Origin of the sequence: Sphingosinicella sp. LHD-64 (assembly GCF_031157375.1) — a bacterium.
In the GTDB taxonomy this organism is placed as follows: Bacteria; Pseudomonadota; Alphaproteobacteria; order Sphingomonadales; family Sphingomonadaceae; genus Allosphingosinicella.
In genome coordinates, this window is sequence record NZ_JAVIFV010000003.1 from 505,280 (window position 1) to 559,510 (window position 54,231).

Here is a 54,231-nt window from a genome sequence, read left to right on the forward strand (position 1 = left end):
GCAGATAGTAATTGATGTCCATATCGCTCTCCCCGGCCTGGAAGCGTTGTGGATATCGTCCCGAACACCGCCGACCGCCCGGCAGAGCGGCAGCGATGTCGGAACTATAGCATCCAGGCGGCGAGTCGCCGAGTCTGGTAGAAACCGCAGGCTCAGTTGGCCTCGCCGGTCACCGGCGGCTTGGCTGTGGCGTCGGCGCCGAGCAGCTTGTAGACGAGACCACCGATCAGGCCGCCGGCGAGCGGCGCGACCCAGAACAGCCAGAGCTGGGTCAGGGCCCAGCCGCCCTGGAGCACGGCCGGGCCGGTGCTGCGCGCCGGATTCACCGAGGTGTTGGTGACCGGAATGCTGATCAGGTGGATGAGCGTCAGCGCCAGGCCGATCGCGATCGGCGCAAAGCCGGCCGGCGCGCGGCCGTCGGTCGATCCCATGATGACGAACAGGAAGAAGGCGGTGAGCAGCACCTCCGCGACCAGGCCGGCCTGCAGCGAATATTGTCCCGGCGAATGTTCGGCATAGCCGTTCGCGGCCAAGCCGCCGTCATAGTCCGCCGCGCCACTGGCGATCACATAGAGCGCTGCAGCGGCGGCGATCGCGCCGAGCACCTGCGCGATGACATAGAGCGGAATATCCCTGGCCGGGAAACGACCGCCCGCCCACAGGCCGACGGTCACTGCCGGATTGAGGTGGCAGCCGGAAATATGGCCGATGGAATAGGCCATGGTCAGCACGGTCAGCCCGAAGGCGAGTGAGACGCCGACGAGGCCGATGCCGACCTCGGGAAAGGCGGCGGCGAGCACCGCGCTGCCGCAGCCGCCGAAGACGAGCCAGAAGGTTCCGAGAAACTCCGCGACGCCACGTTGCATGTTGGACATGTGAAGCACCCTCCCTGTTGCGCCCGCCCGGGAGCGGGCCGGCGCGAAGATGCGCCGGGTTGGCGGCAAGGTAAAGCCGTTGCGGCCAAGCAAGGATCGCAGGGTTACTCTGGAACGACTTGGGTCCGAATGGCGCCCGCTGCCCACCGCCGGGGACCTCCGCCCTCCCGGCGGAAGAGAAGAGTGGGGCTTCGGCGACTTTGGATCGAGTCCAGGCCGAACGAATGCATGCGGTTCCACCCAGCGTATGCGGACCGGAAAGAACGAACCTGCTCGCGGCATGCGCGCGCCGCGATCTCCAAAAGCAATGAGGGCCAGCGTTGCCGCCGGCCCTCACTTCGCCCGAATCCGAATCCCGCGCCGGTGAGGGCTTGGGCTCGTCCCGGGAGAGGTTCCGGCCGAGGCCTTTCGGCCCCGGTCGGTCCCTTGGGTTCCTTCCGAAGAGCCTTGCGGCTTCCGTCCGGTTCCCTGACCGTAAATTCTTCGAAGCATCGCTGCTTCGCCGATTTTGCGGTCCGGCTCACATCTCCGCCGAAGCTTCGACGTGATCCGTTCGCTCCCCTTGGCCCTAAGGCTTCCGGTTCGCCGGACATCCGGGAAAAGTGGGTTCGGCTTTTGGCCTCGCGCTTCTTTCCCAAATCTCCATCCATCGCCTCATTGGCTTTCATCCTTGCGGATGTCGGCCGCTTCCGCGGTGGTCGCTGTCGGGTCTGTCCGTCCGTTTCCGGCCGGTCATTCCGTGACCGCGAAGTTGGAGGCTGACTCCGTTCCCCGAGTCGCACCAAGCGGAATCTTGGACATCCCGCCTGTGGATAACGGGGATATCGTGGATAAAAAGCGCTGGAGGACTTCTGGGGCTCAATGAACGGACTCGTGGGCGCCGACCGCTGCCGCAAACGCTGCCTCGATGTGGGCGGCCGTTGGATCGAAATAGGTGATCCCGTTCAGCATCCGCAGCACGGGCCGCGTCCTATCGCGAAAGGCAAGCGCCAGATCGGTGCTGGCGAGGCAGACCGTCGGCTGACGGCCGTGCGGTTTCCGAAATGACCTCAGCACGATGTTCCCAAGCTCGGACGCGCCGTCGCGATCATCCCCTTGCTGGAGGGCGGCCAGAAGCCTGGCGATCGGCCCGAGCTCGTCCTTCGGCGGACAATAGACGTTGACCCCTGCCCGGCGGAAGACGGTCCGAATCTGAGCGGACGTCATCACGAGACCTGTACCGAGCAGGAGAAGGTCGTCAACGCCGGCCGCCGCCGCGTGCCGGGCCGCGATTTCGAAGATGTTGATGACGTTGAGGCCGAGACCGTCCGCAATGGCATCGAAGCGATGATGGGGCGTATTGCTTGCGATCACGGCGAGATCGACACCCAGCACCTCGAGCCGCTTCAAGGCGTCGCGATGATAGGCGTCGAACGGCGCCCATTGTCCGTGGATCTCGCCTTCCGCCAGCAGCGCGATGGCCTTGGCGAGATCGAGCGATTCAATGCCGATCTCGGGGATCGGCGCGGGTCCTTCTCCGCCCTGCGCGACATGCATCGCTTCGGCGAGCCGGCAGAGACCGGCATAATAGTCGAGGGTCGACCGCCATGAGACGCCACCGACGATGCCGATTTTCCTCACGGCGCCCTGCGCTCACCCGATGGTCCGAGCATCCGGCTGATCTCATCATAGGGCACGGCCTCTCCGGCAAAGGCGAAGGTTCCGGTTTGCCGCATCTCCCTGGCCGCCCACATCAGCGCACCATAGGCCACCCTGGCAAGCGTGCTGCCGAGGCTGATGCGCTTGACGCCCAGGTCCGACAGCTCCGAAAAACCGAACTCGGTCTTGTGCAATCCGATCACGACGTTGACGGGCAGATCGACCGCACTCATGACCGCCGCCGCCTCGTCGAGGCGGGTGAGGCCCGGCGCGTAGAGGACGTCGGCGCCGGCGTCCTGATAGGCCCGCAATCGCCGGACGACATCGTCGAGATCGCCCCGGCCGACGAGGAGGTTGTCGGCCCGCGCGGTCAGCATGAACGGGAAAGGCTGGGATCGCGCCGCCGCGGCTGCCGCCCGAATACGCTCGACGGCGAGGGGCAATGGATAAAGCGGTTCGTCCGATCGTCCCGTCGCGTCCTCGATCGATGCCCCGACCGCGCCCGCCCGGGCCGCGCGACCGATCGCTTCCGCCAGCTGGTCCGGCGCGTCCGCGAAACCGTTGCCGAGATCGGCGGTGACGGGAAGGTCGGTCGCCGCGGCGATCGATTCGACATGCGCCATCACCGCGTCGCGGCCCACATCATGGTCCCGGCACCCTTGCGCGAAGGCGTAACCGGCACTGGACGTCGCCAGCGCGGGGAAGCCGGACGCGGCCAACAGCCGGGCACTGCCGACGTCGAACGGGTTGGGAATGATGAAGGTGCCGGATTGCCTATGCAGATCGCGAAATGTCTGCGCGCGGGCCATTTGGTGGCTCATGAGGCGACCGCCGGGATGTTGAACGTGCCGGACGTGATCTCCAGAAACGTGCGTTCCTCACGCAGCACGAAGCGCTTGGTCTGCGCGGAGGCGAAATTCGCCCGTGCTTCCGGGTCGGCGCGCAGGGCGTTCCGATAGGCCTCGTAGGCGGCGAGGCTGTCGAAGGCGATGAGGCCCCAGCCGATGTCGTTGGTGCCTTCGTGGGGGAGGAAGTAGCCGATGAGATGGCCGCCGCAGCGCGGAATGATCCGGCCCCAGGTTTCGGCATAAAGCTGGAACTCGGCTCTCTGGAACGGGTCGATCTGGTACCTGATGAAGCATGCTAGGCGCATGGCCGGTCTCCTTTCGATTGCGTCGATTCGCGGCGCGCCGGCCGAAATGAGGGCGGCGCTGCCGGCGGCCATGGCGAGCAGCTCCCGTCGATCGAACAAGATCCTTCCCGCTGTCCTCATGGCGAGTCGATAGCACTTGCCAACATGGCACGTTTCGTTGATTAGCGAAGTATGGATGAAGAGATCGAGGCCGACGGCATGGTCGCCCGGATCGCCGCTGCGATCGGCGAGCCGGCGCGTGCGCGGATGCTCTTCTGCCTCATGGACGGCTGCGCCCGGACGAGCACGGAGCTGGCGGTGGTGGCCGACGTCGGCGCCTCCACCGCAAGCGCGCACCTGGGTCGCCTGGCCGAGACCCGCCTCGTGAAGGTCTCGGCGCAGGGAAAGCATCGCTATTACAGTCTTGTCGGGGCCGACGTCGCCAAGGTGCTGGAGGGGCTGAGCGTGCTCGCGACGGGCACCGCCGGTCCGCGCGTATCGCGCGTGCCGAATCGGCTCCGGATCGCGCGTACATGCTATGATCATATGGCGGGTTCGGCCGGTGTCGCGCTGCACGACCGGTTCGTGGAGCAAGCGTGGCTCGATGTCGGCACGGGCGACGGTACCTACGACCTCACCGCCGCAGGGGAAGAGGCATTCGCCGCGATCGGGATCGACACCGGCGCCACCCGCGCCCAGCGGCGGCGTTTCGCCTGCGCCTGCCTCGACTGGAGCGAGAGGCGCCCGCACCTTGCCGGCGCGCTCGGCGCCGCGTTCCTCAAGGTCGCCCTGGCCCGCAAGTGGATGATCCAGGACCTCGACAGCCGCGCGCTGTCAGTAACGGCGCGCGGCCGCCAGGAGTTTCTTTCCCGCTTCGCAGTTCAGGTTTGAGCCCCGGCGAAGCGCGTCATTGCGCGACATCCTCGCCGATCGGCGCGCCCGCGAGCAACGCGTCCAGGCGGGCGTAGCTGGCGGCGATGCCGGCCTCCATGTTGGAGCCGAGGGCGCCGTCGCGGGCCTGGGCCGACGCGTAGAGGACGGTCGTCGTGAGGGTCGTGCGGCCCGCCGCTTCCTCGAACGTCGTGGTGTTGATCGTCTCACCGCCGGTCCAGTCCTCGTCGAACAGCTCGGACGAGACCAGCCTGGCGGGCGGATCGACCTCGCGGAAGGTACCGCCCATGCCCATGATGCGGCCGTCCTGATGCGTCCATTCGTAGCGGTAGGCGCCGCCGGCGCGTAGGTCGATCTCGCAGGTCGTGAGCGCCCAGCCGTCGGGGCCGGTGAACCAGCGCCGCAGCAGCTGCGGCACGGTGTGCGCTTCGAAGACGAGGTGGCGCGGCGCGTCGAACGCACGGGTGATGACGATCTCGCGCTCGCCCTTGGCGACGACGGTGACGGGGCTGCTCATTGCGGCTTTCCTTTCCTGGCCTGGTTCTCAAGGGTCTTCATTTCCTCCAGGAGCACGTCCAAGCGCTGGTAGTTGCGCTCCCAGATCTCGCGATAGCGTTCGAGCCATCCCACTGCCTCGGCGAGCGGCGCGCCCTCGATCCGGCGTGGCCGGCGCTGCGCGTCGATTGCGGTCGAGATCAGGCCCGCGCGTTCCAGCACCTTGAGATGTTTGGAGATCGCCGGCTGGCTCATGTCGAATGGTGCAGCAAGCTCGGCCACAGAGGCTTCTCCCCTGGCCAGCCGGGCGAGAATGGCGCGGCGCGTGGGATCGGCGAGCGCGGTGAAGACCGCATCGAGACGCTCTGGCGCATTTTTATAACCATCTTGTTCCATAACTAGATGGTTATACTGATTCGCACACGCTGTCAACTCCCGGAAGGTTGGGCGTCGATGCTATCTCGAATGAGGCGGTCAGCCGCCGATGAAACCGGTCCAGTGGAGGCTGGACACCTGATGAACTGCGTGGTGAACGCTGCGTGCCCAGGCATGGCGGTAGGCGCCGTCGAACGCCGCCATGTCGACGGTGAATGCGACGATGACCAGCGCGGCGAACGCCTTGACCTGGGTCATGATCTGCCCTGTCGAACGTGAGTCCGGCTGCGACCCTACCGTGACCTGATTGAGAAGAAGCTAACGTGTCGGATTCGCGGCGATTCCGGTGGCAAGGTATAGCTTATGCTAACCATTGCGCGTGCATGACGGGCCGAAGTCGCGCGACAGGATGGGATTTGGCCGGCCGATGGCAATGCTTCCACTGCTGATCGTCATGATCCTGCTCAGCGCCCTGCTGAGCGCGGTGTTCGTGGCCGCGTGGGCGACGATGGGCCGGCCGCGCCATGCGCTGACCTGGTCCGCCTGCTTCGCGCTGGGCACGGTCCAGTGGATCCTGAACATGATCAGCGTCATGTTCGACGCCAGCCCGCCCGGCGCCTGGATCATCGCGACGCTGTGCGGCTCTGGCCTGATCGCGCTGGCGGTGATCGGTTATCGTCAGCGCAGCGGCCTGTCGCCCGAGACCGGCCCGCTCGCCGCCTTTGTCGGCGTGGAGATGGCGGCGGCGGCGGTCTTTCGCGTATTCTGGCCGCACGCAGGCTTCTATCTCATGCTCGTGCCGCTGAGCGGCCTCGTCTTGTTGCCGTTCGCCATCCACGCGATCGCGGTGCGTCCGGGGCTGCGATCGATGGGCGAGAAGGTGGCGATGGCCACGATCGGTCTCTTGATCCTGTTCGAGATCGTGATCTTCCTGCTCGCCCTCCGCGTCGGCGCGACGGTGCCGGATCCCGCCTATGATATCTATATGGCGACACTGCTCACCGGCCTGCCCACCCTCTATATCGCGACGGGCATCTCCGGCTTGTTTCTGCTGATGGCCGATCAGACGGTGGTGCTGCAGGGCCTCGCGCGCCGCGATACGCTGACCGGCCTGCTCAACCGCCGCGGCTTTCGCGATGCGGTCGAACGGCTGCTCACCTCCCCCGGCGCCGGCTGCGTCGTGCTCGGCGACATCGACCATTTCAAGGGCATCAACGACCGGTTCGGCCATGCCGCGGGCGACCTCGCGCTCAAGCAGGTCGGGCGGGCGCTTCGCCTCGGCGCGCGCGACGACGATGTCGTGGCGCGGATCGGCGGGGAGGAATTCGCGCTGTTCGTCCCCGGGTCATCGCTCGAACGGGTGCAGCCCTTCATCGAACGGCTGCGGGCGGCCGTCGCGAATGTCGCCCTGCCCGGCCATCCCGGCCTCGGCGTCACGATGAGCTTCGGCATCGCCCAGTGCGGCGGCTCGATCGAAGGCCTCGATGCGGTGATGAGCCGCGCGGACGAGGCGCTGTATCGTGCCAAGACGGCCGGGCGGGACCGGGTCATGTCGGCCATGGGCGAGCGCACCGCGCGGCGCACGGCGAGCGAACTCGAAGCCGCACGACAGCGCGCGGTGGGCGGGGTTCCGGGGCTCCGCTAGCGCGCCCTCACATAGCTTCCGGGCGCGTCCTCGATCGCCTTCAACCGGCCCTTGCCGGGCTCGCGGACGCCGGCAGCCAGCACCTTCTCGTCGGACAGGCCCTCGAGCCAGCGGAGCCAGTCCGGCCACCAGCTGCCCTTGGTTTCGGTCGCGCCGGCGATGAAGGCCTCGAGCGTGTCGGCTTTCGCTTCGTTGATCCAATATTGGTATTTCCCGGCCCCGGGCGGGTTGACGACGCCCGCAATATGGCCGGAGCCCGCGAGCACGAAGCGCAGCGGTCCCTGGAAATGGTGGGTGATCTTCCACACGCTCTGCGGCGGCGCGATATGATCCTCGCGCCCGGCCTGGATATAGACGGGGGTCTTCACCCGCCTGAGATCGATGGGCGTGCCGTCGATCGTGACCGCGCCCGGCTGGACCAGCCGGTTCTCGCGATAGAGCTGGGTGAGATAGGCCTGGTGCCAGCGCGCCGGGAGGTTGGTCGTGTCGCCGTTCCAGAACAGCAGGTCGAACTGCGGATATTCCTCGCCGAGCAAATAGTTGTTGGTGACATAGCTCCAGATGAGGTCGCGGCCGCGCAGCAGGTTGAAGGTCGCGGCCATGTAGCGCCCGTCCAGATAGCCCTTGCCGGCGGACAGCTGGCGGATGAGCTCCATCTGCTCGTCGCTGACGAACAGCCTGAGGTCGCCGGCTTCCGAGAAATCGACCTGGGCGGTTAAGAAGGTGGCGCTCGCGACCGTCTCCGCCTGCCCGCGTGCATCGAGCAGGGCAAGCGTGGCGGCGAGCGTGGTGCCGGCGACGCAATAGCCGATCGCATGGACATTCTCGACGCCGAGCCCCTCGCGCACCGCGTCGATCGCGTCGATCTGGGCGAGGACGTAGTCGTCCAGGGTGACGTCGGTCAGGCTCTCGTCCGCCGACTTCCAGGAGACGACGAAGACGGTCAGCCCCTGCTCGACGGCCCACCGGATGAAGCTCTTCCTGGGGTTGAGATCGAGGATGTAGAAGCGGTTGATCCAGGGCGGGAAGATGATCAGCGGCGTTTCGAACACGTCGCCGGTGGCCGGTGCATATTGGATGAGCTGATAGAGCTTCGTCTGCCTGACCACCTTGCCCGGCGTCGTCGCGACGTTGCGGCCGACCTCGAACGCCTCGGGATCGGTATGGGTGAGCTGCCCCTTCGACAGGTCCTTGAGCATATGCTCCAGGCCCCTGAGCAGGCTTTCCCCCTTCGTCTCCATCGCCCGCGCAAGCACCTGCGGGTTGGTCAGCGCGAAGTTGGACGGGGCCATCGCATCGATGAAGGCCTTGGTGTTGAACCGGATCTTCTCGCGGGTCGCCTCGTCCACTCCCTCGATCGCATCGACCGACCCGAGCAGCCGTTCGGAGATCAGCAGATAGGTCTGGCGGATCGTGTCGAACAGCGGATTGCCGCGCCATTCCGGCGCCGCGAAGCGCCGGTCGCGGTCCGCCTGGTCGGCACGCACGCCCCTCTCCGCCTCGTTGCCCCCCGCCTGACCAAGCGCGCGCTGCCAGATCGCGAGCCCCTCGGTCCACATCTCGGCCTGCTGCTGCATGACCTTGGCCGGGTCGCCGAACAGGCTCATGCCGGACCATTGCGCGAAGGCCGTGCGCGCCATCCTTTCCGGATCGGACGGCAGGCCCGCCGCAGCGTCGCCCATGTGCCGGGCGAGATGCTCCAGCATCATCTGCTGGGCGCGCCCCATGACGAAGGTCCAGTGCTGGATGTCCTCGAGGGAAGGGGCGGAAAAGGGCGGCGGCGCGGCGCTGTCGCCATCGGTCTGCTCGGCCATGTGCGGCTCCTTAGTCTCCTCAAGCCTTAAGAGGGCTGCTTGATCCCTGCAATGGCCCGGCTGCTCGGTCTCGGCCTGGGAGTGATCGCACTGCCGCGTCGTATCGACAGGTCGGAGCGAGACGCCTAGGAACCATTCGTCGGCGCGTCACTTGAGGGAGGGCGAGATGAGCGAGAGCGACCTCGAAACCCCCGAAGACGCCGCGCCGGCAGTCGAGACCCGGCTCGATGCCGACGACCGGCTGAAGCCCGAATTCGTCCAGGAGGTGGTCGACCGGGTCGATGCCGGTGACGAGGATGGCGCACGCGCGCTGGTCGAGCCGCTGCATCCGGCCGACGTCGCCGACCTGTTCGAGCTGGTCGACCGCGACCAGCGCCAGCGCCTCGCCGCCGCGCTCGCCGGCCTGCTCGACGGCGACGTGCTCGCCGAGATGAACGACTGGGTGCGCGACGAGCTGTTGGAAGCGCTCGAGCCGCACCAGGTCGCCGAGATCGCCGGCGAGCTCGATACCGACGACGCGGTCGCGATCATCGAGGACATGGAGGAGGAGGATCAGCGGGCCGTCCTGCGCGCGCTCGATCCCGACGACCGCGCCGCGATCGAGGAGGCGCTCTCCTATCCCGAGGAATCGGCCGGCCGCCTGATGCGGCGCGACGCCGTCGCCGTGCCCGAGCACTGGACCGTCGGCCAGGTGATCGACTATCTCCGCGCCGGCGACGACCAGAGCACGGAATTCTGGGAAGTCTATGTCGTCGATCCGGCGCACCGGCCGGTCGGCACCTGCCTGCTCTCCTGGATCCTGACAACGCCGCGGCGGATCGCGATCGCCGACGTGATGAAGCGCGAGCAGACCCTGATCCCGGTCGACATGGACCAGGAGGAGGTGGCGCTCCGCTTCCAGAAATATGCGTTGATCTCGGCGGCGGTGGTCGATGCGGGCGGGCGGTTGGTCGGCATGATCACCGCCGACGACATCGTCCACATCATCCAGGAGGAAGCGAGTGAGGACGCGCTGCTGCTCTCCGGCGTCGGCGAGGGCGACATCAACGAACCGGTCGTCGACAGCTACAAGGCGCGGGTACGCTGGCTGCTCGCCAATCTGGTGACGGCGCTCGTCGCCTCGTTCGTCATCAGCCGGTTCGAAGGGGCGATCGCCCAGATGGTCGCGCTCGCGACGCTGATGCCGATCGTCGCCGGCGTCGGCGGCAATGCCGGGACGCAGACGCTGGCGGTCACGGTCCGCGCGCTCGCCACCAACCAGCTCACCCAGTCGAACCGCTGGCGTTCGGTGCTGCGCGAAATCCGCGTCGCACTGCTCAACGGCCTGACCGTGGCAGTGGTGATCGGAATCGGCGTGTCGCTGGTGTTCCAGCATCCGATGCTGGGCCTGGTGATCGCTTCGGCGATGCTGACGAACATCGTCGTCGCGGGAATGGCCGGCGTGCTGGTACCGCTGACGCTCGAACGGTTCGGCGCCGACCCCGCCGTCGCCTCGTCGGTGTTCGTGACGATGACCACCGATTCGATGGGCTTCCTCGCCTTCCTCGGCCTCGCGGTCGCCACCGGTCTCGTCGGCTAAGGGCTTGATCGGAAAGGCCCGAAGCGGCACTGCGCCGCGATGCCCGAGCTCCACATCAGCAAGGTCGCGGTCGGCTGCGACAGCCTCGACGCGCTGCGTGCGCGGGTCGAGGCGCGGCGCGAGGGCGCGCGGGTGGCGATCGTCACCCGGTTCCGGCCGAAGCGGGCGGACGCGCTGGTCGGCGGCTCGCTGTTCTGGATCGTCAAGCATCGGCTGGTGGCGCGACAGGAAATATTCGGGTTCGAGGAGCGCGAGAGCGACCGGCGCACTTTGATCTGGCTCTCCGCCGAGCTCGTCCCGGTCGAGCTCAGGCTGAAGCGCGCCCATCAGGGCTGGCGCTACCTCGACCCGCGTGAGGCGCCGCCCGACGCGGGCTCGGCCGACGGGCTGACAGCGCTGCCGTCGGACGTCGCGCGCGAGCTAGCGCGGCTGGCGCTGATCTGAGCCGCAGCGCACCTGGCCAGCGCTAGGGCCGCGGACGGTGCAAGCGGGACGACCCAGGATCGTGACCTCACCGATGCCGTTGGCGGTGACGCGCGCGGTGCGCGACGCGCCCAGCGAGACCGACCCGGACGTGCCGGTCGTCACCGTCGCATTCTCCGACGCGAGCGCTGCGCCATCGAGATCGCCCGACCCGATCACGTCCACATAGGCGGCCTCGGTACGCCCGGCGATCTCGAGCCGGCCGGCGCCGCGCAGGGCGAGGTAGAGATTGTCGGTCCGGACATTTGTGGCGGTGAGCCGGCCGCTGCCTTCCAGGCCGAGGTCGACGCGCAGGCCCTGCGCGCCCTCGAGGTCGAGCCGGCCGGCGCCGATGATGCGGGCCGAACGCAAGGTGCGCGTCGTGAGGGTGATCTCCACCACGCCCTGCTGCGCGCCGGGCGTGCCGGTCCAGGCGGTGCGATTGGGGCGGATGCGCAGCGTCTGGCCGACGGTGTCGATCGCGACACGCTCGATAGACTCCTGCGGGCCGCGCGCCGTCGCCGAGCTGGGCCGGCCGGTGACGAGGCGCACGACATAGGGGCCCTCGACCGTCACCCGCTCGAAATCGGTGACCGAATAGCGCCGCTCAGCGCCCGCAGCCGGGACGGCGATCGCGGCGAGGCAGGCGACGACAGGCATGGTCCGGATCATGATCCGGACCATGAACTGAAAAGCTTAAGGGTCAATGGAAAGGCGCCGGCGCCTATCCGCAGCGGACGTCGCCCGAGCCCATGCGCGAGACCGCGCAGCGCGCACCGCCGCGGACGGTCACGTCGCCCGAGCCCATGATCGATCCGCTGACCGATTCGCTGGCGCCGATCGCGATGCCGCCCGAGCCCATCACGGAAATCTCGACCCGGCGCGCGTTCAATCCCTCGAGCGCCGCGTCGCCCGACCCGGCGATCGAGACCTCGACCGCCTCGGCGGTGCCCGCCGCGCGGATGCCGCCGGAGCCGGAGATGGAGAATTCCGCTTCGCGCGCCTGCAGCGCGCCGATCTCCAGGTCGCCCGAACCGCTGATCGAGGCGTCGAATTCCTGCGCCTGGACCCGGTCGACCCTGAGATCGCCCGAGCCGCCGATCGAGACCGAATCGAGCGAGGGCGCGGTCACATGGACGGTGACGTGGCCGCCCGGGCCGTTCCACGACCAGTTGCGCTGGGTGCCGACCCTGAGCACGCCGTTCTCGACCCGGATGTCGAGCCCGTCGAGCGCAGCGGTGTCGCCCTCGGCGCGGACCGAGGGCTGGCCGCCGACGGTGACGACGACATCGTGCGAGCCGCGCAGCGAGACGCCGTGGAAGGCGCCGACGTCGAAGTTGCGCTGGCCGCGCTGGCCGCTGGCCTGGTGCTGATTGGCCTGGGCGCCGACCGAGCAGGCCGCCGCCAGCAAGAGGGCGGGTCCGATCGCGAATATCTTGCGCATGACATCCTCCGGAGCTGAGCTGTATTGCCTGTATAATACGCAAGCGGCGATCTCATGCAACGAAAAAGGCGGCCCGCCTGTCCTGGCGAAAGCCAGGATCGCGGACCGCCTTTTTCGAATCATCGGAGCCGAGGCCCCGCTCGGGTTCAGGCCTCGATGCGCACCTTGTGGTGAACGACCGCAGCCTTGTTCAGGATGTCGAGCAGCTTGGCGAGCGCCGTCTTCTCGTCGACCTCCTCCATCGCCGCCAACTCGCGGGCGAGGCGGGTCGAGGCGGCCTCGAAGATCTGCCGCTCGGAATAGCTCTGCTCGGGCGCATCGTCCGGGCGGAACAGGTCGCGGACCACCTCGGCGATCGACACGAGGTCGCCCGAGTTGATCTTCGCCTCATATTCCTGGGCGCGGCGCGACCACATGGTGCGCTTCACCTTCGGCCTGCCCTTCAGCGTCGCGAGCGCCTCCTGCATCGTCTTGTCGGACGACAGCTTGCGCATGCCCACGCTCTCCGCCTTGTTGGTCGGGACGCGCAGGGTCATCTTTTCCTTCTCGAAACGCAGCACATAGAGTTCGAGCTGGATGCCGGCGATGTCGGTGCTCTGCAGGTCGATCACTCGGCCCACGCCGTGCTTGGGGTAAACGACATAATCGCCAACGTCGAAGCTCAACGCCTTCGTTGCCATCAATTGGAACCTTCCCGTGGAAACAGCCGCAAGATTACCGGTTTTGCCCGCATCCTCCCCGACAGACGCAGTTTCATTTCCGGCGGTGCGGCAATAAGCTGTTGATCACCGTCGGCGGATGCGAAAGACATCCGCTTCGATCCACGCCATATAGCAGCAAAGTCAGGACAAATCCACCCCTTGGGGTGTTTGCCTATTGTTCGCCGCGACTCAGCCGCCGCGGCGCGCATCCACGCTGATCGGCCCCGGCCCGGCAAAGACGAAGTAAAGGAAGACGAAGCAATAGAGGATCGCCCCGTCCCCGCCATTGTTCACCGGGAAGAAGTTCTGCGGGGCATGGGCCATCCAGTAGGCGACCGCCATCGTGCCCGAGGCGAGGAAGGCGGCGGGGCGGGTGAAGAGGCCGATCGCGATGAGCAGGCCGCAGACGAACTCGATGATCCCGGCATAGGCACCCGCGCTGGACAAGGTGAGGCCGTAGCCCGCCATCTCGCCGGCGGGAAAGCTCAGGAACTTCTGCGTGCCATGAGCAAGAAAGATAAGACCTGAAACGATACGCAGGATGCTGAGGAAGGTCGGCGCGTGGCGGGACAGGCTGGCGGCGTTCATGCGGGCTTCTCCTGCAAGGAAGGCGGCACGCTAGCCGCTCCCGCGCAAAAGTCACCCGCCTGTTTCGAGAACGCCCTGTTTCGGATCAGTCGCCTTCGCCGGGCTCGGCCGAAAAGTACTTGTCGAACTTGCCGTCCTCGCCCTTGTGCTCGTCGGCATCGGCGGGCGAGTCCTTCTTGCGGGTGAGGTTCGGCCACTCGGCGGAATAGGTGGCGTTGAGCTCCAGCCACTTTTCGAGGCCGCCCTCCGTGTCGGGCAGGATCGCCTCTGCCGGGCATTCGGGCTCGCAGACGCCGCAATCGATGCACTCGCTCGGATTGATGACGAGCATGTTCTCGCCCTCGTAGAAGCAGTCCACCGGACAGACTTCGACGCAATCCATATATTTGCAGCGGATGCAGGCATCGGTGACGACGTAGGTCATGGTGTCTCTCTTCTCCCCAGCGGCGTCCCTAAGCGCCGCCGCCTTCGCTCGTCAATTCGGAATAGAGAGGAAGAGCGGCGCTTGATGCTTGCACTGTGCTAGCATTTCCATATATATCCTTCATCATGAGGTGAAGAAAAATAATGGCCACGCTGACCATCCGCCGCCTGGATGATGATGTCTACGCCCGCTTGCAGGATCGCGCGCGGTCCAACCGGCGATCCCTGGAGGCCGAAGCGCGCGAGATATTGACCGAACGCGCGCAGGGCCTCGATGCGCTGGTCGAAGACCTCGTCCAATTTCACGCGGAGATGGTGGCGAAGCACGGCCATCTGACCGATAGCGCCGATTTGCTGCGCGAGATGCGCGACGAAGAATGATCGTCGTCGACGCCAGCTTGGCGGTCAAATGGTTGCTTTGGGAAATCGATACGCCTGGCGCGTTGGCGTTCCTCAAGGCTTATGGACGCGAATTGGCAGCGCCTGAGCTGATCTTCATCGAGGTCGCCGGAGTCATCGTTCGCAGAGGCAACCAGTACAAGCATCTGCAACCGGACGCCCTACGCGCGCTCGACAAATGGACCATCGCCTGGTCCGATCATGTCGTGAAGCATTATCGGGTAACGCAGCGTCGGCTGTTCAACGCTTCGAGCATGGCCCTTACTATGGGTCATCCTCTGAAGGACTGCATCTATCTTGCGCTCGCGAAGGAACTCGGCGTTGAGCTTGCGACATGTGACGCGAAGTTCCGCGACAAGGCGTCGAGCCTGTATCCTCGGATACGCCTTCTCGTCGACTATTCGCTGTCAACCTCGGAATAGCAGGCGCGCGCCTCGGCGGCCGGCCCGCGGCGTTCGGGGAGCGCCTCCACTTTCAGCACGCGAACCGCGCCGCGCTGGGCGAAGCTCAGCACGTCGCCGACGCGGACCGGGGCGTGGGCGCGGTCGAGTATGCGGCCGTCCATCCGGATGCGGCCCTCCTCGGCCATCGCCTGCGCCTGGGCACGGGTCTTCACGATCCGCGCGAACCAGAGGAATTTGTCGAGCCGCAGCGTCTCAGCCACGCTTCAGCTCTGCGAGGGCGGCAAAGGCGTGACCTGAGCCGGGCTTCCTGCCCACTGGGCGCGGTCGTCCGCGGCCGCGCCAGACCCAGCCGGAACCTTCGTCCGATTCGCGCACCACCTCGCGGAAGCCGAGCTCGCGCATCAGCCGGGTGACGGCCTCGGGCTTGAGGCCCAGCGAGGTGACGAGCGCCTGATTGACCGGCGGCCGGTCGCGCCCGGACCGCGCCTCGTGGGCCTGACGCGCCATCCGCTCGGCCATGTCGACGCGAATCCATTGCGGGCCCGCAGCGCGGAAGCCGAGCCTCGCCTCGCCATTCGCCTTGCCATTCATCGGCAGCACGACGCTCGACCCCGGCGGCAGCTGCGGCATCGGCTGATTGGCCTGGGCGGCCCGCAAGGCGGCGCGCCAGCGCATCGCCTCCGGCTTCAGCACCGCCGGCATGAACACGTCGAGCGCGCCGATCCGCACGCCGAGAGCGGTGACCGCACGGCGCTGGTCCTTGTCGAGCGCGACCAGCGCGCCGGCAACGGCATCGCGCGCGACGATCCCGCCCTCGTCGACCAGCAAGGCCAGCAGGGCGCGCGCATGGGCGGGGGTGAACAAGTCCTGCGCCGCATGGCCGGCAGCGCGGAGCGGCCCCAGCACGTTTCCGACCTGGTCGCGGATCCAGTCCCTGAGCCGGCCGATCACCGCCTCGCGGCCCTGCGGCGAGACCGAATCGATGCGCCGGTCGAGCTGGACGCGCGGGCTCAATAAATTCTTGCCCGGCCCGAGCCGCGCGACCTCATGGCCGCGCCAGAGGACCGACACCGGCTTGTCCGCCTCGGTGCCGAGCGCAAAATGATCGTCGGTGTCGGCGACCAGGGCCGCCGCACGCTTCTCATATTCGCCCGCAAGGCGCCGTTCGGCGGTGGCAAGCAGCATCTTGCGGTCGGCGTGGCGTGCCGCCGGATCGACCTCGAACGCGAAGCCGCTCAGCTTCCCGATCGCGTAGGAGCCGACGCTGACCTCGCCTGCCTCGTCGATCAGCACCGGGAACTCGCCCGCGCCCTTGCGGCCGAGATCGCGCATCAGCACCGCGGTGCGGCGGTCGACGAAGCGCTGGGTCAGCCGCTCGTGCAGCGCTTCGGAGAGCTTCTCCTCGACGGCCATCGCCCGCTCGGCCATCTCCGCCGGTGCGGCCAGCCAGTCGCTGCGATGGGCGACATAGGCCCAGGTGCGGATCCCGGCGAGACGATCGGCAAGCGTGTCGATGTCGCCCTGGACATTGTCGAGCTTCGCCACCTCGGACGCGAACCAGTCCTGCGGAATATGGCCGCTGCCCTCGCTCAGATGACCGAAGATGCGCGCGACGAGGCGGGCATGATGCTCCGGGCCGGTCTTGCGGAAATCGGGCAGGCCGCACGCGGCCCAGAGGCGGCGGACGAGGTCCGGCCGCGTCGCGCCCGCCGCGACGGGATCGGCGGACAGGAGCTTCAGGACGGCAAGGTCGATCGCCTCGGGCGCTGCGCGGAGGCTTCGCACCGAGGGTCTGCGCTCCAGGGACCGGATCAGAGGCTCGATGCCGCGAAAATCGAGATCGCTCTCGCGCCAGTAGAGAAAGTCCAGCGGGGCGAAGCGATGTTCTTCGATCGCTTCGATCTCCTCGGGCCGGAACTCGGCCTGCGCCCCGCCCTCGAAGGTCAGCGAGCCGAAGGTGCCGTCGCGCTGGTGGCGGCCGGCGCGGCCGGCGATCTGCGCCATCTCGGCGGGAGTCAGCCGGCGGCGGCGATTGCCGTCGAATTTGGAGAGGCCGGCGAAGGCGACATGGGCGACGTCCATGTTGAGGCCCATGCCGATCGCGTCGGTCGCGACGAGATAGTCGACCTCGCCCGCCTGATACATGGCGACCTGGGCGTTGCGGGTGCGCGGGGACAGCGCGCCCATCACCACTGCCGCACCGCCGCGCATCCGGCGCAGCATCTCGGCGACCGCATAGACCTGCTCGGCCGAGAAGGCGACGATCGCCGAACGCGGCGGCAGGCGCGAGAGCTTGGCGGGGCCGGCATAGCTCAGGGTCGAGAAGCGCGGCCGGCCGATGATCTCGGCATCGGGCAGCAGCGCCCGGACCATCGGCTTCAGGCTTTCCGAGCCGAGGATCATCGTCTCCTCGCGGCCTCGGGCATGGAGCAGCCGGTCGGTGAACACATGGCCGCGCTCGGGGTCGGCGCCGAGCTGCGCCTCGTCGAGGGCGACGAAGGCGAAGTCCCGAGGGTTCTTATTGCCGGCTCCGGCGAACACGCCTCCGCCGATCGGCATGCTCTCCGCCGTGCAGCAGAACCAGCGGGCGCCTTCGGGCAGGATCTTCTCCTCGCCGGTCAGCAGGGCGACCTGCTTCTCGCCCTTCATCTTGACGATGCGGTCGTAGACCTCGCGCGCGAGCAGGCGCAGCGGGAAGCCGATCATCCCGGACGAGTGTGCGCACATCCGCTCGACGGCCAAATGGGTCTTGCCGGTGTTGGTTGGCCCGAGAATGGCCTTCAGCGGCGCGCGGGCGAACACGGTCATGACGAATAGATCGGACCGGGGGCAGCAAAGCGCAACCTTTTCCGGCGGGAATCCGCGCGACTCGGCTCATCCGGCCTGCTGGCCGCTTCGTCGCAAGCTAAGCAGTTCTTCAGAAGTGGTAATTTGACTTTAACCTGTTTTCTTCACAACCCTCGCCACCTGTCGAGCGGGGGTCGCGCGACGGGGCAAAACAGGCGCGGGGACAGACCAGCCTTGTATCGATTCAACGAGATCGCCACCGGCTCGGGGAGCGTCGCGCTCCGCCCGGGTGGCGCGACGCTGCGTCCGCCGCGACCGCAATTCGGCCACAAGGTCGAGAGCGTCCGCACCCGGGTCGGCGACCTCGATCTCGTCGTCGATCTCGGTCAGCGGATCGGCAGCCGCGAGTGGTTCCGCGGGCTCGTCACCTGCACCGCGCTCTGTTACGCGGCCTGGTCGTTCGCGCCGGACATGGGGCCGATCGAAGCCTTCTCGCCGGCGCCATTCCCCGATGCGCAATTCCAGGAAGCGCGTGCGCTCAATATCGCGCCGCTGGCTTATGGCGCCGACACCGGGCGGCGGATGGCGCCGACCGATGCCGTGCAGCCGCTGGCCGACATCCCCGAACGCCCGGTCATCGACCTGCGCGCGACGCTCGGCCGCGGCGATGGCCTCGCGCGCGTGCTGGAGCGGGCCGGCGTCGCCCACGCCGAGGCCGATCGGGTCGCGTCGATGATCGGCGAGATCGTGCCCGTGACCGATCTTCGTCCTGGGACGGTCATGGATCTGACGCTGGGCCGGCGGCCGAACCGGATGGTCGCCCGTCCGCTCGACAAGCTGAGCTTCCGCGCCCGTTTCGACCTCAGGATCGAGCTCAACCGGGTGGGCGGCCTCCTGACCACGACCCGGATTCCGATCGCGGTCGATGAGACGCCGCTCCGCATCCAGGGGCAGGTCGGATCGAGCCTTTACCGGGCCGCGCGCGCAGCCGGCGTTCCCGCCCGCGCGATCGAGACCTATCTCCGCGCCATCTCGAGCCAGGTCAGCGTCTCGGATATCGGCGCCTCGGACCGGTTCGATTTCGTCATCGAGCATCGTCGCGCCGCAACCGGCGAGACCGAGACCGGTCAACTCCTCTATGCCGGGCTCGACCGCGTCAGCGGCCGCGACCTCAAAATGATGCAATGGACGGTGGACGGCCGCGCGCAATGGTACGAGGCCTCCGGCGTCGGGCGGCAGCGTGGCGGCATCCAGCAGCCGGTGCCTGGGCCGATCACCTCCAACTACGGGCTCAGGATGCATCCGATCCTGCGCTATTCGCGGATGCACCGCGGCCTCGATTTCCGCGCCAGCTACGGCACGCCGATCCTCGCGGCGATGGACGGCACGGTCAGCCGCGCTGGCTGGGCGGGCGGCTACGGCAAGCAGGTGCGGCTGAGCCATGGCAACGGCCTTGCCACCTCCTACTCGCATATGAGTCGGTTCGCGGTGTCGCCGGGCGCGCGCGTGCGGCAGGGCCAGGTGATCGGCTATGTCGGCTCGACCGGGCTCTCGACCGGCCCGCACCTGCACTACGAGATGTACCGGAGCGGCCAGACGATCAATCCGCGCTCGGTCCGCTTTACCGAGCGGGCGCAGCTCTCCGGCGCCGATCTCGCCAGTTTCCGCAGCCGGCTGCGCAGCCTCCTGGCGACCCCTCTCGGCGCGGCGCGGACCGCCGAAGTGCCGGCTTCCGCGACAGCGGCACCCTAGCGCGGGCAGAGAAACGGCTCCCCGTCAGGTGACGAGGAGCCGCCAAGTCGCTGCGGAGCTCAATCTTCGATCAGGCCGCCCCGCTCCTCCCATTCCTGCCGGGTGTAACAGATGCGGCGGCTGATGCGGGAACCCGTCGGCGTTTCGCGGACGCAGATCGGCCGCGAATCCGCGGCCGAGGAGGGGGTAGTGCCGGCGCGCTGCGCGGGCCGCGCGTTGTCGCCGGCACTGGAGGCCGGGGCATTCAGCGCATAGGCGTCGTTGGCACCCGGGTTGGCGGCCGCGGGCAAGGTGAAGGCCAGCAGCGTGGCGCCGGCGACGGCAATCAGGGCGCGGACTTCGAAGCGGGGGAAGCTGCTCATCGAACTCGATCCTCTCGGCAAGGGTGGCACAGCGCGTCGGCGTGCCCCTCCTCACCGATGCAGGACTGCCTTATCTCATTAAGACACGGCTCACACTGACCAGGCTTGCTAATTTTGTAGCAGGTTGCCCTTTGTCGTCCCTGCTAGCGCCCCTGCGCGCGCCAGCGCTTGACGACGCGGGCGACCATCGCGTCCTCCTCGCCCTTGTGCCGCCACAGCTCCGAGAAGAGCGGGTCGGACGAGGCCGGCCGGCGGTCGCGCTCGAGATCGTCGAACGAGACGCGGATCGGGATCGCCACGCCCTCGCCGCACACGATGCACTCGCGGTTCCGGAGCGCCGGGATGACGTCGAGGAAGCCGCGCGAACCTTCCGGCATCGCGGACTTCACGAAGGCCTGGTCGCGGTCGTTGTTGAGGCGCATCGCGATGATCGTGCCGCACTGGGAGAGCACGCCTTCGGCAAGATCGGACGGGCGCTGTGTGATGAGGCCCAGTGAGACGCCGTACTTGCGGCCTTCCTTGGCGATCCGCTCGAGGATCTTGCGCACCGCCTGGCCGTTGTCGATCTTGTCGGAGGGGACATAACGGTGCGCCTCCTCGCAGACGAGCAGCACCGGTCGCTGTACCTCGTTGCGCGACCAGATCGCATAGTCGAAGACGAGGCGCGACAGCACCGCCACCACCACCGAGGTGATGTCGCTGGGCACGCCGGAGACGTCGATGATCGAGATCGGCTTGCCGTTGGCGGGCAGGCGGAAGATCTTGGAGATGAAGCCCGCCATCGAGTCCGCAACCAGCATGCCCGAGAACATGAACTGGTAGCGTGGATCCGACTTCAGCTCGTCGATCTTGCTCTTGAGCCGCATGTAAGGCGCCGTGTCGGTCGCCTTGTTGAGCAGGCCCATGTCGTTGGTGATCGCCGCCGTCAGGTCCGACAGTGCGTAGGGGATCGGCGAATCCACGGTGAGCTTGTTCAGCCCTTCCGCCGTGCGGTTCTTGGCGCGCGCCTGCAGCAGGCATTTGGCGAGGATGTCCTTGTCGCGCTGTCGTTCCGCGCCCTGGCTGGTGAGCATGACCTCGCAATGCTCCTCGAAGTTCATCAGCCAGTAGGGCATGGCGAGATTGTCGACGTTGAACAGCTCGCCATTGCCCTTGAACGCGGCGCTATATTCGCCGTGCGGGTCGATCATCACGATATGCCCCTCGGGGCTTGCATCGCAGATCCGGTGCATGATGAGCGCCGCCGAGGTCGACTTGCCGGTACCCGTCGATCCGAGCAGGGCGAAGTGCTTGCCGAGGAACGCGTCGACGAGCAAAGCGGCGCGCACGTCGCGGGTCGGGAAGACCGTTCCGATCTCGATATGGGCGCGTTCGTCGGCGGCGAACATCTGTTTGAGGTCGGTGCCGGTGACCGGATAGACCTTGCTGCCGGGGATCGGATAGGCGGTGATGCCGCGCTTGAAATTGACCAGCTTGCCCGTCTGCGGATCCTCGTCCCCTTCGCCGAGGAAGTCGATCTCGGTCACGACCACGCCGGCCTCGGCATCGGTGACCTTCAGGCTCCTGACGTTGGCGAGCAGCCAGCGGCGGCCGCATTCGACCTTGATCTGGCTGCCGACCTGACCCGACATGGCGACCGACGGATCGGGGTCGCCGGACAGCTCGGCGAGGCGGCGGCTGATGACTTCCACGCGCGCACCGCCGCCGGAAATCTCGATGATCTGGCCGATCGCCTCATGCTGTGCGGTCAGCGTGCGCCCGAGGCCGGTGCGGGCACCCGGGTCGGTTTCATCGGCGGTCGGGAAGCTGTGGAGGTTCATCGCGTCGGTCATGCGCTCGCCGTCCTTCATCGGCTGGAGATCGATGGATGGAGGTAGCCCAATCGGGTAAACAAGCCGTTTGCGTTGTTGGGTGCAAGCCTATCCGTAGCGGCGGCGGAACGCCGCGCTCGCGCCCCAGCCGAGCAGCAGCGAGAGTGCGACCGCGACGATGCCGTAGGTGAACGACCAGCGTTCGGCGGCGTCGGCGATGAAGCCCTCGAAGCCCAGCTTCTCGATCCGGATCTCGCGGGCCGCGCCGGCAAGGACGCGGCCGTCACGGATCAGGAAGGTCTCGGCCGTGTAGGTGCCGACCGGGACGCGCGCCGGGATGGTGATCCGCGCACGATAGAGCACGCCTTCGCTGATCTCCACGCCGCGCGGATCTTCGGCATAGAGCTGGGAGCGGCGGCGCAGGTCGATGAAGCCCTGCTCGAACCGCCGCAGCGTTGCCGTGTCGGCGCCACCACCCGGCGAGAGCTGCAGATTGTCGAGCCCGAGCTCATAGATCGCCGCGGTGCGTTCATCGACGAGCCGGCTCAGCGGTCGGGAGGAGGCGATCGCGTAGAAGGATGGTGCCGAACGGAAGCGCACGCGATCGACATTCATCCAGATGCCGGCGACCTTCTGTTTCTCGCGCACGACGATCGGCTCGAGCGGACCCTTCAGCACCACGGCGATGTCGGTATCACCCTCCGGTGTCCGCCCGTCCGGGTAGATGATCGCGCCGAACAGCAGCAATTCGGCGCCGGTGAAGCTGTAGCGGATCTCGACCTGACGTTGCGACACGTCGGGCACGAGCCGCGGCTCCGCCTGACCCAGCAGGACGGGAGCGAACAGCGCCAGCAGGAGGGCCTTCAGCCTCACAGAATCTGCACCGTATAGATTTCCTCGGGCCGCCAGCCGAGCTGCAGCGCCATGCGCAGCGCGACGCCGAGCACGACGATGGCGAGGATCATGCGCAGGAGCTCGGGCTTCATCTTCTGTGCAAGCCAGGCGCCATATTGCGCGCCGATCACCGAACCGAACAGCAGCAGCCCGGCCAGCACGATGTCGACCGAGCGGGTGGTCGTGGCATGGACGAGGGTGGTGACGGCGGTGACGAAGAGGATCTGGAGCAGCGACGTGCCGACCACCACCGTTGCCGACATGCCGAGCAGGTAGATCATCGCCGGCACCATGATGAAGCCGCCGCCGATGCCGAGCAGCACCGTGAGCAGGCCCGAGACGAAGCCGAGCAGCAGCGGCGCGAGCGGCGAGATATAGAGGCCCGAACGATAGAAGCGCCAGCGCATCGGCAGCAGCGCGATCACCGGGTTGTGGCGGCGCGGCGGGCGCTCCTCCCCGGCCTCGCCGCGCCTCAGGATGCCGAGTGCGGTCGCGGCTTCCTTGGCCATCATAAGGCCGATGCTGCCGAGCAGCAGGACATAGAGAATGGAGATGACGGTATCGATCTGCCCCCCTTGCTGGAGCAGCCGGAAGATGAAGCCGCCGAAGATCGACCCGAGGACGCCGCCGAAGATCAGCACCGCACCCATCTGGACGTCGACGCCGCGGCGGCGGCGATGGGCGAGCACGCCGGAAATGCTGGTCCCGGTGATCTGCGACGCGGTGGAGGCGACCGCGACCGCCGGCGGGATGCCGTAGAAGATCAGGATCGGCGTCGTCAGGAACCCGCCGCCGACGCCGACCATGCCGGTCAGCAGGCCGACGAGCCCGCCCAGGCCGATGATGACAAGGGCGTTCACCGACAGGCCGGCGATCGGCAGGTAGATATCCATGGGACGGCGACCCTAGAGCCTGATCGTTTGAGGTGGAAGCGCTTCGCGCGTTCGTCGAAAGCGTGAATCAGGCTCCCGTTCAAGGTCAAGCCGAGGTCGCGCAACTGAATCGCTTTGAATCGCGATCTTCAGAAATCCGCGCCGAGCGTCAGCGCCGGACCCGAGCCGGGCGCTGCGTCGCCGGCGATCCGGAAGCGCCAGTCGGCGGAGACGCGCAGGTTCGCGCGCTCGACGGGCAGACGGGCGGAAATCTGCGGGCCTATGTCCAGCCGCGCGGCGCCGGGCTGGGCCGCGCCCCAGGCGCCGGCGCCGATCTCGACCGGGCCGACCGGGCCGACCGGGCGTCGGACCTGGATCGCGCCATCGACGAAGAGATCACGTGACCTGAAACCGACGATGCCGGTCTGCGCATAGCTATCGAGGCGAAAGCCGAGAGGCAGATCGGCACTGCGACCGCCATAAAGGGTCAGCGAAAAGGCGGAGCGGCCACTGTCCCCCAGTGCCTGACGGCGCTCAGCCAGCAGGAAGACCGGCACATGTCGAACGGGCTGCCAGTCGATGCCGATCGCGGCTTCTGCGCCGGACCTTTGCCGAAGCGGCGCATAGACGCGGCCGCTCATCCGCACGAGAGGACCGCTCTTTCCGCTCAGCCGGTAGAGCAGGCGGACGCCCGCCTGACTCGCACCCAGCGTCCCGCCCGGCACCAGCGCCGGTGCCGCGGCGTCCCCTCGGAAGAGCAACCAGGCCGAAGCAGACCAGCGCGCGCTGGTCGCAGGCACGTGGAGAGGCACAGGGGCGACGGACGTCGGGATTCGCGGCGCGCCTGATGACGGCACGTGGATCGAGTCTGATACAGCCCGTCGCGATGCTAGCGGAAAGGTCTCCGAAGGGGCGATCATGTCACAGCATCCGATCTCGCGCGATGAGATCGCGCTGGCCGTCGGCATCGGGAAGGGGGCGGCGGCAAATGTATCAGGCGAACGAGTACGGACCGGGATGCTCACCGTTTCCGCCCGCAGCTGCACGATCTGGGCGGCCTGAGCTTGACGCCCCTGGACCCCCGCCACGACGGGCGGGTTCTGCCAGATCACCAATGCCGTCACGCGGATCACGACCCAGCCGCCGATGACGACGAAGAGGAATCTGAGCGGCGGGGCCGGGCCATTCATTCGGCGGGAAGCTGAACCGGGAAATTGTGCGCGGTCTTGCCCCATATGGTCGTGCCGGTCCGGCGCCCGACCAGATAGCGAATCACCGCGAGCCGCGCCGCCCGCATCGCGACGATGTTGCCAACCAGGACGCGCGGGATCGACCGCAGCCCCTCGCCGAACCCGTAGGCGCGGGCAACGAAACCGAAGCGCATGGCGAGGCGCCAGGCGAAGAGAAAGGAGTTGAGCAGCAGCAGGGCCGCCAAGAGATCGGACGGCGGACGCATCTGCCGGCCTGCGATCAGCTCCAGCACGAAGAACAGGCTCCAGAGCAGGAGCGATGCATAGGCCGCGAACAGGACGATCGCGGCGAGGACGGACTGGCGATCGCGCAGGCGCATCCAGCGTTCGGCAAGCCCGCCCTGCCAGCCGAGCCGTTCCCAGCCGGCCAGCGCGATTCCGGCCATCCAGCGCGATTTCTGGGCGACCGCCGCCTCGAACGTCGCCGGAAAGAACTCGCGGGTGGCCACCACCGCCCGACGCTCCCCGGTGCGCAATCTCACGAACGCGCCGCGGCCACCCATTGCCCGCAGGCGCAGACCCAGCTCGTAATCTTCGGTGAGGCTGCCCGGGTCGAACGGCTGGCCGTGGGCCGCCGCGATCCGATCGAGCGCGTCGCGCGAGATGGCGCATCCGACACCGGCCGAAGGGAGGGCGGCGCCGAGCGCCTGCCGGACCACCAGCTCCTTGCCGTGCGCCTCGGCGAACTCGTCGGCATAGTGGCCGGCAACCCATCGGGACGCGGGATCGATCAGCGGCACGACGGGCAGTTGGACGAGATCGAACCGGTCTGCCAGGGCGCCGAAGATCGCGAGCTCGGCGGAATGGACGACGTCCTCGGCGTCGTGCAGCACGATCGCCTGGAAGCGATATCCTTCGGCGGCTTCATCGAAGCGCATCCGCGCCCAAAGCTGGTTCAGGCAATCGGCCTTGCTGGTGGGTCCGGGCCTTTGACACAGGACGACGTGGATGCGCTCGTCCACGAGCGGCCCGACAACGGCGAGCGTCGCCGGATCGTTGGGATAGCATCCGACATAGATTCGATAGTTCCCGTCGCGAAATGCCGTTCGGGCGAAAGACAACATGCCACCGATGACGGCGGCCTCATCCCATGCCGGCACGAAGATCGCGAGATGCCCGCGCGCGGTAACCCGGACGACTTCAGGATCGACGGCATGAGAACGGAAAATCCGCCGCTTCACGGTCAAGCCGATCCAAATCAGGTCGACAGCAAGATCGCTTGAACCAAGAATCAGGAAACCGAGAGCTGCAAACAAGGCGATTTCGTGTGAAACGAATTCAGCCGAAATAAGCACCGAGTCCAGCATCGTTGCCGAATCCCCCCGATTCGGGGCAAGATTCATCCGTTAACGATGATTTATTATCAAGAAGATTCTCTTGATCAATATAGAGTCATCTTAAATGGATGAATAAATGCAGAGACATTCACGCCGATCGCATCCGTCGCATAGCCGCCCTCCATGATGACGGCCGTATCGAAATCCAGGCTGCCGATACGACGGCCAATCGTTGCATAGTCCTGTGTACGCAGGCGAAAGTGGGAGATGGGGTCGTCCACGTAAGTGTCCGCCCCAAAGGAGCAAATCAGGAGGTCGCGCGACAAGGATGCGATGGTCTCGAGTGCCTGTTCGAGGGCCGGCAAGTAATTCTCGAGATCGGCTCCGCGCGGCAGCGGCAGGTTGAGCGTGGCGCCTTCGCCCGCACCTTCGCCGGTTTCGTCGGCATGACCCCAGAAATAGGGATAGTCCGTCCTGGGGTCGGCATGGATCGAGGCGAAGAAGACGTCGCCGCGCGCGTAGAAGATGTCCTGCGTGCCGTTGCCGTGATGATAGTCGATGTCGAGGATCGCGACCCGCCGGCCAGCGGCGGTCGCGGCCTCGGCGGCGATGGCGGCATTGTTGAGATAGCAATAGCCGCCGAGATAGTCGGCGCCGGCGTGGTGGCCGGGCGGCCGGCAGAGCGCGAACGCCGCCCTGTCCCCGGCCAGCACCGCGTCGAGCGCCGACAGCGCCGTCTGCGCGGACCAGTAGGCGCCTTCCCAGGTGCCTTCGGCGATCGGGCTCGACGCGTCGAAACTGTAGGCGCCGAGCCTGGCGTCGATCCGGTCGAGGTCGAGCGGGCGGCGGCGGACGACCGGCCAGGCATAGGCGCCGGCATCGCCCGGCCGCCCGGCGGCGCGCCAGTCCTTGTGCGCAGACCAGAGGAAGGCAAGGTAGGCCTCGTCGTGGACGGCGCGCAGCGGCGCCTCGCCATGATCGACGGCCGGCTCCACCGCACCGAGCGCGGCCACTATGCCCTCGGCCCGCGCCGGGCTTTCCGCATAGGGCACGAACGCGCCGTTGTGCAGCTCGAGCGCCGGCGCGTGGGCGAGCTGGCGGGGATCGAAGAAGGCGCGCATCATCCTGGCTTCCCGTTCCTGCTGTTGCGAAGCGACTTGATGTGCCGGCATCGCATGGCGACGGCGCGGATCAAAGGCCGAGCGTGCGGGCGGGGCGCCTGGGCGGATGGAAGGTCCGACGACCGGGCGGCCTGCCAGCCGGCGCGAATTGGATTCATTCTGGCGCGAAAACGGATCGGACCCTTTGCGAAAGCTTAGGGCGGACTCTGGCTAGAGCGGACCGGTGAAGGACTGGAATCCGCGTATCATTCCCGGCGGCCGTCGTTTCCGGCGTGGCACGCGATGGAACCCGATCCCGGGCGCCGGACGCCGGAAAGGCTGGCGGCTGAGCGCGGGCGAGATCCGGCTGATGGTGTTCGGCGGCGTCATGGCCGGGCTGGCGTTCGCGATCGTCGACCGCCCGGAGCAGACATCCGGAGCCGCCGCGCCGATCGCGCTCACCGGAGGAGGAGACGCGGTTCGGGTTTCCCCGGCGGCAGTGCGGGTGATCGACGGGGACACGTTCGGCTATCGCGGGATGCGGGTGCGGGTCGCCGATATCGACACGCCGGAGACGGAGGGGCGCTGCGCGTACGAGACCCGGCTTGCGGCACTGGCGACGCGGCGGATGCGGGGGCTGCTGGCCGAGGGGCCGTTCGAGCTCCGCCGGCTGCCGAACGGGCGGGACGAGGACCGCTACGGGCGCAAGCTCCGGATCGTGACGCGGGGCGGGCGCAGCCTCGGCGACCAGCTCGTCGCGGAAGGGCTGGCGCGGACCTGGACGGGACGGCGCGAGCCGTGGTGCTAGAGGCATCGGATCAAAGTGATACTTTGATCGGGGTCGGGAGTTGAGGGCTGCGAACGAGGGACGCCGATTCCCTCTTTTCCCGAGGTGAAGTTCACGATCTCCCGCGTTGTTCGTGCACTTCGCGGAAGAGCTTCGCGCGGAAGAGCTTCGGATGAGGCGCTCGATTTTCAAAGAGCCGACGGCGGGTGAGACCGGCCGATTCGGGTCACGCTGACAGACGAAATCCTATTAGTCTCCAACAATCGGCGTGTCCGGATGGGCGGCCTGAACGCTCCGTCCTTGCGCATTCGCGCCCTTGCGCGACACCGATGCGTGACACCGATGCCATATGGTTCACGCAAGGACGCGAAGGAGGTCGGCGTCGGTGCATGGGGTCCGGTCACCACGTCCCCGCGGCCACCTTCGCGCGGCGCTCGAGCTCGGCCGGGGACGGCTCGTCGGTGGCGAAGTTGCCGGGCTCGACCGGGCCGGCCGGTTCGTAGGTGGCGACGATGTTGCCGCCCGAGGTGACCTGGTGCTCCACCATGCGCATCGCGCCGGGGGCCAGGTCCTCGCCGGACCAGCGCTTGCCGGCGCCGAGCAGGACGGGGAAGGTCCGGAGCACCAGCCGGTCCATCAGGCCGGCGCTCAGCAGCTGCGGGTAGAGCGTGCTGCTGCCCTGGATGAGGAGATCGGGGCCGTCGCCCCGACGCAGGGCGGCGACGGCGTCGATGTCGGCGAGGCGGTGGCTGTTCTGCCAGCCGAGCGGCTGGTCGCCGCCGGTCACGACATATTTGTTGGCGCGGTCGAACACGTCGCCGATCGCCTTCGCCTCGCCGGTGACATAGGGCCAGTAGGCGGCGAAGATGTCGTAGGTGCGCCGGCCGAGCAGCAGATCGAAGGGCGTCTCGAACAGCCGGTCGAGGCCCGCACCGGTCTCCTCGTCCCAGAACGGGGCCAGCCAGCCGCCGAGGGCGAACCCGCCGCTCCGGTCCTCCTCCGGCGCGCCGGGCGCCTGCATGACGCCGTCCAGCGAGACGAACACGGCTCCGATGATCCTGCGCATGGTTGTTCTCCTTGTGCCTCTGGTGCGATACCGGCTTCAGTTGCCGGACATCCCAGCGACGAACGAGGTTCCGGGGAATCGACATCGGCCGGCGATTTTTTGGCGATCGGGCCGCGACGCGCGTGACTCGCGCGCGCCGTCCGGTCGGCCCGGAGAGCAGGAGAGGATATGGCAGGGCATCGCATCTACAAGACGAGCTTCGCGAGCGTCTATCCGCACTATATCGCCAAGGCGGAGAAGAAGGGGCGGACGAAGGCGGAGGTGGACGAGATCCTGCGCTGGCTGACCGGCCACAGCCAGGCGAGCCTCGAGGCCGAGATCGCGGCGAAGACGAATTTCGAGGATTTCTTCGCCCGCGCCCCGCGGCTGAACCCGAACCGGACGCTGATCACCGGCATGATCTGCGGCTATCGGGTGGAGGAGATCGAGGAGCCGCTGATGCGCGAGCTGCGCTACATGGACAAGCTGATCGACGAGCTCGCCAAGGGTCGGAAGATGGAGAAGATTTTGCGGGCCGGGTGAGGGCCGCGGTCGTGCGCTTTACGCGCAGGACCGGCTTCGCTAGAGGGCGCCTCCCCGCGCGATCCGGCGCGGGTTGACGAGGGAGGGCGCCATGACACGCATCGACGACCACAACGACCTGCCCTGCTTTCGAGGTTACGTCCAAGCGGCGTAAGGGCTTCCCGAGCGAGACGCGGGTGAAGCGCGGGCTGCGCTTCGTGCGCGGCGGCGAGAAGGAGCTGGTCGAGAAGCTCGGCCGCGAAGACCCCTGCCCCTGCGGCTCGAGGAAGAGATTTCAAGCGCTGCTGCCTGACCTCCGGCCGGTTTCGATGGCGCGGAGCGGGACGATTACTGGCGGGATTGATCGGGCAGTGCGCTCCCGCAGCGCGCAGCCCGGGACCGATCGACTTTTGGAGCCTAACCCCTCTCCCCAATGGGGAGAGGGATGGGGTGAGGGGGCTCTGCCTCCGAGACTATTCTCGACCGCTCGACCCCCTCACCCTGCCCTCTCCCCGCCGGGGAGAGGGTAAATCCTGAATATCAATTGATCCTAGTCGATCGCCGGGGCGGCCGGATCGATGGCGAAGTCGATGCTCATGCCGCGGCCGGCGCGGCAGATCGAGGTGCAATAGTCGCCGAGGCTCGCCTTCAGGCGGCCATGGCGGACGACAAAGGCGGTGTCGGGGCGGAACCCTCCCCGCGCCTCTTCGGCCGCCAGCGTCGCGCCGGGAAGGCAATCGCGGATGATGGCGCCGTAGCTTGCCGGGGTCACCTCGTGGGGCGTCACGTTGCGCCAGCAGCTGTAGCCGCCATCGTCGGCCGGCCGGCAGCCGTAAAGGAGCGGCGGCGCGAAACCTTCGTCGATCAGCGCGCGGAACGAGCCGGCGCGATTGGCCGCATCGGACAGGCGCTGCATATCCGCGCAGCGCGGCGGCTGCTCCAGCGGGTCGCTCGCGGCAGCGGCGAGCAGCAAGGCGGCCATCAACAGGTGCATTCATTCCTCCCCCCGATCGGAACGTCGGCGCAATGATGGCGGGTGGTGGGTTGCCATGGGGTGAACGTGCGAGGTCGAGACGCCATTTGATATTGTTTCCCCGGAATGTCCCCGGAGTGCCTGTCACCGACCCGAAATGCCCAACTACATGGGCTGTTTCCACGAGGAACGGGCACGCCGGAATCTAGGCGGGTCGATCTTCGGATCTATGGTCATGAACTCAGATCGATCATCAAATGAAAGGTCATTTCGGAACTTGTCTGCGAGGCCCCTAAGTGATGGCAGCCGCAGAATGTCGCGAGTTATGTTCCGCAACAAGGTGGTCGCCTTTCGAGATGAACTTGGTATCAACCCCTGCAAGCGACGAGATATCGACTTCGAGCTGAGGCTGGGCGCGAGTGTCAATGTGCTGACGCTCAGACTCAGGTCGTCTTCCGTGGCGTTACCAAACTGTCGCTTTAAGGATGCGATGTCTGAGGAAATGGCTTGGTAGATCTTCGCGGCCTCTTTGCGTGCGGCCCACCCATCAGAGCCAAGTAGATCCTCGATTTCTCGAAAGCGCTTCCTGAGTGACAATGCCTCTGGGGAGAATCGAACATCGAGAACATGATCGTAAGCCGCGCGCGGCGAGCCTGCATGTGCAATTGCCCAGGTAGCAAAGAATGGGAGATTGAGTGTGAGGGCCGGCGCGCCGATGATCCGCTGACTCTCTAGTACGACCTGCGCGGCCTCATCCGAGAAAAACTTTAGTACGTTCTCGCGGAAAATTTGAGAAGTATCCGCACTGAGTTCACGCGCGGCGAACTGCGCCAGAAAATTATGACGGATCGGATGAAGCACAAATGCAGCATCATATGCGTCCGCCATTAGCAGATAGAAGATTGAACGTTCGCTCATCCAGTTGAGGCCCGCGGAAAATGCTTTCACATCTCCATTCACCACATAGCGAGCCTCACCCCGTTTGCCCTCGCTATCGGGGATTGCTGCCCCTCCCGATGATCGTAAGTCCTTATCCCATCGGACGGGTGCATCCGATCGCTTGTTCTGGCTCAACTGATTGAAAATGGCCGACATCAAAGGCCCGTATTTCGGAAGATCCACCCCCGCATGGTCGGAAAGTAGCCGCAGTCGAAGGAACCAATCACTCGATTGCAGATGCCAAGCTGGCGCCACATGAAGGTCGAGAGACTTCAAGGCGTCTCCAAGCAAGTCAGACTCCAGCTCGCCGCCTTTGATTTTTAAGAAGATGTCCTTTGCGACAGCGCGCGCCTGCGCCGCACGCTCCTTATAGGCTTCCTCCTTGGGGGAAATGAACCGGACTTCGGAAAAGCGGCCTTTTCTTTCATCACGGAACTCTGGTTTATAGTCGTCAACTGCAGCGATTTCATCGTAGAGTATAAGAGCTTGGATATACTGATCGAATGCTGATGCATCGCCTTCGATAGCGAATGATCGCTGTACTGGTATGTCTCCGGTTAGCCGCTGGATCGCCGTCAGCGTGGAGTTGTCAACGAAGGTTGAGCGCACCAAATCTCTCCGTTCATATCCTGATAGGACACGAGCGAAATGTGTCTAGGCGGTTTTTTCCTTCGAGATTACTCCGCCGCCACCCCGGCCCGGGTGAACATATCGTCCCCGCCCTCGGCTTCCGGCACGTCGTTGGCCGCCTTGGCGGCCTTGCGGCGATCGAAATTGTCCCAGACCTCGTTCCAGTTCCCCCGCGTCGCGGCCTTGGAATATTCGGTCGCGCGGGTTTCGAAGAAGTTGGCGTGCTCGACGCCGTTCAGCAGCGGGGCGAGCCAAGGGAGCGGGTGCTCGTCGATCATGTAGATCGGCTGGAAGCCCAGCTGGCCGAGGCGCCAGTCGGCGATGTAGCGGATATACTTCTTGATCTCCTTGGGCGTCATGCCGGGGACCGGGCCCATCTCGAACGCCAGATCGATGAAGGCGTCTTCCAGCCGCACCGTCTTCTGGCAGACGTCCATGATGTCGTCGCGGACCGCCTTGGTCATGCAGTTCCGCTCCTTGACGAAGGCGTGGAACAGCTTGGTGATGCCCTCGCAGTGCAGGCTCTCGTCGCGCACCGACCAGCTCACGATCTGGCCCATGCCCTTCATCTTGTTGAAGCGCGGGAAATTCATCAGCATCGCGAAGCTGGCGAAGAGCTGCAGCCCCTCGGTGAAGCCGCCGAACATTGCGAGCGTGCGGGCAATGTCCTCGTCCGTGTCGACGCCGAAGGTGGCGAGATAATCGTGCTTGTCCTTCATCTCCTTATACTGAAGGAACATGCCGTATTCGCTCTCGGGCATGCCGATCGTGTCGAGCAGGTGCGAGTAGGCGGCGATGTGGACCGTCTCCATGTTGCTGAACGCGGTCAGCATCATCTTGATCTCGGTCGGCTTGAACACGCGGCCATATTTGTCGTGGTAGCAATCCTGCACCTCGACATCGGCCTGGGTGAAGAAGCGGAAGATCTGGGTCAAGAGGTTGCGCTCGTGATCGGTGAGCTTCTGCGCCCAATCGCGGCAATCCTCGCCCAATGGTACCTCCTCCGGCATCCAGTGGATCTGCTGCTGACGCTTCCAGAATTCGAACGCCCAGGGATATTCGAAGGGCTTGTACTGCTTGGAGGCTTGAAGGAGGGGCATTGGAGCTATCCTTTGGAGACAATTCGAATGATGCCGAATGGCAGGAGAAACAGGGTGATGAGGGCAAGTGCGACGAAGGGCAGGGCATAAGGGCTCAACATCACCGAAAGGACGAGATTCTTGAATCCGGCCCAGCCGCCGGCAGCCACGAGGCTGATCAGAAACGTGATCGCCCAGGATGCGAGCAAGATACCGCACCAGCGGGCCAGATGCAGTTGCAGGCGGGTGACGCTGGCCGTCATCGCCCGCTCCCGTGAATGTCGATTGTCTCGATCCCCGCGACCGGGCCGAACAGGCCGAAGGCGAGGCTGACGAGCATCATGAAGGGGAGGATGGCGGTGGCGATCAGGATCTGGCCGGTGACGCGGTAGGGGAGGGCGACGCCGCGCGCGCGGGCGGGATCGGGCGCGCCCGGGCGGCGCAGCAGCATCAGGCCGACGCTGAGCTCGGTGACGGCGAGCAGCACGGCGACCGCGACGAGGAGCCAGCCGCTCATCGCTCGCGCACCCTGACGACGCGGTCGCGGTAGACGACATGGCTCTTGCGGGCGCCGACGCCGAACACGGCGATGCCGAGGAAATAGCCGAAATCGTACCAGCCTCCGTCATTGGGCACGGCGTAAATCGCGACATCGTCCATGAAGAGCGACAGCACCCAGGCGACCGGGAAGATGAAGCCGTGCCAGAGGCCGTGGAGGAAGCCGGGCGCCGCGGGCGCGACCGCGCTCGACGCCTGGGTCGCGCAGGCGGCGAGGAACGCGACGGCGGCGAGCGCGAGCGAGGTGCGCAGGCGGATCATGCCTAGAGCTCCACCAGGCCGAGGCCGGTCACCAGGAAGAAGCCGCCGCCCAGCAAAGCGAGCGCGGCGGCCTGGCGGCGCTGGTTGAAGCCGCGCGTGCCGTGGCTGACGAGGAGCATGCCGATCCCGAGCAGCACGAACAGGATGCCGATGGCGACGCGCAGGGGATCGGCGACGGTCATGGCTTTACTGGCAGGCCAAGCATTCGTCGTAGTCGGTCGACTGGAGCTGGATCTCCTTGAGGTCGGGCGTGTTGTCCGCCTCGACGCCGCCCGCGAAGCCGGCGCGCTGGACCGACTTGGAGCGCAGGTAATAGAGCGATTTCAGGCCGAGCTCCCAGGCGCGGTAGTGGAGCATCAGCAGGTCCCACTTGTCGACGTCGGCCGGGATGAAGAGATTCAGCGAGGTCGCCTGGTCGATATAGGGCGTGCGGTCCGCCGCCAGCTCGATCAGCCAGCGCTGGTCGATCTCGAAGCTCGTCTTGAACGTGTCCTTCTCGTCCTGGCTCAGGAAATCGAGGTGCTGGACGCTGCCGCCCCGCTCGAGGATCGAGTTCCACACCGTCTCGCTGTTCTTGGACTTCTCCTTCAAGAGCGCCTCGAGATGCGGGTTGCGGATCGAGAAGGAGCCCGAGAGCGTCTTGTGGGTGTAGATGTTGGCCGGGATCGGCTCGATGCAGGCCGAGGTGCCGCCGGCGATGATCGAGATCGACGCGGTCGGCGCGATCGCCATCTTGCAGCTGAAGCGCTCCATCACGCCCTGATCGGCGGCGTCCGGGCACGGCCCGCGCTCGGTGGCGAGCAGCATCGAGGCCTCGTCGACCTGGGCGCGGATGTGCTTGAAGATCCTGAGGTTCCACGACTTCGCCATGGCGCCCTCGAAGGGCAGGCCGCGGGCCTGCAGGAAGGAGTGGAAGCCCATCACGCCGAGGCCGACGCTGCGCTCACGCGCCGCGCTGTATTTGGCGCGGGCCATCTCCTCGGGCGCGCGGTCGATATAGTCGGTCAGCACGTTGTCGAGGAAGCGCATCACGTCCTCGATGAAGACCTTGTCGCCGTTCCACTCGTCCCAGGTTTCGAGATTGAGCGACGAGAGGCAGCAGACCGCAGTGCGGTCGACGCCGTGCTGGTCGCGGCCGGTGGGCAGGGTGATCTCGCTGCACAGGTTCGAGGTCGAGACCTTGAGGCCGACGTCGCGCTGATGCTTGGGCATCGAGCGGTTCACCTGATCGATGAAGATGATGTAGGGCTCGCCGGTCGCGAGGCGGGTCTCGACCAGCTTCTGGAAGAGGGCGCGGGCATCGACGGTGGCGCGGGCCGAGCCGTCCTTGGGCGATTGCAGCGTCCATTCGGCGCCGTCGCGCACCGCCTCCATGAAGGCGTCGGAGATGAGCACGCCGTGATGGAGGTTCAGCGCCTTGCGGTTGAAGTCGCCCGAAGGTTTGCGGATCTCCAGGAACTCCTCGATCTCCGGGTGGGAGATGTCGAGATAGCAGGCGGCCGAGCCGCGGCGCAGCGAACCCTGGCTGATTGCGAGCGTGAGCGAATCCATCACGCGGACGAACGGGATAATGCCGCTGGTCTTGCCGTTGAGGCCGACCGCCTCGCCGATGCCGCGGACATTGCCCCAATAGGTGCCGATGCCGCCGCCGCGCGCGGCCAGCCAGACATTCTCGTTCCAGGTGCCGACGATGCCTTCGAGGCTGTCGGAGACCGAGTTCAGGTAGCAGGAGATGGGCAGGCCCCGGCCGGTGCCGCCGTTCGACAATACGGGCGTCGCCGGCATGAACCAGAGCTTCGAAATATAGTCGTAGAGCCGCTGGGCGTGGGCGGCATCGTCGGCATAGGCCGAGGCGACGCGCACGAACAGGTCCTGATAGGATTCGCCCGGAAGGAGGTAGCGGTCGCGCAGCGTGTCCTTGCCGAAGTCGGTGAGCAGCGAATCGCGGCCACGGTCGACCTCGACCTCGTAGAGGATCGGCTGCACCGATTTCGAATCGGCCTCGGCGGCCCCTTCGGACCCGCTCAGGACAGGTTTCGAAGCCGTCTTCGCCCCCTCGCCTTTGCTCGGGACAGGCTTCTTCGGCGGTGCCATGGTGGCGGTGTCGGTCACGTCGCTCGCGCTCACGTCGTTGCTGCCGGACAGATCCATCACTCTACCTCTTGTTCTCAAAACGTTCCAGTGGGCGTTACGCCCCATCCTAGGCGCTTGATATAGGGATCGGAGGCCGAAATTGCGCCTATCCCCGATATCCACAGGGACGCGACGGTCCTGTCGGCAGAATTTTCTCTGCCGAGGACGCTCCCACAACCTCTTGCGGCTCCCCCTACGAAGCGCCACTAGCCATTGTGCCTGAACTGGACTCGCACGCAAGAGGGTAAATTCGAATTCACCTTCAATTTCTTCGCCAATGGCGGTTTCGCAGAGCTTGTTACGGAAGTGAATCAATCGACTACGAAATAGCCTCAAAGCGACCTTCAGGCGCTTGCGGTGGGCGCGATAGTCCGTCAAATCTGCGTCGAAGAGGGGGGATCAATGAAAGCCGCGATCCTGTTGCTGGCGATCATCGCCGCCCAGACCGCGCCGACGCCGGCCCCAGAAGAGGGGGCCCGATGGCAAGTCGACTGGGGTCAGCAAATGTGCTCGCTCGTGCGCACCCGACCCGGCGCGACGCCGATCGATTTCGCGATCCAGATCGTCCCCGGCTCCGGGTCTGCGGACCTCATCCTGGGTCGCCGCGATGACACCGAAAGATCGCGGATCGCCAGTCCCGTCGTCATTGCGCTGGCACCCAACGACATGCGGTTTGAGACCGAAATGGTTTTCACCCGGGGGTCGTATACGACCTTCCGAGGCCTGAAGCCGGATTTCCTGAACAGGTTCGCTGCGGCGCGGGAAATCCAGGTCCTTCAAAATGGCGGGATTCGTGCATCGATTCCCGTCCCCTCGACCGAAGGCGTGATTGCTGCCGTGGGTCAGTGTCTCGACAGCGTCCAAGCTCAATGGGGGATCGACGCGGCACGCCTCGCCACGCTTCGGCAATGGCCTGAACTTGACCGGCCCTGGGTTCATGCCGACGACTACCCGACAAGCGCATTGAGGGCGAACGTATCCGGCCAAACGATCCTGCGCCTGACGATCGATGCCGAAGGACGCATCACAGGCTGCACGACCATTGCCACGAGCGGCAACGAGGCGCTGGATCGCGCCTCCTGCGCCAACGTCTCGCAGGGGAGGTTCCGGCCCGCGTTGGACCAGAACGGCGCGCCCATCGCGGTCGAGATCGCGATGCCCATACGCTGGACCGTCCACTAGGGAACGGGCCGCCACGGAAAGCATCCCGCGACGGCCCCGATCGTCAGGCCGCGCGCTTCACCTCGCCGAGTGCGAGGTGGCCGCGGAACGCGCCGCTGCCGGTGGGCTCCTCACCCGCTTCGATCGCATGGGCGAAGGCGGCGGCGGGCTCGCGCTGGAGCCGGTCGTAGAGGGCGGCGACGCCGGGCCAGGCGGCGCGGTCGATGGCCTTGTGGAAGTCGTTCCAGCGCGCGATGCCGGCGAAATAGGCGTCGGCGATCGACATCCTCTCCCCCATCAGCCAGTCGCGGCCGCCGAGGAGCGCCTCCAGCTTGGCATGGGCATCGGCGACCAGCTTGCGGCCCATCGCATGGAGCGGCGCCTTCTCCGCCTCGTCGTCGAGATGCTCCAGCGCGAACCAATAGGGACCGAAGGCGGCGAAGAAGCCGGTGTTGAGGAAGCCGAGCAGGCGGTTGAGGCGGTCGAATTCGGCCGTGCCCTGGCGGAAGCCCAGGCCCTTGTCGATGCCCCGGGCGGCGATGTGGTTGAGGATGGCGACGCCCTCGGTCAGGACATTGCCCCCGGCGTCGATCAGAGCCGGCGTCTCGCCGGCGGGATTCACGCCAAGGAATTCCGGCACCTGGGTGCCTTCCGGTATCTCGATCCGGACGAGCCGGTAGGGCTCGCCGAGCATTTCCAGCGCGACGATCGATCCGAACGAACAGCCTTCCGGAATTCCGTAGAACAGGACGGGCTCCATCATCTTTTCCTTTCATTCTGGCGTGGGAGCCCCGAACTAAGTGGCTCGAAACGCGTCGCAAGAACGGAGAAATCTGTGCCTCGCGCACATTTTTGTGACGCTTGGAAAGGATGGGAAGGCGATGAAGACGCGTGTGTCCGACTGCCCGATCGAGGGCGCGATGGTGCTGTTGAGCGGCCGCTGGCGCGCGCTCATCCTCTATTATCTGGGTCAGGGGCCGATGCGCTTCAACGAACTGATGCGCGCCCTCGACGGCATCTCGCAGCGCATGCTGACCCGCGACCTGCGCGAGCTCGAGGCGGCCGGGGTGATCGACCGTGCGGTCTTTCCCGAAGTGCCACCGCGTGTTGCCTACAGCCTGACGGGCGCTGGCGCTGGCGTTGTGACGATGCGGGTCTAAGGGACGTTCAATCCGGCAAGGAGACGAGTGATGGGCATCGACGCGGTGAAGGAAGGCATGGAGGTGATCGGCGCGGACGGCGTGCATGTCGGCACCGTCGACCGGATCGAGGGCGACCGGATCAAGCTCACCAGGAAGGACAGCGGCGAGGGCCGCCACGAGGGCCATCACCACTATCTCTCGGAGGGCCTGATCGCCGGGGTCGAGGGCGACACGGTGCGGCTTTCGGCCAATGCCGACGTCGCCGTGCAGTTCGAGGAAGAGAAGGACGGCTGAGCGCGATCAGCCGAAGGCGCTGGCGCTCCTGTCGCCGATCGCGACCGCGTCCCACTCCGGCAGGGTCGCCTCCGCCCAGGCGAGGGCGGCGTCGAAATGGCGGCCGTTGCCGTGCTCGACCGCGTCGTTCACGCCGTCCTGCTGCTCGGGCAGGAAATCGCGGCCGGCGATCTTGGCGTTGCGATGGGCGCTGCGCACGATCCCGTCGGCAATCTCGTTCGCGGTGAGCCCGAGCGCGAGCGCCGTGTTGGCGGCCTGCGCGGCTTCGAACGGCGCGCCGACAATGTCCTCGTAGCTCAGCATGTGGCCGGCGTCCCAGCCGCCCGCTGCCATGACCCCCCGGAAATCGCGGAGCTGGATGTGGAGCGCCAGCAATGCGATCCGCGCGCCCTTCTCGAGCGGATCGCCGACCGCCACGGCCGCGGCAAGCTGCGCCCCGTCGGAATCCCGCGCCTTCGCGAGGTGCTGGGCGGCGTGGATGGTGAAGGCGAGCCGCTCGCGATTGCCGCGGAAAACCGCCCGCAGGAAGGCGCGCGGTGCGATGCCGACGAAGAGAGGGCGGATCATCGCCGGCGATGCGGTGAGCTCGCGCAGCAGGTTGTTCGCCCAGTTCGACGGCTTGACCAGCACGGCCTCGCGCGGCCGCCAGCGCGCCCGTAGCGCCGCGCGCGCAAAATCCGCGAGCGGGCCGACCGCGTCGCTGCCGCGCGGGGCATGTTTCGCCTTCCAGTCGGCGAGGGTCACGAGGCAGTGGGGCTCGCGCAGCGCGAAGACCTTGCCGGGCTGCTCCAGCATCCGGGTCAGCAGGGTCGAGCCGCAGAAGGAGACGTGGAAGATATAGCGGTCCGGCGCGCTCGGCCGCGCAAGCGGCGTGGCGAGCGCCTGATCGACGCCGACGTCGATCGGATCCCCGATCGCGATCGGCGCCCGGCCGTCGAGGAAATTGGCCCGCTCGAGCAGGTTGCGTGCGACGGGCAGGAACCTCAGCCGCCCGCCGGCCACATCCATTTCGTGGAGGAGCCGTGCCGGCGCATCCAGCAGCTCTTCGACAGTCGGCACGGCTTGAACTCCAACATGGCGCCTCCGGGACCTGCGATCGGACGATCCACCCCGATGACGGCCAAACTGTTCCACGAAACGTTACAGACCTCGATCGGCACTTCGTTCGGGGGGCGCGACAAGTGCAATGATCGAAATTGCGAATTCTTAACGCATCTGGAGGCCGGATGCGATGGAGCGACCTGCCGATGCCGACCAGTGTTCCGGGCGCAGGCGCCCGGAGACTGCCGCCGGCAGGAATATTGCCTCGCCGCTCCGATCCGCCGCTTGACCGCAAGAAACGGAACGTCCAGCGCCCGGGCCATGGGTATCGGCCGGTCACCCCCGCCTCAGGGGTGATCGTCCAGCCGCAAGCAGGAGAAAGTGATGCCGTCGCAATCCGAGAAAGCCGCCTTGTTCGCCGCGCTCCACCGGCCGGGCGATCCGGTCATCCTCTACAATATCTGGGATGCGGGCAGCGCCCGCGCGGTCGCGGAAGCGGGCGCCAGGGCGCTGGCGACGGGAAGCGCCTCGGTCGCCGCGGCGAACGGCTTTGCGGATGGCGAGGGGCTGCCGATGGCGGCCGCGCTCGACAATGCGGCGCGGATCGTGGCGGCGGTCGAGCTGCCGGTCACGGTCGATTTCGAAGGCGGCTATGCGCTCGCGCCGGAGGGGGTGGCGGCCAATTTGAAGCGGCTGGCGGAGACGGGCGCGATCGGCTGCAATTTCGAGGACCAGGTCGTCGGCGGCGAAGGACTCCACATGATCCCCGACCAGGTCGCCCGCATTCGGGCGGCGCGCGAGGCCGTCGGCGCCGATTTCTTCATCAACGCACGCACCGACATCTTCCTCCAGGCCAAGCCCGACACGCATGACGATGCCAAGGTCGACCAGGCGATCGCCCGGGTCGATGCCTATGCCGATGCGGGAGCGAGCGGCTTCTTCGTGCCGGGCCTCGCCAATCTCGCCTTGCTGGAGCGGGTGTGCGCCGCCTCGCCGATACCGGTCAATTTCATGGCCTTCCCGGGCGCGCCTTCGGCGGCCGAGGTCGCGGGCGTCGGGGTGGCGCGGATCAGCCACGGCCCCTTCCCGCACATGGATGCGATGAAGGTGCTGACCGCGGCCGCGCGGGAGATTTACGCCGGTTAGAGACTCTGCCTTGCCGCGATTTTCGAGCCGTCCCTGAGCCGAGGCGGCTCGGGAATCGCTCTATTCGGCCGGCTCGAAGGCGGCGATCAGCCGGTCCATCCGTTCGATGATCTGGCGCTGCCGGTTGGCACGCTTGGCGGTCACGTCGCGCATCGGCGCGTCGCCCTCGGCCTCGTAGATGAGAAGCCCGTCTTCCTCGATCTGCCGGAGAATCCCGATCGCGCGGTCGCGCTCGTCCTGGATCAGGGCCACCACATCCCGAGTCATGACGCGACCATAGCCGAGAATCGCCGCGGAGGCGAACATGGACTTGGGCCAGCGCGCACCCTAGTCTTGGCATATGGGCGCGCTCATGCCTCGCTTCGCCGATCCGGGGACGGAACGCGCCTTCGTCGAGGGGGAGCGGTCGGGCCGGGGCCGGGCGATCCGGGCGCTGATCCTCGTCGGGATCGCCACCCTCCTCTCCTATATCGTCCTCAACCCGATGCATTTCCCGCGCGAGGGCGTGATCGCCTATACCGGCGGCGCCACCCTGCTGATGGCCCTCCTCGCCGGCTTCTTCGCGCTGACCCGGACACGCTTCTACCTGGAGAACAGCTGGACCGACGTCCCGGCCTTCCTGCTGCTCGCCGCCGGCATCGCGGCGCTCACCGCCGCGCTCAACGGGCAGGCGACGGTCACCGGCTTTCCGCCGCACGCCATGGCGCTGGTCCAGATGGGCATCCTCATCGTGTTCGCCAGCGTCCTCTTCGCCGGCACGTTCCGGCTGTTCCTGCTCTCCGCCTTCCTGCTGGCGGCGGGCTTCGCCGGCTGGCTGACGCTTCATACCGACGCGCCGGGCATCGCGCGGATCTACACGCTCACCAACTTCTCGACCTTCTTCATCTTCGCGCTCTACTTCAACTGGGACATCGAGCGGCGCGCCCGCGAGGTGTTCGCCGCCAACCGGGCGCTCGAGGCGGAGCGGGCGAAGACCGAGGAGCTGCTCTACAACGTCCTGCCGCAGGAGGTCGCGGCGCGGCTGCGCGCCGGCGAGGCGGTCGCGGATTCCTTCTCCGACGTGACCGTGGTGTTCGTCGATCTGGTCGACTTCTCGTCGCTCGCCAAGCGGCTGTCGCCGGGCCATCTCGTCCAGCTCCTCAACGCCTGCTTCTCCGAGGCCGACCGCTGCGCCGAGCGGCACGGGCTCGAGAAGGTGAAGACGATCGGCGACGCCTATCTCGCCGTCGCCGGCGGCATGGCCTCGCGCCCGGCCGGCGCTGGCGACGCGATCGCCTTCGCCCGCGATCTCGTCGCGGCGCTGCGCGGCCTCGCCGAGGAGAGCGGGATCGACCTCAGGGCACGGGTCGGCGCGCATACCGGCCCGGTGGTGGGCGGCGTGATCGGCAGCCGCCGGCTCGCTTATGATTATTGGGGCGACACGATGAACGTCGCCAGCCGCCTGCAGGGCGCCGCGCCGCCCGGCGGCATCGCGGTCTCCGAGGCGACCTACTTCCAGACCAAGGCGCTGCTCGCCTACCGCGCCGAAACGCACGTGCTGAAAGGCATCGGCGAGGTCGCGACCTATGTCGCCGACCTTGGTGAGGCCGCTAGCGCGACCCCGCGCGCCAGAAATCCAGGCTGAAGAACGCGCCGCCCGGCGCGGATTTGAGCACGGTCCTGCGGAACAGGCGGGCGGAGGCGCGGATGATGACCACCACCCAGATCGCCTGCCAGACCAAAGCTAGCAGATGCGGCCAGAGGCTCTCGTACCGGGCGGCCTGGGCGATCATCGCCAGCGGCGAGCTGAACGGGAAGATCGCGGCGAACCAGGCCAGCGCCCCGCCATCGTCGCCGACCGCCGCCACGGCGATCATGACGACGACCACCTGCAGCAGCGTGACCGGCATGGAGATGGTCTGAATCTCGCGGATGTTGCTCGCTTGCGCACCGATGCCGAGGAACAGCGCGCCGAGCAGCATGTAGTTGGTGCCGTAGTAGAAGAGCACGAGCAGGATGAAGGCCGGCCAGCCGACCGCCGGCGCGACCTGCGGCAGCGTCACCCAGTCCTGCACCATCTGCACGAAAACATAGGCCAGGACACCCAAGCCGCCCCAGAGCGCGAGGCCAACGAAGGAGATGCCGAGCATGGCGGCGAGTTTGCCGAGGAACACCGAGTCGAGCGGCACGGCGGCCGCCAGCACCTCGATCACCTTGTTCGACTTCTCCTCCGCCATGTTCGAAAGAAGAAGGGTCGCCAGCAAGACCGTGATGCCGAAGATCATCATCTGCACCGCGCGCGCAATGAGGCGGCGCGTCATCTGGAGATTGCCCGCCGATTGATCGATCATCACCCGTTCGATTGCCACCGGCGGGGGCGTTTGATGCGATGCTTCGAGCGCGGCCGTCCGGCGGGCCTCGTCGACGAGAAGTTGCATGCGGCGGCCCACAGTCTCGTCCACCTTCGCCGGACCCGTCAGCACGGGACGGTCGAGCGTCCCCGAAAACACCGCGGAATATCCTTCGGCGCCGTCGGCAAGCAGTCGACCGGCCTGGACGGCGAGGTTCTCGGCGGGATCGACCGGCCGCAGGATCGGGAACGACCATTCCGAGGTGCCCGTCACGAGCCTTGTCCGTGCCTCCCCAAGCGCGCGGGTGGTGGCACCGTCCGCGATCACGGCAACCTGCGGCCGGAGCGATTCCCCTTCCCGTGCGTCGATCAATTGGCCGGAGATCAACGCAACGGCGAACACGACCAATGGTGCGAGCAGGAACAGGATGAAACTGCGCGACCAGACGGTGGCGACGAAATCGCGCCGCGCGATCACCCAGGCGGCCTCGAAGATGCCGGTCATGCCGCCTCTCCGAGCGGATCGGTGTCATCATCCATCCCGCGGGCCGCGTCTTCGCCGGCAATGGCGACGAACGCATCATGAAGGCCCGGGCGCTCGATCGACAACTCCTCGACCCCGGCACCGCCGTCGATCAGCGCCTTGAGCAGCGGCTCGACCCCGCCTTTGGGGAGGTCGAAATCCCAGACCCCGTCGCGAAGCTGCGCGTCCGCCGGCAGCGCTCCTCGCCATGGCCCGTCGGCGGTGCGCGTGCGCAGCCGCACCTGCGGCGCCAGCCGGTCGCGAGCCTCGGCCACCAGCCCTTCGAAGCGGATCTGCCCGCCGGCGATGATCGCCACGCGCTCGCAGAGGCGCTCGGCATGATGGATGACATGGGTGGAGAAGATGACCGTCGTGCCGGCCGCCGCCTCGTCGCGGATCAGATGCTCGAGCCGCCCCTGATTGATCGCGTCGAGGCCGGAAAAGGGCTCGTCGAGCACCACCAGCTTCGGCTTGTGGACGATCGTCCCGAACAGCTGGATGGTCTGCGCCATGCCCTTGCTGAGGCTCTTGACCGGCTTGTCGACATAGTCGCCGAGGCCGTTGTCGCCGAGCAGGATGTCGGCGCGCTTGCGCCCGACCTCGAGCGGCAGGCCGCGCAGCGCGCCCATGAAGGCGATCGCCTCGCGCGTCGTCATCGCCGGATAGAGGCCGCGCTCCTCGGGCAGATAGCCGACCATCTTCGCCGCTTCGAGCGGCCGTTCGTGGCCGAGCAGGGTGCGGGTGCCCTGGTCCGGCTCGATGATGCCGAGCAGCATCCGGAGCGTCGTCGTCTTGCCGGCGCCGTTGGGGCCGAGGATGCCGTAGATGCTGCCGGTCGGGACCGCGATGTCGATGCCGCGCACCGCCGGCTTGCCGTCGAACGACTTGAGCAGACCCCGCGCCTCGATGGCTAATTCTGCGGCCAAACGTCCCTGTCCTTCCCCCTTGGACAAGTAAAAGCGTAAAGCTTAGAAAGTGTTGAAAGGCAACATGCTGTTGCCGCAAATGCCGGAAACAGGAAAACTAACGCGCTTGAGTGCGCTGATTCAATGCGGCGACGCAGGACGACCGGTCCATTTCCCGTCCGTCCGGCAGACGCGCGTCGACATGGGTGACGACAGGCTCGCCGCGCCCGCCGCGCGGCGGATAGAGATAGGCGTCGAGCACGCAGGCCGGCCCCAGGAACTGGAGCTTGCGCGCCGGCCCCTCGGTGAGATCGAGATCGGGCTGGCCGAACTGCGCGACCAGAGACCGGAAGGTCTGCCCCAGCACCGATTCGAGACCGGTCGGGCTGTAGGGGCGGGGCGGCGGCGCCGCGGTCGTCGGGCCCGGCGCCTGGACCGCCGGCGGGGCGCAGGCCGCAAGCGCACTGCCTGCGATCATCAAGGCTGCCAGTCCCGTCCGCATTCATCCCTCCCCGGAAATCCCGTAGGAATCACGTAACGCGCGCGGCGGCAAGGCGATGCACCCCGCTCGACCCACGATCCGTCGCAAGCCCGTACTCCCCGAGCGCTCCATACCGCGCTAGAAGATGCCCATGACCGCATTGCCGCCCTTCCACCTTGCCTTTCCGGTGCACGATCTCGACGCGGCGCGCGCCTTCTATGGCGGGCTGCTCGGCTGTCCCGAGGGCCGCAGTGCGGCGGAATGGATCGATTTCGATTTCTTCGGCCACCAGATCGTCGCCCATCTCGATCCCGCCGGGCCGCCGCGCCGGGCGCACAATCCGGTCGACGGCCATGACGTGCCGGTGCCGCATTTCGGCGCGGTGCTGCCGATGGCCGACTGGCGTGCGCTGGCCGACCGCCTGGCCGGCGCGGTCGATTTCGTGATCGAACCGACGGTCCGCTTCGAAGGCCTGCCGGGCGAGCAGGCGACGATGTTCTTCCTCGACCCGTCCGGCAATGCGCTGGAGATCAAGGCGATGGCGGATCCCGCCCGTTTGTTTGCCAGGCAGTAGGTCAGTCGCCGACCCGGCCGTAGCGGCCATCGAGATAGACCAGCGGATCGACGCCGTCGCGCGTCCATACCTCCTCGACCACGCCGATGAAGATCGAGTGCGTGCCGAAGCGGTGATGATCGATGCGACGGCACAGGATCGAGGCCTGCGCGTCGATGAGCCGCGGCGGGCGCACGCAGTCATTCTCCCAGCCGTCGGCGAAACGTTCGGCATGGAAGCGCCGGTCGGCGAAGATGCGCGCGATCGCCTCCTGATCGCGATGCAGGACGTTCACGCCGAAATGGGTCACCACGTCCATCGAGGGATGCACGGCCGCCGCCTGGTTGATGCAGACCAGCAGGCTCGGCGGGTCCATCGAGATCGGCGAGACGGCCGTCGCGGTGATGCCCATCGCCTCGCCCTCGACGCACAGGCTGATCACGTTCACCGTCGAGGCGACGCGCCGCATCGCGAGGCGGAAGGCGTCGGTGAGGGCGGCGTCCGTCTCGATCATCCGCGCCTCGCATGGCCGGCCAGAATCTCGCACACCCAGCGCGCCGCGGTGAGACCGCTCAAATCGCTGGCGTCGAGGCTCGGGTCGAACTCGGTGAGATCGACGGCGCGGACCCGCTCCTCCTCGGCGAGGCGGCGGGCGGCGCGGAAGAAGTCCCAGACCGGCAGGCCGCCGGGGCGGGCGCCCGACGCGCCGGGGAACTGGCCGCGGTCGATCACATCGATGTCGAAATCGACGAGGATCGCCTCGACATGGGAGAGACGCTCCAGGGCGTCGTCGATCGCGGCCTCGATCCCTTCGGCAAGGACGTAGTCGAGATCGAACATGCCGATGCCGGCGGCGAGCGCGTCCTCGTGCATTTTCCGGGTGTTGGCGAACGGCGCGAGGCCGATCTGGCAGATGTTGGCGCCGGGCAGGCCGTCCTCGAGCAGGCAGCGCACCGGATTGCCGTTGCGCGGGCCGTCATCGGTCTCGCGCATGTCGAAATGGGCGTCGAGCGTGATCAGGCCGACGGCATCGAGCGGCACGCCGAGGGCGTGCGCGGCGGGGCGAGTCACCGCGTTGTTGCCGCCGATGAGGAGGGTGAGCTCATGGCTTGCCGTGCAGGCGGCCACGGCATCGCGAATCGGCGCGAAGCCGTCGGCGGGCATCAGCCCCTGGACCGCGACGTCGCCGGCATCGTGGACCGGCAGCTCCAGCTCCAGTGATTCGACCAGATCGTAGGTGCTGAGCCGCTTCAGCGCCTTGCGCACCGCACCGGGCGCGAGGTCGCAGCGCCCGGGCGTCACGGACCCCGCTTCCATCGGCGCGCCCAGCAGGGCCACCGGCGCGGTCTCGTCGGAGGTCAGAAGATCGGCGATCGATGTCCAGCTCATGGCTTTGCCTTACACGCGCTCGGCCCTAGAAGGCGAGGCCATGTGGGACCGGCTGCTGATCGACTGCAACATCGCGACCATGGACCCGGCGGTGGCCGGGCCGTTCGGGGCGATCGAGAATGGCGCGATCGGCATTCAGGACGGGCGAATCGTCCGGGTCGGCAAGCGGACCGAACTCGCCGGCCATCAGGCGAAGTCGGTCGAACGCCTGCACGGCGCCTGGGTGACGCCCGGCCTCATCGACTGCCACACCCATCTCGTCTTCGGCGGCAACCGGGCGCATGAGTTCGAGCAGCGGCTCGAAGGCGCAAGCTATGAGGAGATCGCGGCGGCGGGCGGCGGCATCGTCTCGACCGTGCGGGCGACGCGCACGGCCTCGGCGGAGGCGCTGGCGGAGGTGGCGCTGCCGCGGCTCCGGGCGCTCATGCAGGGCGGCGTCACCACCATCGAGATCAAGTCCGGCTACGGCCTTGACGTCGAGACCGAGCTCAAGATGCTGCAGGCCGCAAAGGCGCTGGGCGCCTCAGAGCGCGTCCGGATCGAGACCACCTTGCTCGCCCTCCATGCCCTGCCGCCCGAATTCCGGGAGAATCGCGACGAATTCGTCGCGCTGGCGACCGGGGGCCTGCTGCCCGCCGCCGCGTCACGCGGACTGGCGACCGCGGTCGATGCCTTTTGCGAGGGGATCGGCTTCACGCCGGACGAGGTCGAGGCGCTGTTCCAGGCGGCACGGGAGCACGGCCTCAAGATCAAGCTGCACGCCGAACAGCTCAGCAACCTCCACGGCGCGGCGCTCGCCGCCCGCTACGGCGCGCTCTCGGCCGACCATCTCGAACATCTCGACGAGGCCGGCGCGATCGCCATGGCCGAAGCGGGGATGGTCGCGGTGCTGCTGCCCGGCGCCTTCTACGCGCTCAAGGAGACGAAGAAGCCACCGGTCGACCTGCTGCGCCGGCACAATGTGCCGATGGCCGTGGCGACCGATTCCAACCCCGGCACGTCGCCGGTCCTGTCGCCGACACTGATGCTGTCCATGGCCTGCACCCTGTTCGGCCTGACACCGGAGGAAGCGCTGGCGGGGATGACGGTGCACGGCGCGAAGGCGCTCGGGCTGGAGGACGAGATCGGCACGGTAAGCGCGGGGAAGGCGGCGGACCTCTGCGTCTGGCGGATCGGCCGGCCGGCGGAGCTCGCCTACTGGATCGGGCTGCCCGGGCCGGAGCTGCGGATCGTCGCCGGCGCGAACGCCTGAGGCTCAGGCGCCGGGGGTGAACTCCGCCATCAGGTGGTAGCGCCCGCCGGGGAACAGCTGCCGCACATAAGTCACCGGGGCGCCGGACTGCCACGTCCAGCGTCGCACCTCCAGACAAGCGCCGCTCGTGGGCATGTCGAGTGCAGCGGCTTCTTCGGGCGTCGGGTTCGCCGCGCCAATCTCGTGGCGCGCTTCGGTCCACGGCACCTGCTCCAGCAGCCAGGCGCCCGGCGACCGCTCCCCGAACGGCTGCGAAGCAGCCAACGGCACTGCCGACAAAGAGATCAGTCGCATCTCAAGAGCCAAAGGGACGCCATCCGCATGATGGACGCCATCGATCCTGAGGGCAGGAGATGGAATGTCCCCGGTTTCGAGATCGGACGCGCTGGCGCGACATTGTTCGATCAGTGTCCAGCGATAGGCTTCGCCGCGCGCGGCGATCAGCTTCTCGAGGTCCGGTACGGCAAGCACGGCGGACTGGACATGGGGATGCGCGACGAACGTGCCCGCCTTGCGCCGCCGCTCGACCAGGCCCGCTTTGGCCAATGCCTCGACAGCCTTGCTGACGGTCGCGCGCGCGCAGCCATAGGCGGCCACCAGCTCGTGCTCGAACGGGATGCGGTCGCCGGGGCGCAGCGCGCCCGACCGGATTCGGGCTTCGATGTCGCTGCGGATGCGCTGCTCGAGAGTCGTCTTGCTCACCGATATTATGTCTAGACATAAATGTGGGGATCGACAATGGTGCGTGCGTTGACGACTCTCTGTAGAAGGCCTTTCCTGTGACCCGCACGGACAACAGCCGCCATATCCAGGCCCCGACCGGTACCGAGATCAGTGCCCGGCATTGGACCACCGAAGCCGCGATGCGGATGCTGATGAACAATCTCGATCCCCGCGTCGCCGAGGCGCCGGAGGAGTTGGTCGTCTATGGCGGCATCGGCCGGGCGGCGCGCGACTGGGAGAGCTTCGATGCGATCGTCGAGACGCTGAAGCGGCTGGAGGACGACCAGACCCTGCTCGTCCAGTCGGGCAAGCCGGTCGGCGTCTTCCCGACCCACAAGGATGCGCCGCGCGTGCTCCTCGCCAATTCGAACCTGGTGCCGCATTGGGCGACCTGGGACCATTTCAACGAATTGGATCGCAAGGGGCTCATGATGTACGGCCAGATGACGGCCGGATCGTGGATCTACATCGGCACCCAGGGCATCGTTCAAGGCACCTACGAGACCTTCGTCGAGATGGGCCGGCAGCATTATGGCGGCGACCTCAAGGGGAAATGGATCCTGACCGCGGGCCTCGGCGGCATGGGCGGCGCCCAGCCGCTCGCCGCGGTGATGGCGGGCGCGCACTGCATTGCGATCGAATGTCAGGAGAGCCGGATCGCGAAGCGGCTGGAGACCCGCTATCTCGACAAGCGCGCGACCAGCATCGACGAGGCGCTGGAGATGATCCGCGCCGCGGACGAACCGATCTCCGTCGGCCTGCTCGGCAATGCGGCGGAAATCCTGCCGGAAATGGTGAAGCGCGGCATCCACCCCGATGCGCTGACCGACCAGACCTCGGCGCACGATCCGGTGAACGGCTATCTGCCGGTCGGCTGGACGGTCGAGAAATGGGTGGAGATGCGCGAGCGCGATCCCAGGACGGTGGAGCGCGAGGCGCGCGCCTCGATGGCGCAGCATGTCGAGGCGATGCTCGCCTACAAGGCGATGGGTGTGCCGACGTTCGACTATGGCAACAACATCCGCCAGGTCGCCAAGGACGAGGGCGTCGAGCATGCGTTCGATTTCCCCGGCTTCGTGCCGGCCTATGTCCGCCCGCTCTTCTGCCGTGGTGTCGGGCCGTTCCGCTGGTGCGCGCTCTCGGGCGATCCGGAGGACATCTACAGGACCGACGCCAAGGTGAAGGAGTTGATCCCGGACGATCCGCACCTCCACCGCTGGCTCGACATGGCACGCGAGCGGATCGCCTTCCAGGGGCTGCCGGCACGCATCTGCTGGGTCGGCCTCGGCCAGCGGCACCGGCTCGGCCTCGCTTTCAACGAGATGGTGGCGTCGGGCGAGCTCAAGGCGCCAATCGTGATCGGCCGCGATCATCTGGACTCGGGCTCGGTCGCCAGCCCCAATCGCGAGACCGAGGCGATGCGGGATGGTTCGGACGCGGTGTCGGATTGGCCGCTGCTCAATGCCCTGCTCAACACCGCCTCGGGCGCGACGTGGGTGTCGCTCCATCATGGCGGCGGCGTCGGCATGGGCTATTCGCAGCATTCGGGCATGGTGATCGTTGCCGACGGCAGCGAGGACGCCGCGCGGCGCCTCGGCCGGGTGCTGTGGAACGACCCCGGCACCGGCGTCATGCGCCATGCCGATGCGGGCTATGACATCGCGATCGACTGCGCCCGCGAACAGGGCCTCGATCTGCCGATGGTCGGCCGGTGAGCGCGCTCGTCCCGGGCGCGGTGACGCTGGCTGAGCTGCGCGACATCTGGGCGGGCGGCCCGGTGGCGCTCGGCGCCGACGCCTGGACGGCGATCGAGGCGTCGGCGGCGGCCGTCGGCCGGATCGTCGAAAGCGGACGCACCGTCTACGGCATCAACACCGGCTTCGGCCTGCTCGCCAGCACCCGCATCCCGGCCGACCGGCTGGAAGAGCTGCAGCGCAACCTGATCCTGTCGCATAGCGCCGGCCTCGGCGACCCGCTGAACCCAAGCATCGTACGGTTGATGATGGCGCTCAAGGCGATCGGCCTCGCCCGGGGCCATAGCGGCGTGCGGCGAATCGTCGTCGAGAGATTGCTGACGCTGATCGAAGCTGACGCGCTACCGGTCGTGCCGAGCCAGGGCTCGGTCGGCGCTTCGGGCGACCTTGCTCCGCTGGCGCACATGAGTGCCGCGCTGATCGGCGAAGGCGAGATTGCGCATGGCGGGCAACGCCTGCCCGCTGCGGAAGCACTGACCCGGCTCGGGCTGGAGCCACTGGTGCTGGGTCCCAAGGAGGGGCTGGCGCTGATCAACGGCACCCAGGCCTCGACCGCGATCGCCCTCGACGTGCTGTTCACGGCGGAGCGGGTGTTCGCCTCCGCCCTCGTCACCGGCGCGCTCGCGACCGACGCGCTCAAGGGCACCGACGTGCCCTTCGATCCGCGCATCCATGAAGCGCGCGGCCAGCCCGGCCAGATCACGGTCGCGGCGGTGCTGCGCCGGCTGCTCGAGGGCAGCGCGATCCGGCACAGCCACGAAGGCTGCGACCGGGTGCAGGACCCGTACAGCTTCCGCTGCCAGCCGCAGGTGATGGGCGCGGTGCTCGATCTTCTCCGCAATGCCGCGCGCACGCTCGAGATCGAGGCCAATGCGGTCAGCGACAATCCGCTGCTGTTCGGCGAGGATGCGCTCTCCGGCGGCAATTTCCATGCCCAGCCGGTCGCCTTCGCCGGCGACATCCTGGCGATGGCGCTGTGCGAGATCGGTTCGATCGCCGAGCGGCGGCTGGCCGTGCTGATCGATCCCAAGATGAGCGGCCTGCCGCCGTTCCTGATCCCCGACAGCGGGGTCAATTCGGGCTTCATGATCGCGCAGGTCACCGCGGCTGCCCTGGTGTCGGAGAACAAGAGCCTCGCCTTCCCGGCGAGCGTCGACACGGTGCCGACCTCGGCGGGGCAGGAGGATCATGTCTCGATGGCGACGCACGGCGCGCTCAAGGCGCGGCGGATCGCACATAATGCGGCGGGTGTGATCGGGGTGGAGCTGCTGGCGGCGACGCAGGGCGTCGATTTCCACAAGCCGCTCGCGACATCGCCGGCACTGCAGCCGGCGGTCGACACGCTGCGCGCGGTCGTTCCGTTCCACGCGGCCGACCGCTATCTCGCGAACGATATGGAATGGGCGAAGCGGGCGGTGCTGGACGGCGCCGTCTCGGGCGCCGTCCAGGCCGAACTGTTCGACTAGGGCAGCTGGACCGATCCGCCGCCCATCAGCCCGCCAAGCGGGAAGAAGCTCGCGACCAGCGCGCCGACGATGAACGACACGACCACCCACAGCACGATCGCGACGAGGATCACGACCACCGTATAGCCGACCGCCTTGTCTTGCGGCGCCTTCATCAGCACCGGCAGGCCGAGATAGAGCAGATAGAGGCTGTAGAGGCCGACGAGGGCGAGGATGCCGAGCATCGGGATGATCCCGAAGACGCCGGCGAGCCAGGCGGCAGTCCAGGAATAGGCCGCGACCTTGAACGCCTTGAGCTGGTCCTTGGTGCCGCCGAAATTGGGCGCCAGCGCATCGATGATCAGCGCCAGCAGATAGATGCTGATCAGCGACATCACATAGCTCAGCACCGCGAAGGTGATCGAATAGCCGATCGGCGGCTTGTAGGTGATGCCGAGCGCCGAGAAGCCGAACACCTGCTGCCCGACCAGCGAGGCGATCGGGCCGATCGCAGCGAGGATCATGACGTAGCCCGTGTAGATGCCCTGGATCGACGCCGGTTCGGCATCGATGCGGGGCCATTCGGTCTTGGGCGAGACGATGATGTTCTTGGCGCGCTCGACCAGCGAGGCGGGCGCGGTGGGCAGAGGATTGCTGGGTCCGTCGGTCATTAGGCCCTCCCTGTTGATGGGCCGGAATGAAGCACGTTCGGCCGTAAATCACAAGCGAGGGAAAGCCGCAAAATGCAGCGCCTCCGAGACGCCAGAAACGGAAAAGCCCGCCGATCTTCGGGAACTAGGCGGGGGACGGCGCCGCGATCAGGCGCGATTGCAGCGCCTGCCTGTAGCGCCGGCTCAAACGGAGCCGGATGCCGCTGCGCAAGACGACCGCATAGTCCCCCGAACTTTGCAGCTCGAGCCCGCTGACGCGCGCGAGGTTCACGATGGTCGAGCGGTGGATGCGGATGAAGCTGTCGCCGACGTCCCGTTCGAGCTCCGCCATCGTGCGGCGGATCAGATGCGCCTCCTGCCCGACGTGCAGGCACGCATAATAGCTCGCAGCCTCCACCCAATCCACGTCCGAGACATCGATGAAAAGCAGTCGACGCGGTGCCTTCACGACAAGCCTGCGCGGTGCCTGCTGGTGCGATGCGTAGCGGGCGATCTTCTCCTTGGCGCGGGCCAGCACCCTCGTGAAGCGTGCGTCGTCGAACGGCTTCAGCAGATAATCGAGCGCGCCGGCCTCGAAGGCGCGCAGCGCATATTCGTCGTGGGCGGTGACGAAGATGATCGTCTGCGGACCATCGGTACCCAGCAGTTCCAGGACATCGAAGCCGTCGCACTCCGGCATCTGCACGTCGAGAAACAGCAGATCCGGCTTGCGGCGCCGGATGGCCGCGACGGCCTCCGCGCCCGAGGCGCATTCCTCGATCGAGCCGATGTCGGGATCGCCCTGCAGCAGGACGACGAGATTGCGCCGGGCGAGAGGCTCGTCGTCGACGACGAGGACGCTGATCGGCACGGGCGGCGTCATGCAGTCTCCGATAGGGGCAAGGTCACGACCACTTCGGCGCCGCCGTCCACATTCCTGACGTCAAGATCGGCGGCGTCACCGTACATGATCCGGAGCCGCGTGCGCAGATTGGCGAGGCCGACGCCGGCGCTGTTCGACTCCCAGCCTGCCGCAAAGGCCGGGCCGTCATTGTAGACGCTGAGCGACAGAACCGCGCCCTGTCTCGCCGCCGTGATGCGAATCTCGCCGCCCGCCACTCGCTCCGTCAGGCCATGTTTGATGGCGTTTTCCACGAGCGGCTGAAGCAGCAGGCTCGGGACCCGAGCATCCATCAGCGTCTCCGGAACATCCTCGTCATACCCGAGGCGTTCGCCGAAGCGGACCTTCTGGATGTCGATGTAGCGCTGAAGATATTCGATTTCCTCCGCGAGCGTCACCTCCGGCTTGTGATTCTGGGACGTGCGGCGAAGGATTTCGCTGAGGCCGACGATCATGTTGACGGCCGCCGCCTTGCGATCGTCGCGCACCAGCCCGGCGATCGAATTGAGCGTGTTGAACATGAAATGCGGCTCCATCTGGCGGAGCAGCGCCGCGAGCTGGGCTTTCGAAAGCTCTTCGCCGAGCTGCGCGGCCTCGGTCGCCTTGCGCGCCACCTTGTCCCGCGAGTCCACCAGGTAGGTGATG

At 67.0% G+C, this 54,231-nt stretch carries 62 protein-coding genes (2 of these 62 only partly in view); 18 read left to right on the forward strand and 44 right to left on the reverse strand.

Annotated features, from left to right (window positions below; translation table 11 throughout):
* From RCO27_RS10320 to RCO27_RS10340, 5 genes are all read right to left on the reverse strand, one after another.
* Positions 1-22, reverse strand: the start of a protein-coding gene (locus tag RCO27_RS10320; RefSeq protein ID WP_309002595.1) for a hypothetical protein. Its footprint begins 164 nt before the window's first position; only the first 22 of its 186 coding nucleotides appear in the window; it begins with the start codon at positions 20-22; its stop codon lies beyond the left edge, outside the window.
* Between the two features lie 130 nt (positions 23-152).
* Entirely contained in the window at positions 153-875 is a 723-nt protein-coding gene (aqpZ, locus tag RCO27_RS10325; protein ID WP_309002596.1) for an aquaporin Z, read from the reverse strand.
* Between the two features lie 858 nt (positions 876-1,733).
* A complete protein-coding gene (locus RCO27_RS10330) occupies positions 1,734-2,495 on the reverse strand; it encodes an aspartate/glutamate racemase family protein (protein ID WP_309002597.1) in 762 nt (253 codons plus the stop codon).
* Positions 2,492-3,334, reverse strand: a complete 843-nt coding sequence (locus RCO27_RS10335; RefSeq protein WP_309002598.1) for an isocitrate lyase/phosphoenolpyruvate mutase family protein — start codon at positions 3,332-3,334, stop codon at positions 2,492-2,494. Before RCO27_RS10335 ends, RCO27_RS10330 begins: the two co-directional genes overlap by 4 nt.
* A complete protein-coding gene (locus RCO27_RS10340) occupies positions 3,331-3,666 on the reverse strand; it encodes an NIPSNAP family protein (protein ID WP_309002599.1) in 336 nt (111 codons plus the stop codon). The genes RCO27_RS10335 and RCO27_RS10340 overlap by 4 nt, the downstream gene beginning before the upstream one ends.
* Before the next feature lie 171 nt (positions 3,667-3,837).
* Between RCO27_RS10340 and RCO27_RS10345 the strand changes: the two genes are divergently transcribed.
* Positions 3,838-4,536 (forward strand): helix-turn-helix transcriptional regulator, encoded by a 699-nt coding sequence (locus tag RCO27_RS10345; RefSeq protein ID WP_309002600.1) that lies wholly within the window; start codon positions 3,838-3,840, stop codon positions 4,534-4,536.
* Between the two features lie 16 nt (positions 4,537-4,552).
* On the opposite strand, the gene RCO27_RS10350 is transcribed toward RCO27_RS10345, so the two are convergent.
* From RCO27_RS10350 to RCO27_RS10360, 3 genes are all read right to left on the reverse strand, one after another.
* The gene (locus RCO27_RS10350) at positions 4,553-5,053 is read right to left on the reverse strand and encodes an SRPBCC family protein (protein WP_309002601.1); all 501 of its coding nucleotides are present in this window, start codon (positions 5,051-5,053) and stop codon (positions 4,553-4,555) included.
* Positions 5,050-5,427: a metalloregulator ArsR/SmtB family transcription factor gene (locus RCO27_RS10355; RefSeq protein ID WP_309002602.1), complete on the reverse strand. Its 378-nt coding sequence runs from the start codon at positions 5,425-5,427 to the stop codon at positions 5,050-5,052. The genes RCO27_RS10350 and RCO27_RS10355 overlap by 4 nt, the downstream gene beginning before the upstream one ends.
* A 78-nt stretch (positions 5,428-5,505) precedes the next feature.
* Positions 5,506-5,664 carry a hypothetical protein gene (locus RCO27_RS10360; RefSeq protein WP_309002603.1) on the reverse strand — a complete coding sequence of 53 codons (159 nt, stop codon included), beginning with the start codon at positions 5,662-5,664 and terminating at the stop codon, positions 5,506-5,508.
* A 169-nt stretch (positions 5,665-5,833) separates the two neighbouring features.
* Here RCO27_RS10360 and RCO27_RS10365 point away from each other — a divergent pair, with 169 nt between their 5' ends.
* The gene (locus RCO27_RS10365; protein ID WP_309002604.1) at positions 5,834-7,051 is read left to right on the forward strand and encodes a GGDEF domain-containing protein; all 1,218 of its coding nucleotides are present in this window, start codon (positions 5,834-5,836) and stop codon (positions 7,049-7,051) included.
* Here RCO27_RS10365 and RCO27_RS10370 read toward each other — a convergent pair.
* Entirely contained in the window at positions 7,048-8,865 is a 1,818-nt protein-coding gene (locus tag RCO27_RS10370) for a class I poly(R)-hydroxyalkanoic acid synthase (RefSeq protein WP_309002605.1), read from the reverse strand. The two genes, RCO27_RS10365 and RCO27_RS10370, sit on opposite strands and share 4 nt — an antisense overlap.
* A gap of 166 nt (positions 8,866-9,031) precedes the next feature.
* On the opposite strand from RCO27_RS10370, the gene mgtE reads away from it, so the two are divergent.
* Entirely contained in the window at positions 9,032-10,444 is a 1,413-nt protein-coding gene (gene mgtE / locus RCO27_RS10375; RefSeq protein ID WP_309002606.1) for a magnesium transporter, read from the forward strand.
* Positions 10,445-10,483: 39 nt separating this feature from the next.
* Entirely contained in the window at positions 10,484-10,888 is a 405-nt protein-coding gene (locus tag RCO27_RS10380; protein ID WP_309002607.1) for a DUF1489 family protein, read from the forward strand.
* Here the strand turns inward: RCO27_RS10380 and RCO27_RS10385 are convergent.
* From RCO27_RS10385 to fdxA, 5 genes are all read right to left on the reverse strand, one after another.
* Positions 10,865-11,578, reverse strand: coding sequence for a head GIN domain-containing protein (locus RCO27_RS10385; RefSeq protein ID WP_309002608.1), 714 nt, complete (start codon positions 11,576-11,578; stop codon positions 10,865-10,867). The two genes, RCO27_RS10380 and RCO27_RS10385, sit on opposite strands and share 24 nt — an antisense overlap.
* 52 nt (positions 11,579-11,630) lie before the next feature.
* The gene (locus RCO27_RS10390) at positions 11,631-12,350 is read right to left on the reverse strand and encodes a head GIN domain-containing protein (protein WP_309002609.1); all 720 of its coding nucleotides are present in this window, start codon (positions 12,348-12,350) and stop codon (positions 11,631-11,633) included.
* Between the two features lie 146 nt (positions 12,351-12,496).
* Positions 12,497-13,030: a CarD family transcriptional regulator gene (locus RCO27_RS10395; protein ID WP_309002610.1), complete on the reverse strand. Its 534-nt coding sequence runs from the start codon at positions 13,028-13,030 to the stop codon at positions 12,497-12,499.
* Between the two features lie 210 nt (positions 13,031-13,240).
* On the reverse strand, positions 13,241-13,639 hold the full coding sequence (locus tag RCO27_RS10400) for a DoxX family protein (protein WP_309002611.1): 399 nt from the start codon (positions 13,637-13,639) through the stop codon (positions 13,241-13,243).
* 85 nt (positions 13,640-13,724) lie between these two features.
* Positions 13,725-14,063: a ferredoxin FdxA gene (gene fdxA, locus RCO27_RS10405; protein WP_309002612.1), complete on the reverse strand. Its 339-nt coding sequence runs from the start codon at positions 14,061-14,063 to the stop codon at positions 13,725-13,727.
* Positions 14,064-14,206: 143 nt separating this feature from the next.
* Between fdxA and RCO27_RS10410 the strand changes: the two genes are divergently transcribed.
* Positions 14,207-14,443 carry a hypothetical protein gene (locus tag RCO27_RS10410; RefSeq protein ID WP_309002613.1) on the forward strand — a complete coding sequence of 79 codons (237 nt, stop codon included), beginning with the start codon at positions 14,207-14,209 and terminating at the stop codon, positions 14,441-14,443.
* Complete coding sequence (locus RCO27_RS10415; protein ID WP_309002614.1) at positions 14,440-14,883, forward strand: type II toxin-antitoxin system VapC family toxin; 444 nt, start codon at positions 14,440-14,442, stop codon at positions 14,881-14,883. The genes RCO27_RS10410 and RCO27_RS10415 overlap by 4 nt, the downstream gene beginning before the upstream one ends.
* Here RCO27_RS10415 and RCO27_RS10420 read toward each other — a convergent pair.
* Together RCO27_RS10420 and RCO27_RS10425 are read right to left on the reverse strand one after the other, a co-directional pair.
* A complete protein-coding gene (locus RCO27_RS10420) occupies positions 14,859-15,125 on the reverse strand; it encodes a S4 domain-containing protein (protein WP_309002615.1) in 267 nt (88 codons plus the stop codon). The genes RCO27_RS10415 and RCO27_RS10420 overlap by 25 nt on opposite strands.
* Positions 15,118-17,673: a helicase-related protein gene (locus RCO27_RS10425; protein ID WP_309002616.1), complete on the reverse strand. Its 2,556-nt coding sequence runs from the start codon at positions 17,671-17,673 to the stop codon at positions 15,118-15,120. The genes RCO27_RS10420 and RCO27_RS10425 overlap by 8 nt, the downstream gene beginning before the upstream one ends.
* Positions 17,674-17,886: 213 nt before the next feature.
* Between RCO27_RS10425 and RCO27_RS10430 the strand changes: the two genes are divergently transcribed.
* The gene (locus RCO27_RS10430) at positions 17,887-19,404 is read left to right on the forward strand and encodes a peptidoglycan DD-metalloendopeptidase family protein (protein WP_309002617.1); all 1,518 of its coding nucleotides are present in this window, start codon (positions 17,887-17,889) and stop codon (positions 19,402-19,404) included.
* A 59-nt stretch (positions 19,405-19,463) separates the two neighbouring features.
* On the opposite strand, the gene RCO27_RS10435 is transcribed toward RCO27_RS10430, so the two are convergent.
* The 7 genes from RCO27_RS10435 to RCO27_RS10465 all read right to left on the reverse strand — a co-directional run bounded on the left by RCO27_RS10435 (position 19,464) and on the right by RCO27_RS10465 (position 26,991).
* Positions 19,464-19,766, reverse strand: coding sequence for a hypothetical protein (locus RCO27_RS10435; RefSeq protein WP_309002618.1), 303 nt, complete (start codon positions 19,764-19,766; stop codon positions 19,464-19,466).
* Positions 19,767-19,909: 143 nt separating this feature from the next.
* Positions 19,910-21,598, reverse strand: a complete 1,689-nt coding sequence (locus RCO27_RS10440; RefSeq protein ID WP_309002619.1) for a helicase HerA domain-containing protein — start codon at positions 21,596-21,598, stop codon at positions 19,910-19,912.
* 87 nt (positions 21,599-21,685) lie between these two features.
* Positions 21,686-22,450 carry a TIGR02186 family protein gene (locus RCO27_RS10445; RefSeq protein WP_309002620.1) on the reverse strand — a complete coding sequence of 255 codons (765 nt, stop codon included), beginning with the start codon at positions 22,448-22,450 and terminating at the stop codon, positions 21,686-21,688.
* A complete protein-coding gene (locus tag RCO27_RS10450; protein WP_309002621.1) occupies positions 22,447-23,364 on the reverse strand; it encodes a sulfite exporter TauE/SafE family protein in 918 nt (305 codons plus the stop codon). Before RCO27_RS10450 ends, RCO27_RS10445 begins: the two co-directional genes overlap by 4 nt.
* Before the next feature lie 128 nt (positions 23,365-23,492).
* Positions 23,493-24,143 carry a hypothetical protein gene (locus RCO27_RS10455; protein WP_309002622.1) on the reverse strand — a complete coding sequence of 217 codons (651 nt, stop codon included), beginning with the start codon at positions 24,141-24,143 and terminating at the stop codon, positions 23,493-23,495.
* Positions 24,144-24,529: 386 nt separating this feature from the next.
* Positions 24,530-25,936, reverse strand: coding sequence for a glycosyl transferase family protein (locus RCO27_RS10460; RefSeq protein ID WP_309002623.1), 1,407 nt, complete (start codon positions 25,934-25,936; stop codon positions 24,530-24,532).
* A 38-nt stretch (positions 25,937-25,974) separates the two neighbouring features.
* The gene (locus RCO27_RS10465) at positions 25,975-26,991 is read right to left on the reverse strand and encodes a histone deacetylase family protein (protein WP_309003197.1); all 1,017 of its coding nucleotides are present in this window, start codon (positions 26,989-26,991) and stop codon (positions 25,975-25,977) included.
* A gap of 223 nt (positions 26,992-27,214) precedes the next feature.
* Between RCO27_RS10465 and RCO27_RS10470 the strand changes: the two genes are divergently transcribed.
* Positions 27,215-27,778 (forward strand): thermonuclease family protein, encoded by a 564-nt coding sequence (locus tag RCO27_RS10470; protein WP_309002624.1) that lies wholly within the window; start codon positions 27,215-27,217, stop codon positions 27,776-27,778.
* 379 nt (positions 27,779-28,157) lie between these two features.
* Here RCO27_RS10470 and RCO27_RS10475 read toward each other — a convergent pair whose 3' ends face one another.
* On the reverse strand, positions 28,158-28,823 hold the full coding sequence (locus RCO27_RS10475; protein WP_309002625.1) for a dihydrofolate reductase family protein: 666 nt from the start codon (positions 28,821-28,823) through the stop codon (positions 28,158-28,160).
* Positions 28,824-28,991: 168 nt separating this feature from the next.
* Between RCO27_RS10475 and RCO27_RS10480 the strand changes: the two genes are divergently transcribed.
* Positions 28,992-29,345: a DUF2200 domain-containing protein gene (locus tag RCO27_RS10480; protein WP_309002626.1), complete on the forward strand. Its 354-nt coding sequence runs from the start codon at positions 28,992-28,994 to the stop codon at positions 29,343-29,345.
* Positions 29,346-29,874: 529 nt separating this feature from the next.
* Here the strand turns inward: RCO27_RS10480 and RCO27_RS10485 are convergent.
* From RCO27_RS10485 to RCO27_RS10520, 8 genes are all read right to left on the reverse strand, one after another.
* Complete coding sequence (locus RCO27_RS10485; RefSeq protein WP_309002627.1) at positions 29,875-30,318, reverse strand: hypothetical protein; 444 nt, start codon at positions 30,316-30,318, stop codon at positions 29,875-29,877.
* A gap of 144 nt (positions 30,319-30,462) precedes the next feature.
* Positions 30,463-31,845: a hypothetical protein gene (locus RCO27_RS10490; RefSeq protein ID WP_309002628.1), complete on the reverse strand. Its 1,383-nt coding sequence runs from the start codon at positions 31,843-31,845 to the stop codon at positions 30,463-30,465.
* A 68-nt stretch (positions 31,846-31,913) separates the two neighbouring features.
* On the reverse strand, positions 31,914-32,966 hold the full coding sequence (locus tag RCO27_RS10495; RefSeq protein WP_309002629.1) for a ribonucleotide-diphosphate reductase subunit beta: 1,053 nt from the start codon (positions 32,964-32,966) through the stop codon (positions 31,914-31,916).
* Between the two features lie 5 nt (positions 32,967-32,971).
* Positions 32,972-33,208, reverse strand: a complete 237-nt coding sequence (locus tag RCO27_RS10500) for a hypothetical protein (RefSeq protein ID WP_309002630.1) — start codon at positions 33,206-33,208, stop codon at positions 32,972-32,974.
* Positions 33,205-33,462 (reverse strand): hypothetical protein, encoded by a 258-nt coding sequence (locus RCO27_RS10505; protein ID WP_309002631.1) that lies wholly within the window; start codon positions 33,460-33,462, stop codon positions 33,205-33,207. The genes RCO27_RS10500 and RCO27_RS10505 overlap by 4 nt, the downstream gene beginning before the upstream one ends.
* On the reverse strand, positions 33,459-33,764 hold the full coding sequence (locus RCO27_RS10510; protein ID WP_309002632.1) for a hypothetical protein: 306 nt from the start codon (positions 33,762-33,764) through the stop codon (positions 33,459-33,461). Before RCO27_RS10510 ends, RCO27_RS10505 begins: the two co-directional genes overlap by 4 nt.
* Before the next feature lie 2 nt (positions 33,765-33,766).
* Positions 33,767-33,946, reverse strand: a complete 180-nt coding sequence (locus RCO27_RS10515) for a hypothetical protein (protein ID WP_309002633.1) — start codon at positions 33,944-33,946, stop codon at positions 33,767-33,769.
* Positions 33,947-33,950: 4 nt separating this feature from the next.
* The gene (locus RCO27_RS10520) at positions 33,951-35,915 is read right to left on the reverse strand and encodes a ribonucleoside-diphosphate reductase subunit alpha (protein WP_309002634.1); all 1,965 of its coding nucleotides are present in this window, start codon (positions 35,913-35,915) and stop codon (positions 33,951-33,953) included.
* Positions 35,916-36,299: 384 nt separating this feature from the next.
* Between RCO27_RS10520 and RCO27_RS10525 the strand changes: the two genes are divergently transcribed.
* Entirely contained in the window at positions 36,300-37,079 is a 780-nt protein-coding gene (locus tag RCO27_RS10525; RefSeq protein ID WP_309002635.1) for an energy transducer TonB, read from the forward strand.
* A 43-nt stretch (positions 37,080-37,122) separates the two neighbouring features.
* On the opposite strand, the gene RCO27_RS10530 is transcribed toward RCO27_RS10525, so the two are convergent.
* Entirely contained in the window at positions 37,123-37,821 is a 699-nt protein-coding gene (locus tag RCO27_RS10530; RefSeq protein WP_309002636.1) for a glutathione S-transferase family protein, read from the reverse strand.
* Positions 37,822-37,939: 118 nt separating this feature from the next.
* Here RCO27_RS10530 and RCO27_RS10535 point away from each other — a divergent pair, with 118 nt between their 5' ends.
* The gene (locus RCO27_RS10535) at positions 37,940-38,218 is read left to right on the forward strand and encodes a helix-turn-helix domain-containing protein (protein ID WP_309002637.1); all 279 of its coding nucleotides are present in this window, start codon (positions 37,940-37,942) and stop codon (positions 38,216-38,218) included.
* Positions 38,219-38,248: 30 nt separating this feature from the next.
* On the forward strand, positions 38,249-38,494 hold the full coding sequence (locus RCO27_RS10540; protein ID WP_309002638.1) for a DUF2171 domain-containing protein: 246 nt from the start codon (positions 38,249-38,251) through the stop codon (positions 38,492-38,494).
* A 6-nt stretch (positions 38,495-38,500) separates the two neighbouring features.
* On the opposite strand, the gene RCO27_RS10545 is transcribed toward RCO27_RS10540, so the two are convergent.
* Complete coding sequence (locus RCO27_RS10545; RefSeq protein ID WP_309002639.1) at positions 38,501-39,553, reverse strand: hypothetical protein; 1,053 nt, start codon at positions 39,551-39,553, stop codon at positions 38,501-38,503.
* Positions 39,554-39,919: 366 nt separating this feature from the next.
* On the opposite strand from RCO27_RS10545, the gene RCO27_RS10550 reads away from it, so the two are divergent.
* Positions 39,920-40,681, forward strand: a complete 762-nt coding sequence (locus tag RCO27_RS10550; protein WP_309002640.1) for an isocitrate lyase/phosphoenolpyruvate mutase family protein — start codon at positions 39,920-39,922, stop codon at positions 40,679-40,681.
* Between the two features lie 60 nt (positions 40,682-40,741).
* Here RCO27_RS10550 and RCO27_RS10555 read toward each other — a convergent pair whose 3' ends face one another.
* A complete protein-coding gene (locus RCO27_RS10555) occupies positions 40,742-40,948 on the reverse strand; it encodes a hypothetical protein (RefSeq protein ID WP_309002641.1) in 207 nt (68 codons plus the stop codon).
* 73 nt (positions 40,949-41,021) lie between these two features.
* Between RCO27_RS10555 and RCO27_RS10560 the strand changes: the two genes are divergently transcribed.
* Entirely contained in the window at positions 41,022-42,305 is a 1,284-nt protein-coding gene (locus RCO27_RS10560) for an adenylate/guanylate cyclase domain-containing protein (protein ID WP_309002642.1), read from the forward strand.
* Here the strand turns inward: RCO27_RS10560 and RCO27_RS10565 are convergent.
* The 3 genes from RCO27_RS10565 to RCO27_RS10575 form a co-directional block, all read right to left on the reverse strand.
* Entirely contained in the window at positions 42,271-43,515 is a 1,245-nt protein-coding gene (locus RCO27_RS10565) for an ABC transporter permease (protein ID WP_309002643.1), read from the reverse strand. The two genes, RCO27_RS10560 and RCO27_RS10565, sit on opposite strands and share 35 nt — an antisense overlap.
* Positions 43,512-44,459: an ATP-binding cassette domain-containing protein gene (locus RCO27_RS10570; RefSeq protein ID WP_309002644.1), complete on the reverse strand. Its 948-nt coding sequence runs from the start codon at positions 44,457-44,459 to the stop codon at positions 43,512-43,514. Before RCO27_RS10570 ends, RCO27_RS10565 begins: the two co-directional genes overlap by 4 nt.
* Before the next feature lie 97 nt (positions 44,460-44,556).
* Positions 44,557-44,940: a hypothetical protein gene (locus RCO27_RS10575; protein ID WP_309002645.1), complete on the reverse strand. Its 384-nt coding sequence runs from the start codon at positions 44,938-44,940 to the stop codon at positions 44,557-44,559.
* Between the two features lie 130 nt (positions 44,941-45,070).
* Here RCO27_RS10575 and RCO27_RS10580 point away from each other — a divergent pair, with 130 nt between their 5' ends.
* Complete coding sequence (locus RCO27_RS10580; protein ID WP_309002646.1) at positions 45,071-45,493, forward strand: VOC family protein; 423 nt, start codon at positions 45,071-45,073, stop codon at positions 45,491-45,493.
* 1 nt (position 45,494) lies between these two features.
* Here RCO27_RS10580 and RCO27_RS10585 read toward each other — a convergent pair whose 3' ends face one another.
* Together RCO27_RS10585 and RCO27_RS10590 are read right to left on the reverse strand one after the other, a co-directional pair.
* A complete protein-coding gene (locus RCO27_RS10585; RefSeq protein ID WP_309002647.1) occupies positions 45,495-45,986 on the reverse strand; it encodes a flavin reductase family protein in 492 nt (163 codons plus the stop codon).
* Positions 45,983-46,861 (reverse strand): arginase family protein, encoded by an 879-nt coding sequence (locus RCO27_RS10590; RefSeq protein WP_309002648.1) that lies wholly within the window; start codon positions 46,859-46,861, stop codon positions 45,983-45,985. The genes RCO27_RS10585 and RCO27_RS10590 overlap by 4 nt, the downstream gene beginning before the upstream one ends.
* A gap of 40 nt (positions 46,862-46,901) precedes the next feature.
* Here RCO27_RS10590 and hutI point away from each other — a divergent pair, with 40 nt between their 5' ends.
* Entirely contained in the window at positions 46,902-48,113 is a 1,212-nt protein-coding gene (hutI, locus tag RCO27_RS10595) for an imidazolonepropionase (RefSeq protein WP_374990376.1), read from the forward strand.
* 3 nt (positions 48,114-48,116) lie between these two features.
* On the opposite strand, the gene RCO27_RS10600 is transcribed toward hutI, so the two are convergent.
* Entirely contained in the window at positions 48,117-48,815 is a 699-nt protein-coding gene (locus RCO27_RS10600; RefSeq protein WP_309002649.1) for a UTRA domain-containing protein, read from the reverse strand.
* 77 nt (positions 48,816-48,892) lie between these two features.
* Between RCO27_RS10600 and hutU the strand changes: the two genes are divergently transcribed.
* Both hutU and hutH read left to right on the forward strand, forming a co-directional pair.
* On the forward strand, positions 48,893-50,551 hold the full coding sequence (gene hutU, locus RCO27_RS10605; protein WP_309002650.1) for a urocanate hydratase: 1,659 nt from the start codon (positions 48,893-48,895) through the stop codon (positions 50,549-50,551).
* Complete coding sequence (gene hutH, locus RCO27_RS10610; protein ID WP_309002651.1) at positions 50,548-52,056, forward strand: histidine ammonia-lyase; 1,509 nt, start codon at positions 50,548-50,550, stop codon at positions 52,054-52,056. The genes hutU and hutH overlap by 4 nt, the downstream gene beginning before the upstream one ends.
* Here hutH and RCO27_RS10615 read toward each other — a convergent pair.
* From RCO27_RS10615 to RCO27_RS10625, 3 genes are all read right to left on the reverse strand, one after another.
* Positions 52,053-52,706 (reverse strand): Yip1 family protein, encoded by a 654-nt coding sequence (locus tag RCO27_RS10615; RefSeq protein WP_309002652.1) that lies wholly within the window; start codon positions 52,704-52,706, stop codon positions 52,053-52,055. The two genes, hutH and RCO27_RS10615, sit on opposite strands and share 4 nt — an antisense overlap.
* 124 nt (positions 52,707-52,830) lie before the next feature.
* Positions 52,831-53,568, reverse strand: coding sequence for a response regulator (locus RCO27_RS10620; RefSeq protein ID WP_309002653.1), 738 nt, complete (start codon positions 53,566-53,568; stop codon positions 52,831-52,833).
* Positions 53,565-54,231, reverse strand: partial view of a sensor histidine kinase gene (locus RCO27_RS10625; protein WP_309002654.1) — the 3' portion only. It continues 605 nt past the right edge of the window; 667 of the gene's 1,272 nt are visible here — the last part of the coding sequence; the start codon falls outside the window, past its right edge; it ends in the stop codon at positions 53,565-53,567. Before RCO27_RS10625 ends, RCO27_RS10620 begins: the two co-directional genes overlap by 4 nt.

Excerpts from the sequence above, each read along its gene's own strand:
- aqpZ (WP_309002596.1), bottom strand. The coding sequence starts at position 875 with ATGTCCAACATGCAACGTGGCGTCGCGGAGTTTCTCGGAACCTTCTGG.
- RCO27_RS10335 (WP_309002598.1), bottom strand. The coding sequence starts at position 3,334 with ATGAGCCACCAAATGGCCCGCGCGCAGACATTTCGCGATCTGCATAGG.
- RCO27_RS10340 (WP_309002599.1), bottom strand. The coding sequence starts at position 3,666 with ATGCGCCTAGCATGCTTCATCAGGTACCAGATCGACCCGTTCCAGAGA.
- RCO27_RS10345 (WP_309002600.1), top strand. The coding sequence starts at position 3,838 with ATGGATGAAGAGATCGAGGCCGACGGCATGGTCGCCCGGATCGCCGCT.
- RCO27_RS10350 (WP_309002601.1), bottom strand. The coding sequence starts at position 5,053 with ATGAGCAGCCCCGTCACCGTCGTCGCCAAGGGCGAGCGCGAGATCGTC.
- RCO27_RS10355 (WP_309002602.1), bottom strand. The coding sequence starts at position 5,427 with ATGGAACAAGATGGTTATAAAAATGCGCCAGAGCGTCTCGATGCGGTC.
- RCO27_RS10360 (WP_309002603.1), bottom strand. The coding sequence starts at position 5,664 with ATGACCCAGGTCAAGGCGTTCGCCGCGCTGGTCATCGTCGCATTCACC.
- RCO27_RS10365 (WP_309002604.1), top strand. The coding sequence starts at position 5,834 with ATGGCAATGCTTCCACTGCTGATCGTCATGATCCTGCTCAGCGCCCTG.
- RCO27_RS10370 (WP_309002605.1), bottom strand. The coding sequence starts at position 8,865 with ATGGCCGAGCAGACCGATGGCGACAGCGCCGCGCCGCCGCCCTTTTCC.
- mgtE (WP_309002606.1), top strand. The coding sequence starts at position 9,032 with ATGAGCGAGAGCGACCTCGAAACCCCCGAAGACGCCGCGCCGGCAGTC.
- RCO27_RS10380 (WP_309002607.1), top strand. The coding sequence starts at position 10,484 with ATGCCCGAGCTCCACATCAGCAAGGTCGCGGTCGGCTGCGACAGCCTC.
- RCO27_RS10385 (WP_309002608.1), bottom strand. The coding sequence starts at position 11,578 with ATGATCCGGACCATGCCTGTCGTCGCCTGCCTCGCCGCGATCGCCGTC.
- RCO27_RS10390 (WP_309002609.1), bottom strand. The coding sequence starts at position 12,350 with ATGCGCAAGATATTCGCGATCGGACCCGCCCTCTTGCTGGCGGCGGCC.
- RCO27_RS10395 (WP_309002610.1), bottom strand. The coding sequence starts at position 13,030 with ATGGCAACGAAGGCGTTGAGCTTCGACGTTGGCGATTATGTCGTTTAC.
- RCO27_RS10400 (WP_309002611.1), bottom strand. The coding sequence starts at position 13,639 with ATGAACGCCGCCAGCCTGTCCCGCCACGCGCCGACCTTCCTCAGCATC.
- fdxA (WP_309002612.1), bottom strand. The coding sequence starts at position 14,063 with ATGACCTACGTCGTCACCGATGCCTGCATCCGCTGCAAATATATGGAT.
- RCO27_RS10410 (WP_309002613.1), top strand. The coding sequence starts at position 14,207 with ATGGCCACGCTGACCATCCGCCGCCTGGATGATGATGTCTACGCCCGC.
- RCO27_RS10415 (WP_309002614.1), top strand. The coding sequence starts at position 14,440 with ATGATCGTCGTCGACGCCAGCTTGGCGGTCAAATGGTTGCTTTGGGAA.
- RCO27_RS10425 (WP_309002616.1), bottom strand. The coding sequence starts at position 17,673 with ATGACCGTGTTCGCCCGCGCGCCGCTGAAGGCCATTCTCGGGCCAACC.
- RCO27_RS10435 (WP_309002618.1), bottom strand. The coding sequence starts at position 19,766 with ATGAGCAGCTTCCCCCGCTTCGAAGTCCGCGCCCTGATTGCCGTCGCC.
- RCO27_RS10440 (WP_309002619.1), bottom strand. The coding sequence starts at position 21,598 with ATGACCGACGCGATGAACCTCCACAGCTTCCCGACCGCCGATGAAACC.
- RCO27_RS10450 (WP_309002621.1), bottom strand. The coding sequence starts at position 23,364 with ATGGATATCTACCTGCCGATCGCCGGCCTGTCGGTGAACGCCCTTGTC.
- RCO27_RS10460 (WP_309002623.1), bottom strand. The coding sequence starts at position 25,936 with ATGAATCTTGCCCCGAATCGGGGGGATTCGGCAACGATGCTGGACTCG.
- RCO27_RS10465 (WP_309003197.1), bottom strand. The coding sequence starts at position 26,991 with ATGCGCGCCTTCTTCGATCCCCGCCAGCTCGCCCACGCGCCGGCGCTC.
- RCO27_RS10475 (WP_309002625.1), bottom strand. The coding sequence starts at position 28,823 with ATGCGCAGGATCATCGGAGCCGTGTTCGTCTCGCTGGACGGCGTCATG.
- RCO27_RS10480 (WP_309002626.1), top strand. The coding sequence starts at position 28,992 with ATGGCAGGGCATCGCATCTACAAGACGAGCTTCGCGAGCGTCTATCCG.
- RCO27_RS10485 (WP_309002627.1), bottom strand. The coding sequence starts at position 30,318 with ATGCACCTGTTGATGGCCGCCTTGCTGCTCGCCGCTGCCGCGAGCGAC.
- RCO27_RS10495 (WP_309002629.1), bottom strand. The coding sequence starts at position 32,966 with ATGCCCCTCCTTCAAGCCTCCAAGCAGTACAAGCCCTTCGAATATCCC.
- RCO27_RS10500 (WP_309002630.1), bottom strand. The coding sequence starts at position 33,208 with ATGACGGCCAGCGTCACCCGCCTGCAACTGCATCTGGCCCGCTGGTGC.
- RCO27_RS10505 (WP_309002631.1), bottom strand. The coding sequence starts at position 33,462 with ATGAGCGGCTGGCTCCTCGTCGCGGTCGCCGTGCTGCTCGCCGTCACC.
- RCO27_RS10510 (WP_309002632.1), bottom strand. The coding sequence starts at position 33,764 with ATGATCCGCCTGCGCACCTCGCTCGCGCTCGCCGCCGTCGCGTTCCTC.
- RCO27_RS10515 (WP_309002633.1), bottom strand. The coding sequence starts at position 33,946 with ATGACCGTCGCCGATCCCCTGCGCGTCGCCATCGGCATCCTGTTCGTG.
- RCO27_RS10520 (WP_309002634.1), bottom strand. The coding sequence starts at position 35,915 with ATGGATCTGTCCGGCAGCAACGACGTGAGCGCGAGCGACGTGACCGAC.
- RCO27_RS10525 (WP_309002635.1), top strand. The coding sequence starts at position 36,300 with ATGAAAGCCGCGATCCTGTTGCTGGCGATCATCGCCGCCCAGACCGCG.
- RCO27_RS10530 (WP_309002636.1), bottom strand. The coding sequence starts at position 37,821 with ATGATGGAGCCCGTCCTGTTCTACGGAATTCCGGAAGGCTGTTCGTTC.
- RCO27_RS10535 (WP_309002637.1), top strand. The coding sequence starts at position 37,940 with ATGAAGACGCGTGTGTCCGACTGCCCGATCGAGGGCGCGATGGTGCTG.
- RCO27_RS10540 (WP_309002638.1), top strand. The coding sequence starts at position 38,249 with ATGGGCATCGACGCGGTGAAGGAAGGCATGGAGGTGATCGGCGCGGAC.
- RCO27_RS10550 (WP_309002640.1), top strand. The coding sequence starts at position 39,920 with ATGCCGTCGCAATCCGAGAAAGCCGCCTTGTTCGCCGCGCTCCACCGG.
- RCO27_RS10555 (WP_309002641.1), bottom strand. The coding sequence starts at position 40,948 with ATGACTCGGGATGTGGTGGCCCTGATCCAGGACGAGCGCGACCGCGCG.
- RCO27_RS10560 (WP_309002642.1), top strand. The coding sequence starts at position 41,022 with ATGGGCGCGCTCATGCCTCGCTTCGCCGATCCGGGGACGGAACGCGCC.
- RCO27_RS10565 (WP_309002643.1), bottom strand. The coding sequence starts at position 43,515 with ATGACCGGCATCTTCGAGGCCGCCTGGGTGATCGCGCGGCGCGATTTC.
- RCO27_RS10575 (WP_309002645.1), bottom strand. The coding sequence starts at position 44,940 with ATGCGGACGGGACTGGCAGCCTTGATGATCGCAGGCAGTGCGCTTGCG.
- RCO27_RS10580 (WP_309002646.1), top strand. The coding sequence starts at position 45,071 with ATGACCGCATTGCCGCCCTTCCACCTTGCCTTTCCGGTGCACGATCTC.
- RCO27_RS10585 (WP_309002647.1), bottom strand. The coding sequence starts at position 45,986 with ATGATCGAGACGGACGCCGCCCTCACCGACGCCTTCCGCCTCGCGATG.
- RCO27_RS10590 (WP_309002648.1), bottom strand. The coding sequence starts at position 46,861 with ATGAGCTGGACATCGATCGCCGATCTTCTGACCTCCGACGAGACCGCG.
- hutI (WP_374990376.1), top strand. The coding sequence starts at position 46,902 with ATGTGGGACCGGCTGCTGATCGACTGCAACATCGCGACCATGGACCCG.
- RCO27_RS10615 (WP_309002652.1), bottom strand. The coding sequence starts at position 52,706 with ATGACCGACGGACCCAGCAATCCTCTGCCCACCGCGCCCGCCTCGCTG.
- RCO27_RS10620 (WP_309002653.1), bottom strand. The coding sequence starts at position 53,568 with ATGACGCCGCCCGTGCCGATCAGCGTCCTCGTCGTCGACGACGAGCCT.